Raw genomic sequence first — 40,814 nt, forward strand, 5'->3', positions numbered from 1 at the left:
ACCGCTCTCGTCTTCGGCGCGCTCAGGGCCGCCGCCTCTCGATGACCGGGAGGTGGGCGCGGCGTTTCCGGGGAGGGCGTGGCGCGCCCGGCTCACGTTCCGATCACGCAGTACGGCAGGAGTGACGAATGGTCGGCATCGTACTGATCTCGCACAGTGGCGGCCTGGCCGCGGAGACGGCCGCGCTGGCCAGGCAGATCGGCGGGGCGAAGGTGCCACTGGCGGCGGCCGGGGGCACCGAGGACGGCGGTCTCGGCACCAGCCCCGACCGGGTGAGCGCGGCGGTCGAGGAGGTGGACCAGGGGGACGGTGTCGTGCTGATCCCCGACCTGGGCAGCTCGGTGCTGACCGCCCGGCTGCTGGAGAGCCCTGGCCGGGTGGTGATCGCCGATGTGCCGTTCGTGGAGGGCGCCGTCTCCGCGGTCGTGGCCGCGGGCGGCGGAGCATCTCTCGACGGCGTGCTCGCCGCCGCCGAGGAGGCATGGCACTTCCGCAAGCTCTGAGCCTCCGGCCCGGGCCCGCGCTCGGCGGCTGACCGGCCACCGCCGCTCTCGCCGACGGCGCGACGGCCCTTTCGGCCGCTCCGGGAGGTCGCGGATCTCGCCGGTCTCCGGCGGCCTCAGCGACTCCGCGTGCGCCGGGTGCGGGGCACGCCGGCGTGCTCGTCGCGCCGGATCTCCTCCAGGTACGTCCGCATGAGGTCGCCCGCGCGGGTGAACCAGTCGGACAGCACGGCGATCTCGCCGGGCGTGTAGCCGGCGAACAGCTCGTTGAGCCTCCGGTAGAAGGGCTCGTATACGGCCGTCGCCGTGACGACCGCGTCCGGGTCGGCGACGACCCGCACCCGCCGCCGGTCCGCCGGGTCCGCCTCCCGATGCGCGTACCCGGCCCGTTCGAGGCGGTTCAGCACGCCGGTCACCGCGCCCGTGGTGAGACCGGCTTGCCGGGCGAGCGCGCCCGCGCTGATCGGGTCGTCCCCCGCCGCCAGGACGAAGCCGAGACAGGTCAGGTCGGTGACGTTCAGCCCGAGCCGCTGGGCGATGTCCTGCTGCCCGACCAGGCTGAGCGCGATCAGCTGGTCCATGCCGGCCAGGGCCTGCTCGTGCGTCGCCTCCGGGCGCGGCTTGCCGTCCATCCCCGATCTCCTTAGTATCTAAGATGTTTAGTAGATAAGATAATTCTTCCCCGCATCGAGGAGAATCATGAGCGGCCTGCACGACGACGTCGATCTCGGGCACACGATCGCGGGCTGGACCGGCTGCGCCGTCGTGCTGGCCGGCTGCACGACGGTGGGGGTGGCGATGTGCGCGGCCTGGCCGCTCGGCATCCGCCTCGGCCTCGCCGTGATCGTCCTGGGTGGTCTGGTCACCTGGGCGCTGCACCTCGCGGGGTGGGGCAAGCCCAGCGGCCCCCGGCCTCCGGAGCAGTGGGACTGGCGGGTGAAGGACCCGATGACGGGCCACGACCGCTGCCTCGCGTGCCGTCTCGCGGGTCGCCCGAGCGCCCCAGTGGCGGGCCCGGAGACCGGCCCGGTGGACCGGCCCGCGTACGGCGCTGACGTCCTACGCGGGAGCGGAATCGGCCGGGAGGCCGCCACCGGCGGTGCCGTGGCCCCCGGTGCCGCCGTCCCCGGCCGGGTGCGGGTCCCGTCGTCCGACACCGTCCCGGTAGCGGTGGAGGTCACGCGCGCGCCCGTCACCACGCCGCCACGGCGATGACGACCAGCCCGGCGCCGGGCGTCCGGGGCCGGTGGCGGCGCGGCCTCTCCTCCCCGCGGATCCATCGAGTCATGTTCTGATCTTCGCGTGCCCGAGTCCACCGGCCATCAGGAGCACGACGACGGGCAGGACAACGGCCGGCACCACGATGGAGATCGTCTGGACCGCCGCTTCGGCGGCACTCAAGCGGTGCAGGTGGAGGCCGTGAAACACCGACCTGGGCGGTGTTCGGCTGGTCCGGGTCGCGGTCGCTGACGAGGGGCGTGCGACCGCGCGGATATTCGGTGGCCCCCGGAGTCCACATGGCCGAGGATGCTGTGGTGACCACCTCTGACGCGGGCGAACCCCTTCTCACGCGCTGGACGAAGTCGACCGTGTACCGCGACATGTGGGTCGACCCGGACGACGACCCGCGCGAAACCGATGTCGCGGCGATCGACGAACGAGGCGTACTGCTCGACTATCTGCGCCACTACCGCCTGACCATGGAAATGAAATGCGCGGGCCTGGATGCCGAACAGCTTGCCCAGCGGTCCGTACCACCGTCCACGATGTCCCTGCTCGGGCTGGTGCGGCACCTGACCGAGGGGGAGAGACACCTGCGCCGGGTCATGGCCGGCGAGGACGCGCCGCACCTGTACCGCACCGACGAGGACCGCGACGGCGACTGGAACGGCGCGATCGCCGACCCGGCGGTCGTGGAGGATGCCTGGCGGCAGTGGCGCACCGAGGTGGAGCGCACCGACGAGTTCGTGGCCGGAGTCGCCGACCTCGGCACCTGGAACGCCGGCGTCTCCGACCTCGGCCCAGACGGGGCGGACCTGCAGCTTCGCGACATCCTGGTGGCGCACATCGTGGAGTACGCGCGGCACTGCGGCCACGCCGACCTCCTGCGCGAGCGCATCGACGGCCGCGTCGGCCAATAACCGATGAGCGCCCGAGCCACGGCACGCGCAGCGGTCACCTCGTAGAGCGCCCGGCAACGATCACGCGTCGGGCCCTTACTTCCACTGGAAATGATTGAGCACCGCTCTGACCCGCGGCAACCCTGAGAACCACCTCGATGACCTGCAATGGTTGTCTCGGTGGTTCTCGGTGGTTCTCGGCTGATCTTGATGTGATGTGCCGTGGTTCAGCAGCGTGAGGGAGTATGAGGATGGGCGCCGACGCCACATCCGGGCGGTGATCTGCGAGAAGGCGGACCAGGCGGCCAACCGCAAGAAGCGTGGTTCGCGAAGTGGTCGCCCGGTCAGCCACGATCCGGATATGTACAAGGAGCGCAACACGGCGGAGCGCTGCATCAATCGGATCAAGGAGTGGCGTGGTCTGGCGTTCCGCTTCGACAAGACCTCCGAGAGCTATCTCGGCGATCGGGCCCGGGCTGCCTCCTCCGCCAGTCTAGGCGCGTCCGCTACTCTACCCATTTCACCCAGGGTGAAAATGTAAACCACTCGCGCCGCCAATTCGCGTGCCTCCTCGCGTTCCTCCTCGCGTGCCGCCTCTCGTGCCAATTCTGGCTCTAGTTGCAATTCTGGCTCTAGTTGCAATTGGAGGTTTGTTTGTGCCTCGTAGTAGGGGTCCCACCCCGGCTGCCATTCCCGCGGTTCTACTAGAAGGGAGGGCCGCTGTGCGGTGAACCGGCGGAGTGCGGTGAGTCGAGGGAGTAGCGTGGGCGTGGAAACCCTCGCTCGTTCGTGGACGCGGGGAACAGTTGTCATGGACGGCGCCATGGGTGCCGGTGCCGGGGCCACCGGAACGACGTCGGCGGACGCGGAAGACGATATGGCAATAGACAGAAACGCCGTCGAAACAGCGACCCCGCCTAGACGTACGAATTTCATCATGACCCGCCTTCCTCGATTCCTCAGCCGACCGATCACTTCGTCGAGGGGAATACCCGGCCGGGCTCGCCGCACGACGCCGACACGCCCACGCGTGCCGTTTTTCTGCTGCAACATGACCCAGATGGGGAATAGAGCCCGGTCAAGGGAGTCGGGGCCGTAGCCGGCCGAGGTAGGGGCCTGAGCACCCCCGTCGGCCATCGGTGGGCACTTGCCCCTGTCTGCCCGCTCTCTGCCTGGTCGGTTACGTCAGGGACCGTCCCGTCTGCTCGGCTGAGAGCAGGCTGTAGTCCGGCGCGCCGAAACGACGGTGCTCTTCGTCCTCGAAGATCTCGGCCAGCCGGAGGAACTCCCCGGAGGGCACGCCCTCGCGGAAGCGGCTCGTACATGCGGACGAACGTCACCATGTCGGCGGCCAGAGTGCGGGTTGCCCTGATTGTGCCCTAGCGGAGATCAACAGGGCGTTTACGCCGGCAGACGAGAGATGCCCTTACTTCCACTGGAAGTAGACGAACAGACGGCCGTGGTTCTTGGCGTCCTTGTCGATCCGGTGGTAGAGCGCCTTGATCTCCTTCTGCTCCAGGAAGCGCAGCACCTTCTTCTTGAGCTGGCCGGACCCCTTGCCGGGGATGATCTCCACCTGCGTCGCCTTCTTGCGTACGGCCTCCTGGATGATGCCGTGCAGCGCCCGGTCGATCTCGCTGCCCTTGTTGTAGATGTCGTGGAGGTCCAGCTTCAGCTTCACACGAGCCAGTCTAGATCGCCGCCCGCGCGGCGGCACGGGGCGAGGCGGCCGAGGGCGGCCCCGCCCCGCGGGGGGCCGTCAGCCGTTGATGTAGCCGACCAGGGCCTCCCGTTCGCTCTCCAGTTCCTGGATCGAGCTCTTGACCACGTCGCCGATGCTGACGATGCCCGCCAGGCGGCCGTCGCGGACCACGGGCACGTGCCGGATCCGGTGGTTGGTCATCGTGCGGCGCAGATCGTCCACGTTGGCGTCCGGGCCGCAGGTGCGCACCTCCGAGGTCATGATCGACGAGACGGGCCGGCCGAGCAGCGCGGCCCCGTGCTCGTGCAGCCGCCGGACGACGTCGCGTTCCGACACGATGCCGTCGATGGACAGGCCATCCTCCGACACCACCACCGCACCGATGTTCAGCTCCGCCAGCCGGGCGAGAAGCTCTGACACCGTGGCGTGCGGTGGAACGGTCGCCACGCCTGTTCCCTTACTCTGCAAGATCGTCCCGATAAGCATCGACACCGCCTTCCCAGGGGCACCCGGGGGACTCGTCCCCGTCTTTCCCGCGCCGGCCGCCCGGCGCGGCGCATCCTGTTTCCCCAGGCAACAGCGACCGTCTTCCCTCGTCAAGGGCCTCCGCCCCTACGATGGCCAAATATCGCCGCCACCTGGAGATGATCGATGACGGACAAGCAGCTCAACACGGGAAGTCACGATCTCCCGATCCCGGCGGCGCTCGCGGAGTTCATGCGGGGCGGCTGGGCCGGCGCCGCGGAGACCGCGCCGGCGCCGCTGCCCGTCGCCGCGTACGCCGCCAAGCGGCGGGCCCGGCTCGCCGAACGCCTGCCCGGCGAGCGGCTGGTCATCCCCTCCGGCACCCTGGTCGCGCGCAGCAACGACGACGACCACCGGTTCCGGGCGCACAGCGCGTTCGCCTACCTGACGGGAGCCCAGCAGCCCGACGAGGTCCTCGTCATCGAGCCGTCCGGCGAGGCGCGGCTCTTCCTGCGCCCCCGCCCGTCCCGGGCCGAGTCGCAGGAGTTCTACCGCGACCGGCGGTACGGCGAGTTCTGGGTGGGCCGCCAGCCCGGTCTCGCCGAGACCGAGGCGGCGTACCAGATCGAGTGCGCGCCCATCGAGAGCCTGCCGGCGGCGCTGCGCGGCCCGGCCCGGGTGCTGCGCGGGGTGGACGCCTCGGTCGACGCGCTGGTCTCCCCTGCGGACGGCGACGCCGAACTGGCCGCGGTCCTGGCGGAGCTGCGGCTGGTCAAGGACGAGTGGGAGATCGCGGAGCTGCAGCAGGCGGTGGACGCGACCGTGCGCGGGTTCGAGGACGTCGTGCGCGCGCTGCCCGCGGCGATCGCGCATCCACGCGGCGAGCGGTACGTCGAGGGCGTCTTCGGGCTGCGCTCGCGACTGGAGGGCAACGCGGTGGGCTACCAGTCCATCGTGGCCTCCGGGGCGCACGCCTGTGTGCTGCACTGGATCCGCAACGACGGACGGCTCGACCCCGCGGAGACGCTGCTGCTGGACGCCGGGGTCGAGGGCGACAACCTCTACACGGCCGACGTCACCCGCACGCTGCCGTTGTCGGGCCGGTTCGGCCCGGTGCAGCGGCAGGTGTACGACCTGGTGTACGAGGCGCAGACGGCGGCCATCGCCGCGCTGCGCCCGGGAGCGCGCTTCCGCGACTTCCACGAGACCGCGATGCGGGTCATCTCCGACGGGCTGGTCGAATGGGGTCTGCTGACGCGGGCGCAGGCCCGCGCGGGGCTGCACCGGCGCTACACGTTGTGCAGCAGCGGCCACATGCTCGGCCTCGACGTGCACGACTGCGCGCGGGCGCGGGCGGAGACCTACCTCGACGGCGTGCTGGAGGAGGGCCAGGTGCTGACCGTCGAGCCGGGCCTCTATCTCCAGCCGGACGACCTGACGCTGCCGCCTGAACTGCGCGGGATCGGCGTCCGCATCGAGGACGACCTGGTGATCACGGCCGGCGGAGCCCGGTTGATGTCGTCCGCGCTGCCGCGCCAGGCGGACGACATCGAGGAATGGATGTCCGCGCTCGCCGGGTGAGCGCGGGCGAGCCGCGGACGGCGGCTCCGGCGGCCGGTTGAGGGCGGTCGGCGGCGGGTGAGCGAGGCGGGAACCGTCCGGAGCACCCAGTTCACTTGATCGTCACATCGCTGTCCTACAGTGACGGTGTGCGCCCTCCACTGGCCGTGGCCGGCCACACCGACGACGTGCTCGAACTGGCCGGCGGCACCCTGACCCCGGCCGAGCGCGAACGCGCCGAACGGTTCACCCGCAGCGGGGACCGCCGCGACTTCGTCGCCGCCCACCTGCTCGTACGGCACTGCGCCGCCGAACTGCTGGGCACCCGCGCGTGCATGCTGACCGTGGTGCAGCGCTGCGAGGAGTGCGGGCAGGCGCACGGGCGGCCCTGGCTGGCCGAGGCCCCCGAGGTGTCGATCAGCCTCGCGCACACCTCCGGATACGTCTGCGCGGTCGCCGGCTACGGCCGGGTCGGGGTGGACGCCGAGCACGTCACGGGTGGCCCGGCCGACGAGAACCTCGTGGCGCTCGCGCTGACCCCCGCCGAGGCGAAGCTGGTGGGCGACGACAACCGCGGCCTCATCCGCCAGTGGGTGCGCAAGGAGGCGCTGGTCAAGCGGGGCGAGCTGACACTCGGGCGGTTGCGCGAGGCGGACCTGTCGGCCCTGCCGCTGGTGGACGGGCTGACGGTGCCGCTGGAGTGGCAGGGCCGTCACTTCCTCGAGTGGACGGCCGGCACCGTGATCGCCTCGGCCGTCACCGACGAGCCCGCCAAGCTACACCTCCTCGGCGGCTGACCGGCCGGGCGTGGGGTCGAGGAACACCTGCTTGATCTCCGGGAACCGCTCGGTGAGCCGTCGCTCCACCTGGTCGGCGGCGAGCTCCAGCCGCTCCCCCGTCGTCTCGTCCATGAAGTCGATCTTCGCGGCGACCAGGATCTGGCCGGGGCCCATCAGGACGGCGGCGAGCTCGACGACCCCCTCGACCTCCGGCTGCTCGGCCAGCACGTCCTTGATCTTCTCCTGCAGCGAGGCCGGAGGCGCCTGCCCGATCAGCAGCGAGGCGTTGGTCCTGATCAGGGTCAGCGCCACCCAGAGCAGCAGCAGCCCGATGACGATCGACGCGGCGCCGTCCCACACGGCCGATCCGGTGAGCTGCGACAGCACCAGGCCGACGGCCGCCACCGCGATGCCGATCAGGGCGGCCGCGTCCTCCAGCACGACCGCCTTGAGCATGGTGTCGGAGGTGCGCTCCAGCAACCGGCCGGGGCTCACCCGCCAGCGCCGGGCCTCGCCGCGCAACTGGCGCAGGGCCCGCCAGAGGGAGACCGACTCGATCGCGAACGACACCGCGAGCACGATGTAGGAGACACCGATGTCGCCGAGGTCCTCGCCCCTGGTGATGGTCTGCCAGCCGTGCGTGAGCGAGAAGCCCGCCCCCACGACCAGCGTGAAGCAGGCGGCCACGATCGCCCACAGATAGGCGGCACGGCCGTGCCCGAGAGGGTGACGGGCGTCGGCGGGCCGCTCGCCGTGCCGGATCGCGGCGAACAGCACGACCTCCGTGGCGGTGTCGGCGGCCGAGTGGGCGGCCTCCGACAGCATCGCCGAGGAGGAGCTGATCAGACCGGCCACGAGCTTGGCCAGCGCGATCGCGAGATTGGCCGCACCCGCTACCACCACGGTGCCCAGGCTCTCGCCGTTCTCGCCGTCAGGCATACCCGCTCCATCCGTTCACTTGATCTTATGCTGGTCGATATGGACCACCACCGCTGGCTGACCCCGCACGAGCAACGCGCCTGGCGGGCCCACCTGGCTGCGCACCGACTCCTCTTCCTCCAACTCGATCGAGAGCTCCAAGGGAGCGGCCTTTCGCTGAACGACTACGAGATCCTGGTCAACCTCTCCGAGAGCCCCGGCCGCCGCATGCGGATGAGCGAGCTCGCCGACGCGACCATCCAGTCGCGCAGCCGCCTGTCCCACCAGATCTCCCGGATGGAGGCGGCCGGTCTGGTCACCCGTGAAGAGTGCGAGGACGACCGGCGGGGCACCTTCGCCGTCCTGACCGATCAGGGGTGGGAGACGATAAGACGGGTGGCGCCGGACCACGTGGACAGCGTCCGACGGCACTTCATCGACCTGATGACCCCGGAGCAGGTGTCCGAGCTGGAACAGATCTACGCGCCCGTCATCGACCATCTGCAGGGGGTCCGCGGCGTCCGGCGAACCGACTAGTGATGACGACGGGGTGGCGGGGGAAGCGCACCGATCCCGAGTTCCCCTGACATGGTGCGTCAAACCGATTCCCGCGGGAACGCGTGCCACCCCCGCCCGCTCGCTACGATCCGGCTGTGCGAACAATCCTCGGGCTGGTCGTGGCCGGCCTCCTGCTCGTGACCGCCTGCGACGCGAAGAGCGAGACGGCCCTGCCGGACGGCCCCGCCCTGATGAAGCGGTCGGCCGAGGCGATGCGGGGGGTCAAGACGGTGGCCTTCACGATCGAGACGAAGGACAAGCCCGCCGTGCCCGTGCGGCACGCCGAGGGCAGCCTCACCAAGGAGGGCGACGCCAAGGGCACCGTGCAGATCGAGATGCTGGGCCTGCAGGAGATCGACTTCGTGCTCGTCGGCGACACGGTCTACTTCAAGGGCCCGACCGGCGGCTACCAGACGATGACCCGGCAGCAGCTCGCGGCGATCTACGACCCCTCCGCCGTGCTCACCGGCGTGCCCGGCCTGCTGTCGGCGGCCCAGGACGTGCGGACGCAGGCGGAGGAGAAGGTGGGTGACACCGCCGCCTACCGGGTGGCGGCCACCCTGCCGCAGGACGCGCTGGCCGCGCTGGTCCCCGGCGTCCAGCAGAAGGTCGCGGGCACGCTCTGGATCGACAAGGCCACCAACCGCCTGCTCAAGATCGACCTGCCGCTCGGCGGCGGCTCGGCCGCCGTCACCCTCGGGGACTACGACGCCCCCGTGACCATCACCCCGCCCAAGCCGTGACCGACCCCGCCGACACCACCGTGCGGCGCCGGCGCCTGGCGCTGGCCGTCGGCGGCGCCGCCGTGCTGCTCGCCGCGCTCGACGCGTACGTCGTCGTGACCATCCTGGTGGACATCGCCTCCGACGTCGGCGTGCCGCTCAACCACCTGGAGAGGGCGACCCCGGTCGTGACCGGGTTCCTGCTCGGGTACGTCGCGGCGATGCCGCTGCTGGGCCGGCTGTCCGACCGGTACGGCAGGCGTGCGCTGATCCACGCGTGCCTGGCCGGGTTCGCCGCGGGCTCCCTCCTCACGGCCCTGGCGGCGAGCGTCCCGGCGCTGGTCGCCGGCCGTACGCTCCAGGGCGTCGCGGGCGGCGCGCTGCTGCCGATCACGATGGCCCTCATCGGCGACCTGTGGGACGAACGGGCCCGGCCCGTGGCGCTGGGCGCGGTGGGCGCGGCACAGGAACTCGGCAGCGTGCTCGGCCCCCTGTACGGCGCGGGCCTGGCCGCGCTCGCCGGATGGCGCGGCATCTTCTGGGTCAACCTCCCGCTCACGCTGATCGCCGCCGTCGCCGTGCGGGCGGCGGTGCCCGGCGGCCGGGAGCCGTACGGCGCGGACCAGCCGCCACCAGGCCCGGCGCGCCCGCGTCGTTCGCCGGACCTCGCGGAGGCGGGCGCCCCCGCGGGCACGGCGATCGCCGGCGGGACGGACGCCGCCGCACGGCCGGACGCCTTGCCGCCGGACGGCTCACCAGTCATCGCCGCACGACCCAGCACCTCACCGGCGGATACGTCGCGGGCGGACGCCTCGCGGCCGGATCTGGGCGGCGGGGCGCTGCTGGCGCTGGCCCTCGGCCTGCTGGTCGCGGGACTGTACAACCCCTCCCCCGGCACGACGGTGCTGCCGCCGTGGGGGCTGCCGTGCGTGGTCGCCGGGGTGGTGGCGGCCGTGCTGTTCGTGGTGTGGGAGATCCGCTCGCCGGTCCGGCTGCTCGACCTGACGGGCGTGCCCCGGAGGCCGCTGCTCGCCACGCTCGCGGTGAGCCTGCTCGCCGGGGCGGCGCTGCTGGTCACGCTGGTCGACGTGCAACTCGTCGCGCAGACGCTGCTCGGCCTCGACGCGGTGGGGGGCGCGCTGGTGCTCACCCGGTTCCTCGCCGCGCTGGCGGTGGCGGCGTTCCTCGGCGGGTTCCTGGTGCGGCGGTTCGGTGAGCGGCCGGTGGCCGTGGTGGGCATGGCCCTGGCCGCGGCGGGCTACTGGATGATCTCCCGTTGGCCGCTCGACCTGGCCTCGGCCGGGGTACGCACGGACGTCGACCTCGTGGTGGCCGGCCTCGGCCTCGGCGTGGTGATCGCCCCCGTCTCCTCCGCGGCGTTGCGCGTGGTCCCGGCGGCGCGGCACGGCGTCGTGTCGGCGGCGGTCGTGGTGGCCCGGATGATGGGCATGCTGCTGGGCGTCGCCGCGCTGTCGGCGTGGGGCTTCCACCGGTTCCAGTCGCTCACCGCGCATCTCGACACGCCGCTGCCGTTCGGTGTGGACGCGGCCGAGTACACCCGTAGGCTCGCCGAATACACCGCGAAGGTCCGGGCGGCGCTGCACACGGAGTACGCCGAGATCTTCCTGATCACCTGCGGGCTGTGCCTGCTGGGCGCGGTCGCCGCCCTCGCCCTCCCCCGGCGTTCCGCGGACTGAGCCCGACGCCAAGCCCGACGCCACGCGCCGACGTCGCACGGCAGCGGGTCAGGAGGCGCCGAACCAGCCGGGCACGTCGAGCCGGAAGACGTCCGGGGGCGTCACCCTGCGCAGGTCGGCTTCCAGCTCCCTGAGCCGCTCCGGCCCGATGACCGCGGCCCAGCGGGCACGCAGGTCGTCGAAGATGCGGGCCGAGCGGGTCAGCAGGTCGACGCCCGCCGGTGTGAGCCGCACGATCTTGCGGCGCGTGTCGCGGGCGTCCCGGGCACGCTCCACGTAGCCCAGGCGCTCCAGCGTGTCGATGGTCTTGCCCGCCGCCTGTTTGCTGACGCCCAGCGTGCGGCCGAGTTCCACGGCGGTCGTGCCCTCCGCGCCGATCGCCTGCAGGACGAATCCGTGCATGGGCCGGGCGTGCGGGTGGCCCTGACGGGCCAGTTCCGCGTGCAGGTCGTCGATGAGCACGCGAAATCCCAGGAAGAGCCGCAGCGGCAGCTCGAAGCCGGGCGGGTCGATTGACACGATAGACAACCTGGTTCACTATAAGGACAACGACGTTGTCTATTCTAGGAGACACCACCGATGCCTGTCATCCATTCCGCCGACAGCCGCCGGAGCACCACGCCGAACGGCGTCATGACCACCCTGGCCTCCCCGACGCAGGGCGGGGCGGCGCACGCCGTGTGGCGTGTGGACATGCCCGCGGGCAACAGCGGACCCCTGCACTCCTGCGACCGCGAGCAGGTGTGGACCTTCCTGTCCGGCGGCGCGACCGTCGACCTCGACGGCGAGACCTACGGCGTCGAGGCGGGAGACACCATCGTCCTGCCGGCCGACCTCAGCCGCAGGGTGCACAGCGACGCGGAGTCGGGCTTCAGTGCGATCGCCGTCGCCCCCGCGGGCGCCGAGGTCTACATCCCCGGCGGGGTCACCGCCGAGGACGCCTGCGACCTCGCGCCCAAGGGCACCGACCGGATCGTCCCGCCCTGGATGCGCTGACCACCCCGCCCCGCCCGATCTCGCCCCGCGCGACTTCCCGGCGGGGCGGGACGGGCGTCCCGGGCGCCTGGGACACCTGCGGGTCCACCATGGCCGCGTACCTTTCCGGCGCTCGCCGCCCCGCAGAACCCCCGGGGCTCCGCCCGTACCTCACAGGAGGCCCCACAATGCGCAAGGTGTTCTTCGGTCTCGCCGTCGTGCAGCTCGTCGCCGTGCTCGCCCAGTTCTACCTCGCCACGTTCGGCGCGTTCGAGACGCCGCATCCGGCGCCGGGCGACCCGGACGCCGCCATCGGCTACCACGCCATGAACGGCACGATGGTCATCCCGCTCGTCTCGCTGGTGACCGCGATCGCGGCCCTCGCCGCCCGCGCGGGCGGCCGGACGGCGGGCCTGGCGATCCTTCCGTTCGTGCTGGTGGCCGTGCAGCTGTTCGTCATCTTCCCGCTGGCCGAGATCGCCGGGGCGACGGAGACCGCCACGACGACGGCCTCCCTGTTCGTCATGGGCTTCCACGCCCTCGACGGCGTGGCGATCCTCGCCGCGGCCGTCGTCCTCGTCCGGCGGGCCCACGCCCTGACGAAGAGCGACGCCGCGATCCCGGCGCACGCCGCGGCGTGACCACCGCTCAGCTGATCGCTCTCGATCAGATCCTCTTCGTCCTGGTCGCGGCCGCCTGGGCCGCGACCGCCGGGATCGCCCTGACCGGGCTGCGGCAACCCGCCGCGGCCGGTCGGCGGACCCGGCTGATCGCCGCGGCGTCGTGCGCCGCGGCGATCGTCGTGACCGCGCTCAGAGTCGCCGTCACCGCCGGCCTGGCCGGAGCGGGCTGGTGGTTCGTGGCGGAGAAGGTCACCCTCGCGCTGCCCCTGGTCGTCGTGCCCGCGCTCGCCTCGGCCGCTGTCAGCCTGCCCCGCCTGCTGCGGGGCACGGCGACCGGCTCGACCCGGATCGTCGCGTTCCCCCTGCTGGTCACCGCGTACGGCGCGGTGGCCGGGATCACCTGCGCGGTCGTGATCTCCTATCCGGTCACGACCGGAGGGGCGGCGGCGGTGCTCGCGCTCTTCGCCGCGGCGTCCGCCGTGACGTGGCGGCTGCTCGGCCCGGCCCGCTCGCCTCGGCACGGCTGGCAGGCCGCGGGAACCTGCGTGCTCGCCCTCGCTCTCGCCCTGACCATCGGCGGAGGGTGGCCGAGCGGCCACCTCCACCCGGGGCACGACGCGGGCGCGCGCGGCGTCTCCGTCGACCTGCTGCGCGGACCCGCTCCCGCCGCGGCCGGCGGCCCGGCCGGGGCCAGGGAGCGGGTCCGCCGCTTCACGCTCACCGCCCAGCCCGCCACCGTACGGCTGCCGTCCGGCGGCGGCGCCGAAGCGTGGTCGTTCAACGGGCAGGTGCCGGGGCCGGTGCTGCGGGTGCGGCAGGGCGACCTGGTCGAGGTCGTCCTGCGCAACCGGCTGCCGGTGCAAGGAGGCACGGTGCAGGGAGGCAGCGGGCAGGCCGGCAACGGGCAGGCGGGCAGCGGGCAGGGCGTCACGATCCACTGGCACGGGTACGACGTGCCGGCCGCCGAGGACGGCGTGCCGGGCGTGACCCAGGACGCGGTCTGGCCCGGCCAGACCCACGTCTACCGCTTCCGGGCCGAGGACGCCGGCACGTACTGGTACCACAGCCACCAGAACTCCAGCGTCGCCGTGCCGCGCGGGCTCTTCGGCCTGCTGGTCGTCGACCCGGCGGCCCCCGTGCCGGAGAGCGAGGACCACGTGCTCGCGCTGCACACCTTCGGCTCGCGCCCGACGCTGTCGGTGGACGGCGCCGCGCCGTCCGACCTGCTCACCCGCCTCACGCTCGCGCCCGGCGCCCGTACGCGGCTGCGGGTGGTGAACACCGACACCCGGCCCGTGGTCCTCGGCCTGAGCGGCGTTCCGTACCGGATCGCGGCGGTGGACGGCGGGGACGTGCCGGGGGCGACGGACCTCGACGGCGCCCGACTGCACCTCGCGGCGGGCGGGCGATACGACCTGACCTTCACCGTGCCCTCCGGGCCGGTGCTGCTGACGACGGGAGACCGGCCCGCGTTGCTGGTCAACGGACCGGCGACGCCTCCGCCGGCGGCCGGGCCGATCGTCGACATCACCCGGTACGGCTCTGCCGCGGCCCTGCCCGCCCGGTTCGACCGGGAGACGACCTGGGTGCTGGACAAGACGCTCGCCGTCTCCGGAGGCCTGCCGCGGCTCGCCCAGACCGTGAACGGCAAGGCGTGGCCGAACATCCCCACGCCGGTCGTCCGGCAGGGGCAGACCGTCAGGATCCGGGTGGTGAACCGGGGCACGGACACCCACCCGATGCACCCGCACGGCCATCACGTCCGGATCCTGTCCCGGAACGGCGTGCCGGCGACCGGGCTGGCGATGGACACCTTCGACGTCGCCCCCGGCGAGGTCTGGGAGGTCGCCCTCGTGGCCGACAACCCCGGCGTGTGGATGTCCCACTGCCACGATCTCGCGCACGCCGCGCAGGGCATGGAGTTCCATCTCGCGTACGAGGGGGTCACCACGCCGTACGACATGACGGGCGGCAACCACCCGGCCTGACCGCGTCATCCCGGCCCGTGCCGTCCTGCCCCGCGCCGTCCCGGCCCGCGCCGTCCTGCGGCGGGCCGGCGGCGCGACGTCAGGACCGCAGGTAGGCCAGCACCGCCAGCACGCGGCGGTGCTGGTCGCCGTCCTCCGCGTGCAGGCCGAGCTTGGCGAAGATGCCGCGGATGTGCTTTTCCACCGCGCCCTCGGTGACGACGAAACGGCGGGCGATCGCGGGGTTCGACCTGCCCTCGGCCATCAGCGCGAGGACCTCCCGCTCGCGCGGCGTCAGCGAGGCCAGCGGGTCGTCCCGGCGCCGGCGCACCAGTAGCTGGGCGACGACCTGCGGGTCGAAGACCGTCCCCCCGGCGGCCACCCGGCGCAGGCCGTCCATGAACTCCTCGACGTCCACCACCCGGTCCTTCAGCAGGTAGCCGACGGCTCCCCGCGCGTCGGCCAGCAGGTCGTCGGCGTACGACACCTCGACGTACTGCGACAGGATCAGCACGGGCGCGCCCGGCACCTTCTCCCGCGCCTCGACCGCGGCCCGCAGGCCCTCGTCGGTGAACGACGGCGGCATCCGGACGTCCACCACCGAGACGTCCGGCCGGTGGGCGACGACGGCCTCGACCAGTCCCTCCCCCGTTCCGGTCGTCTCGACGACCTCGCAGTCGAACTCCTCCAGCAGGCGGACGAGTCCCTCCCTGATGAGGACGGCGTCGTCGGCCACCACTACGCGCACGGAACCTCCGCCGTGATCGAGGTCGGCCCTCCGGCGGGCGAGCGCACCGTCAGCTCGCCGTCGACCGCCCGCAGCCGGTCGGCCAGGCCGGACAGGCCGTGTCCCTTGGCGACGTGAGCGCCGCCGACCCCATCATCCCCGATCGTGAGCAGCAGGACGTCCCCGATCCGGGTCAGCGCGATCATGCAGGACGTCGCCCTGCTGTGCTTGGCCACGTTGGTCAGGGCCTCGGCGGTGACGAAGTAGATCGTGTTCTCGATCAGCGCGGGGTACCGCTCGGTCGTCTGTACGTCCAGCTCCACCGGGACCGTGCAGCGGCCGGCGAGCGCGGCGAGCGCGGGCGCGAGGCCGCGGTCGGCGAGGATCGGCGGGGCGATGCCGCGTGACAGCGCCCGCAGCTCGTCGAGCGTCTCGCGGGTGGCGCTGATGGCGTTGCCGATCGTCTCGTGCGCGGCGGTCGCGTCCCGCTTCAGCTCCCGCTGCGCCCGCGACAGCTCCATCGCCAGGTGGACCAGGCGCTGCTGGGGGCCGTCGTGGATGTCCCGCTCCAGGCGGCGCAGCGCGTCCGCCTCCGCGTGGGCGGCGGCGTTGCGGCCCTCGGTCAGGTCCTCGATGCGCTCCTGCAGCGCGGCGACGCCGGTCAGCAGCGCCCGGCCGAGCGACGCCTGGATCAGCGCGCAGGACCGGACGACCGGGTAGAGCGTGAGCGCGGACAGGGCGCCCAGAGCCAGGTAGAAGACGCTGTTCACGAAGTAGCCCCGGCCGAGCCCGAGCAGTTCGGGCAGCTCGTGGTTGTCCGGGATGTTCGAGAGGATCCACCCGTACAGCGGGTAGGTCAGCCCGAAGAGCGAGACGGCCCACCAGGTGACGGTCACGCAGAACGCGGCGACCGCGACGGGGAAGGCCAGCAGGGCGTGCAGCGCGTCGAGCCAGGGCTGGCCCCCGGCGAGCGGCGTGACCGTGCGGCGCAGGATGCCCGCGCCCTCCGGCGCGCGCGGGTAACGCGGCCGGGGCAGTTCCCGGCCCAGCACCGGCCGCATGCGCAGCCGTTCGACGTCACCCATCCCCCTGGCCATGAGGAGGGTGAGCGCGAGGATCGGCACGCCCAGCCAGACGACCAGCAGGCCCGCACCGGCGGACAGGCCGCCCACGGTGAGGACGAACGTGATCGCCGCGAGCGGAAACCCTATGAGGACGTAGACCGTGTCACCGGCCAGACGGGAGAGAAGTCGGCGCATGCCCCCAACGCTATTGACTCGCCCGCCGGTGATCGATCCTGCGGACGTCAGACCCGGGGGTAGGGCCAGCCCTACCATCCCCCGGCGGCCGGCGGGGTTCCGGGCCCGCCGGGCCCGGCGGCGTCGAGCAGGATCCCGAGCAGCTCCCGCGGCGCGTCCCGCATGAGGTTGTGCCCGCTGTCCAGCGCGTGCACGCTCCACGACGGGTCCTCGCGCAGCCGCTCGTACGTACTCGTGAAGGCGGACCGCACGTCCCGGTCGGCGTACACGTAGACCCGCCGCCGGACGCTCGCGAGACCTCCGGTGAGCCGGAGCGGCTGCAGCAGCGAGGCGACGGGGTGCGGGGTCGCCCGGGGGTCGAAGAACGGCAGCGGCCGCGTGGCGTATCCGGTCTCCTCCACGTCCGCGTACCACTGCCGCTCCTGCTCGGAGGCGAGGGTCCAGCAGGAGTCGCCGTCCTCCGGCACGAAGGCGTCGAGGTACGCCAGAGCGGCGACCCGGCCCGGCAGGCGGTCGGCCACCCCGGTCATCACCATGCCGCCGTAGCTGTGCCCGGCCAGCACCGCGTCCCGGACGTCCCCGGCCTCCAGCACGCCGGTCACGTCCTGGATGTGGGTGTCCAGGTTCACCCCGCCGCGCAGCAGGTGGGCGCGTTCGCTCACTCCGCTGAGCGTCAGCGGAAGGGCCTGGTGGCCGTGGCCGCGCAGGTCCTCGACGAGCTCCTGGAAACACCAGCCACCGTGACACATGCCGGGGATCAGGACGAAGGTCGCCATGGTCGTGCTCCTCACTGTCTCATGGACGCTTCCCCTCCGGGCGTCTTCTCGGCGCTGCCCGGCGGGGTGTGACGTGTGGGATCGGCGAAGGCGGCGACCAGGGCCGCCGCCGCGCACAGGATCGCGGTCCACGCCAGGGCGGCGCCGGCCGAGGTGTGGTCGGCGACGAGCCCGGCGAGCCACGGGCCGGCGGTCTGCCCGGCCGCGAAGAGTGTGGTGAACGCCGCCAGCGTGGCCGTCCAGTCCGCGGGCGCGGTGTTCGCCTTGATGATCGCGGTGACGGCGGCGGGCACACCCATGAACGTCGCCCCGTAGACGACCACGGACGCGAGGATGACCGGCGGTGCGGGCGCCGCCATCGCCGGCGCCGCTCCGGCGGCGGCCAGGAGGCCGAGCAGCACGGTCAGTGCCCGGGTGCCGGGCCAGCCGGTGGTCGGACGGCTCCACAGGGCGGGCGCCGCCACCACCGCCAGGCCGAGCGCCGTCCAGGCGAGCACCACCTGCCCGAGCGGCGCCTCGGCGAGGTAGGCGGACAGGAAGGTGATGTACGTGATGTAACCGGCGGCGAACAGCAGGTAGGCCAGGGCGATCCCCCGCAGTGGGCGCAGATGAGCCCGCCCGGCGGTGACGGCCGGCGCCTCCTCCCCGGCCTGGGCGGCGGTCCAGCTCACCAGCGCCGCCAGCCCGGCGGCCACGCCCAGGCCGACCCAGGCCGGCCGCCAATGGCCGCCCAGCGGCGGAATGCCGGCGCCGGCGACGGCGATGCCCAGCCCGGTGCCCGCGAAGTAGACGGTGATAGGCGTCCCGGAGGCGGCGCGGGCGGCGAGGCGTGAGGCGATGACGCCGCCGCTGACGAACACCGCGGCCCCTGCCGTCCCGGCCGCGGCTCGGGCCGCCAGCAGCACCGGATAGGCGTCGCTCGTCGCGGTGGCCGCGAGCACCGGCGCGGTGAGGACCGTCCCCCATCGGAAGACGGTCGCGGCGCCCCGGCGGCGAACGGCGGCCGCGGTCATCAGCGCACCGAGCAGGTAGCCCAGTCCGTTGGCGGCGCTCACCGCTCCGGCTTCGGCCAGGGTCCACCGCAACTCGTCCCGCATCGCCGGCAGGAGCAGCCCGTACGCGAAACGGGCCAGCCCGAGGGCCGACGCGGTGCCGAGAGCCAGCCGCATCGCCTGCCGTGTCTCGGGCCCGGCCCGCATGCCTACGGCGAAGAGGTGGGGCATGACACTCCAGAGATCGAACCGATCGGTACGATCTCAGATCGTAGCAATGCATCGAACCGATCGGTACCATCTAGGTATGCCGGTTCCCAAAGGCTCGACGATCGACCCGGAGCGCACCCGTGCCGCCATCCTGGAGGCGGCCACCCCCGTGCTGTACGAACGTGGGCTCGACGGCGTCGGCGTGGCCGAGCTGTGCGCTTCGATCGGGGTGTCGAAGGAGACGCTCTACCGGCACTTCGGCACCAAGGACGGGCTGGTGGAGGCCATGCTCACGGCCCGCAGCGAACGGGTGACCCGCTGGCTGGCCGAGGCCGCCGCGGAGGCCGGGGACGACCCCCGTGACCAGCTCGCCGCGGTGTTCGACGCGCTGCGGGAGTGGTACGAGGACCCGGTCTTCCGCGGCTGCGCGATGCTGAACGCGGCGGCCCAGCATCACGTGGAGGCCGTGCGCGCCATCACCGCACGCCACCTCGATCGCTACCTCGACCTGCTGACGGGGATCGCCGAGCGTGCCGGAGCCACCGATCCGCCTCTCCTGGGGCGCCAGTTGCTCATGCTGGTCGAGGGCGCCACCGCCGTCGCGGCGCACCACGGCACGGCCGGCACGGGCGAGCAGGCCCGCCAGGCGGCGCTCACCCTGCTGTCGGCCGCCGCCCGGCCGTCCGCGAGTTCCCGGCGCGGCTCCGAAGTCTGACCCCGGCCACCGCCACGACCCCGGCCACGACCACGGCTTCCGCGGCGCGCGGCCGATGGGGTCACTTCTTCTTGCGCTTCTCCCGGATCTTCATCGTGACGTCGATCGGGGAGCCGGCGAAGCCGAACTCCTCGCGGATGCGGCGCTCGATGAAGCGGCGGTAGGTCTCCTCCAGGAACGCCGAGGTGAACAGCACGAACTTCGGCGGCTCGGTCGAGGCCTGGGTGGCGAACAGGATCTTCGGCTGCCTGCCCCCGCGCACCGGCGGCGGCGTGGCCTGCACCAGCTCGGTGAGGAACTGGTTGAGCCGGGCCGTCGGCACCCGCGTGCCCCACGACTCCAGCGCCCGTTCGATGGCCGGGGCGAGCTTCTCGACGTGACGGCCGGTCTTCGCGGAGATGTTCACCCGCAGCGCCCACGGCGTGCGGACGAGCTGCCGGTCGATCTCCTTCTCCAGGTAGTAACGCCGGTCCTCGTCGACCAGGTCCCACTTGTTGAACGCGACCACCATCGCCCGGCCCGACTCGATGACCAGGCCGATGATCCGCAGGTCCTGCTCGGTCAGCACGTCGGAGGCGTCGATCAGCACGACCGCGACCTCCGCCCGCTCCAGCGCGGCCCGGGTGCGCATCGCCGCGTAGAAGTCGGCGCCCTTGAGCTCACGGTCGCGCCGCCGGATGCCGGCGGTGTCGATGAAGCGGTACGTCGTGCCGCCCAGCTCGACCAGCTCGTCCACCGGGTCGCGAGTGGTGCCGGCCATCGGGTCGACCAGCACCCGCTCCTCTCCGGCGACCTTGTTGAGCAGCGACGACTTGCCCACGTTGGGCTTGCCGAGCAGCGCGATCCGGCGCGGGCCGCGCCGCTCGCCGAACGTCTGCGGCGGCGTCTCCGGCAGCGCGTCGAGCACCACGTCGAGCAGGTCGCCGCTGGCGCGGCCGTGCAGGGCCGAGACCGGGCGCGGCTCGCCCAGGCCGAGCGACCACAGCCCGGACGCCTCCAGCTCCATCTGCTGGTTGTCGACCTTGTTCGCGGCCAGCACGACGGGCTTGCCCGCGCGGCGCAGGACCGCCCCGACGGCCTCGTCGGAGTCGGTGACCCCGACGCTCGCGTCCACCACGAAAAGGATCACGTCGGCCAGCTCGGCCGCGATCTGCGCCTGCTCGGCGATGCGCAGGGCCATGCCGGTCGCGTCCGGGTCCCAGCCGCCGGTGTCCACCAGCGTGAACCGCCGCCCCCGCCAGGTGGCCTCGTAGGTCACCCGGTCGCGGGTCACCCCGGGCACGTCCTCCACGACCGCCTCACGACGGCCGATGATGCGGTTGACCAGCGTCGACTTGCCGACGTTGGGGCGCCCCACCACGGCGACGACCGGCAGCGGGCCCGAATCGGGCTCCCGCTCCGCCTCCTCGGCGGACAGCTCGGCGAGCTCGGCCTCGATCCAGCCGCCCTCGTCCTCGTCGTACTCCACCGTCACGTCCATACCCTGCCTCATCCGTCAGACCCGCTCCTTGACGATCCGGAGCACCTCGGCGATGACCTCGTCCAGGTCCAGCGGCGTGGTGTCGAGCTCCACCGCGTCCGCGGCCTTCGCCAGCGGGTCGGCCTTACGCGTCGAGTCGAGGGTGTCGCGGCGGGCCATCGCGGCCCTCTGCGCCTCCACGCTCGTCCCCTCCAGCTCCGCCGTACGGCGCAGCGCGCGGGCGTCGGCGCTCGCGGTGAGGTAGATCTTGACCGGCGCGTCCGGCGCGACCACGGTGCCGATGTCACGCCCCTCGACCACGATCCCCCCGCCCGGCAGGGAACTCGCGATGATCTCCCGCTGCAGGGCCACGAGCCGGCGGCGCACCTCGGGCACCGCGCTCACGGCCGACACCGCGCCGGTGACCTCGGCGCCGCGGATCGGCCCGTTGACGTCGACGCCGTCGACGGCGACACCCGGCGCGTCCGGATCGGTGGTCATCGTCAGCGCGGGCTCGGCCGACCTCGCGGCGATCGCCGCGGGATCCTCCAGGTCGACGCCCCGCTGGAGCATCCACCACGTGACCGCCCGGTACATGGCGCCCGTGTCGAGGTAACGCAGGCCGAGCGCCCGCGCGACGCCCCGCGACGCGCTCGACTTGCCCGACCCCGAGGGACCGTCCATCGCGACGACCAGACCCGACACCGGTCTCTCCTTCTCCTTCGGAATCGTCGTCCCCGAGGCTACCGGGATACCGCCGGAAAGCATGCATCGGCGGCCGGCCGGAGGCCCCGACGGTCCGGAGCCTCCCGGCCAGGGGCCGGGCGTTCGCTCGGTCTGCCCGGAGGTCACCGGCCGGGGCGGGCGGGCCGGTCTAGCCGGCGACCTGCCAGCCGCGCTCACGCAGGGCCTCCGACAGCGGGGCCGCCGCCTCCGGCTGGACGTACAGCTCGGCGGCGCCGAGCGGCAGGCCGGGGGCGTGCTCCAGCCGGATGTCCTCGATGTTGAGGCCCGTCTCGCCCGCCGCCTGAACCAGGCGGGCCAGCTCGCCCGGACGGTCGCCGATGAGCACCTGCACCACCGCGTACGTGCGCGCCGGGCCGCCGTGCTTGCCGGGGATCCTGCCGGTGCCGCGCACCCCGCGTGCCAGCAGGTCGGCGATCTGGTCCATGGCCGCGCCGTCGCCCGCCAGCGCGCGCAGCGATCGGGCGGCGGCGCCGAGGTCGTCCGCCACCGCCTCCAGCACCTCGGCCACCGGCAGCGCGTTGCCCGAGAGGATGCCCATCCACAGCGCCGGATCACTGGCGGCGATCCGGGTGACGTCGCGCACGCCCTGCCCGGACAGCCCGAGCGCCGTCTCCGGCGCCTCGGCCAGCCGGGCGGCCACGGCCGCGGCGGTCACGTGGGGAGCGTGTGAGACGACCGCCACGGCCCGGTCGTGCTCGCCGGCGTCCACCCGCACGGCGTTGCCGCCGCACAGGTCGATGAGCTCCCGCACCGCCGCCACCGCCTCGGGCGCGGCGTCCTCCGTCGGGCAGTACGCCCACGGGCGGCCGAGGAACAGGTCGGCCCGGGCCGCCGCGGGACCGGACCGCTCGCGGCCGGCGAGCGGATGCCCCGCGACGTACGTCGTCAGGTCGCAGCCGAGCTGGGCCGCCTGGGCCAGCGGAAGGACCTTCACGCTGGCCACGTCCGTGTAGAAGCGGGCGGCGCCCTGCTTCTGCAGGTCGAGCAGCTGCTGCGCGACGAACTGGGGCGGCACCGCGACGACCGCGAGATCCACCTGCCGCGCGCCCGTCCAGTCCTCCCCCGCGCCAAGCTCACGCGCCAGCCGTACGGCTCCGGCGTCCCGGTCGGCGAGGAAGACCCGCAGGTCCCGCTGCCGCAGCGCCAGTGCGATGGACGTGCCGATGAGGCCCGTCCCGACAACGACCACGCTGCCGATCCCGGCGCCCTCGATGGGAGTCATCGTGCTCTTCCTGCCGTCACCGTCCCGGGGACGCGGCCCGCGGGCGAATGCCTGTGGATGGGAGAATCCCGTTCTGCCGGACCTGTGGCCCGGACCGCTCCCTACTGGGCGATGTCCACGCGAAGCGCCACGGCGCCGCGCAGGTACACGTGCTGGATCTCCTGCCGCGGCCGGTCGGTCTGCACGTGGGCCATGAGCCGCACCACGCGCGGGAGCGCGCCCGGCACGTCGATCTCGGTCGCGCACAGCAGGGGGACGTCGTGGAACCCGAGCTTGCGCGCGGCGAGGGCGGGGAACTCCGCGGTGAGGTCGGGCGTGCACGTGAAGATCACGCTGATGACGTCGTCGGTGGTGAGGTTGTTGCGGCCCATCACCTCGCTCACCAGTTCCGTCGTCCCGGCGAGGATCGCGTCACGATCGTTGCCCTCGACCTGGACGGCTCCGCGAATCGCCCGCACCATGTCGTTCCCCTCTCGCTGAGACGGGCCGGCCCGCCGTGACGACGAGCGCGGCCCATCTACCGCCTGTTCGGCTTAACTCTGCCCGGATTGCGGGTGTATGCCCGCAGTTTTGCCAGGCTACAGGCCGACCGCCGCGTACAGCTCGCCGATCTCCTGAACGGTGAGCGTGCGCACCGTGCCCGGCTTCAACCGGCCGAGCTTGACCGGGCCGAACTCGATGCGGGCCAGGTCGATCACGCGGTGCCCGACCGCCTCCAGCAGCCGCCGGACGATGTGCTTGCGTCCCTCGTGCAGCACGATCTCGACCAGCGCCTGCTGGCCGTGCTCCTGCACGATCCGGAACTCGTCGACCTTGGCCAGGCCGTCCTCCAGCTCCACGCCCTTGCGCAGCACCTTGTGCAGGTCGCGCGAGACGGGGCCGGGCACCTTGGCCCAGTACTTCTTCTGCACGCCGAAGCTCGGGTGGGTCAGCCGGTGGGCCAGCTCACCGTCGTTGGTGAACAGCAGCAGGCCCTCGGTCTCGGTGTCGAGACGCCCGACGTGGAACAGCCGGGGCGCGAGGTCCTGCACGTAGTCGTGCAGGCACGGCCGGCCCTCGGGGTCGTCCATCGTGCTCACCACGCCGATCGGCTTGTTGAGCGCGTAGTAGACGGTCTCGGCGGAGGTCGGGATGCGCTTGCCGTCCACGTGGATGACCTGCTTGTTGGGATCGACGCGGGCGCCGAAGCGGCGCACGGTCTGGCCGTCCACCGTCACCCGGCCGTCGCCGATCATCTCCTCGCAGGCCCGCCTGCTGGCCACCCCGGCCTGGGCGAGCACCTTCTGGAGGCGGTCGCCGCCCGGCACCTCGGTGGTGTCGCGCTCGTCGGTGTAGTTCTCGTCGTAGAAGTCGGGGTCGCGCAGCGGCTGCCGGGACGTCTTGAACGGGTTTCCCTGCGTTCCCCGGGCCCCTGCACCCCGGGCCCCTGCGCCCGTACCGCCCGTGCTCCGGCCACCCGTGCCCCGGCTCCCTGCCGACCCGGCGCCGGAGGGACGGCCCGCGCCGGCGCCGCGCACCGGGCGTCGTGCGCCCCCCTCGGTGCCGCCGAAGCGGCCCCGCGTCGCGCCACCGGTGCGGCCGATCGTCTGCACCTCGTCACGCCGGGTCCCGGCCCCGCCGCGGGCGGCCCGGAAGCCGGTCCGCTCGTTCCGGTCGCCCCGCTCGGCGCGGCCGTCCCGGTCGGTGCCGCGGCCGATGCGAGAGTCCCGGTCGCCGCGGGCTTCGCGATCGCCGCGCCAGGAGTCCCTGTCGCCACCGGCGCTCCGGCCGGCGTATCCGTCGCCGCGGTCCTCGCCGCCGCGGAAGGGGCGGTCGGAGCCGCGGTCCCGCAGACCGTCCCGGCCGCCTTCCGGCCTGCCGTACCGGCCGCGCGTCCCGGCTCCCTCCGTACGGAAGGTGGAGCGGCCCGCGGACGGAAACTCACGCCCGCCACGCTCCCTGCCGGAGTCGCGGTCGAAACCACGGCCGCCGTCCCGATCCCGGCCAAAGTCCCGGCCAGAGTCACGGGTGGAATCGCGGTCGAAGCCACGGCCGCCGTCCCGGTCACGGCCGAAACCGCGCGCACGGTCGGAGCCACCTGAGCGGTCGAAGCCGCGCCCGCCGTCGCGGTCACGCCCGAAACCACCACGGTCACGGTCGGAACCACGCTCAGGGCCGAAATCACGGTCACGGCCGAAGCCGCGCCCGCCGTCGCGGTCGCGGTCGCCGGAGCGACCGGCCTCGGGCCTGCCATACGCGCCTCGCGAGCCGCCGCGCTCGGCGCGGAACGACGTGCGGTTGTCATCGCCGAAACGCCGGCCGCCGGGGCGGGCGTCGCGGCGGTCGCCACCACGGGCGTCCCCTGCACGCGAGTCCCTGGCAGGGCGGTCGCCGTACCGGTCGCCGCGCGGGGCGCCCTCGTCGCGGGACCGCCTGAAGTCGGATCTGGAGTCGGATCGAGAGTCCGACCTGAAGTCCTGCCTGGAGTCGGAACCGTACCCGGACCGGGAACCAGGGACGCGGGAACCGCCGCGCCGGTCGTCCTGGGGACGGAAGCCGCCGGACCCGCCACGGGATCCACGCGCGCTCGCGCCCTGCTGACCGGTGCTCCGGCTCCGACCGCGTCCCTCACCGGACGGGGTGCCACGCCTGTTGTTCACTACTTCTGCTCCTCAAGAATTTCCACGTCGTCCGGGAGGAACGGGGCGAGCTCGGGAAGCTCGTCGAGGCTCCGCAGCCCCAGTCTCTCCAGGAAGTAACTCGTCGTCCGGTAGAGCACCGCCTGGCTCTCCGGGTCGGTTCCGGCCTCTTCCACGAGGCCTCGTGCGACCAGCGTCCGCATGACGCCGTCGCTGCTCACGCCGCGCACCGCCGCCACCCGGGCCCGGCTGACCGGCTGCCGGTAGGCGACCACGGCGAGGGTCTCCAGCGCGGCCTGTGTGAGCCGCGCCTGCTGGCCGTCCCTGACGAACCTCTCCACCAGCGCGGCACACTCCGCCCTGGTGTAGAAGCGCCAGCCTCCGGCCACCTCCCGAAGGTCGAAACCCCGCCCGGACGCCGTGTATTCCGCCGACAGCGTGCGGAGCGCGGCGGCGACCTCCGCCGTCGGGCGTTCGAGCACCTGAGCGAGGGTGATCTCCGCGACCGGCTCGTCCACCACCATCAGGATCGCCTCGAGCGCCTGGGCGAGCGACGGCCCCTCCGAAGGCGTCTCCTCGCCGCCGGATCCGGCGTCGTCCGCCAGGGACGGCGCGACCTCGGCGGAGAGCGCGGCGTCACCGGCGGGCCCGGGCGCCACGTGAGTGGCGCGGGTGTTCGGAGCGCCGGGTGTGCCGTCGGTGGAACCGGGGGTGCCGCTCGCTGTCATCGCTCCTCGCTCGTCGTCCGTGCTTCCGCCTCCGGCGCGCCGTCTCCGCCGCGTCACCGCGCCCGGTGCGGACGGGTCACTCCTCCGGTGCGCCGGACGGCTCCGCCGGTCGCTCCTCGCTCCGGCCCTCGTCGTAGTCGTCGCCGACCGTGACGTCGCCGTCGGCGGTTCCCGTCCAGGTGACGTACAGGTCACCGAGCGGTTCGACCTGCTCGAAGGAGACCGCGGCCTCCCTGAACAGCTCAAGGACGGCCAGGAACCGGGCGACGACCTCGAACGTCCCCGAGCAGTCGGCGGTCAGTGCCCGGAAGGTCGCCGTCTGCACCCGCCTCAGCCGCTCCACAAGGATAGCGGCTTGTTCCCGGACGCTGGCGAGCGGTTGGTAGATGTGCGCGACCGACACCGACGGCGGCGCCTTGGGCGTGAAGGCCCTGGCGGCGATCCTGGCGAGCTGCGCGGGCCCGATGCCGAGCACGAGTTCGGGCAGCAGGTCGGCGAAGCGCTTCTCCATCGGCACCGCGCGCGGGAAGCGCAACGCCTCCTCGGCCATCCGCCCCGAGAAGATCTTCGCGACCTCCTTGTACGCGCGGTACTGCAGCAGCCGGGCGAACAGCAGGTCGCGGGCTTCCAGCAGGGCGAGGTCCTCCTCGTCCTCCACCTCGCCGGTGGGCAGCAGCCGGGCCGCCTTGAGGTCGAGCAGGGTGGCCGCGACCAACAGGAAGTGGCTCGTCTGGTCGAGGTCCCACTCGGGTCCCCGCGACCGGATGTACGCGATGAACTCGTCGGTGACCTTGTGCAGGGAGACCTCGGTGATGTCCAGCTTGTGCTTGGAGATCAGCCCGAGCAACAGGTCGAACGGGCCTTCGAAGACGTCCAGATGGACCTGGAAGCCGCCCGGCGCGCTCTCCCCGCTCCCCTGGTCCGTCTCCTGGCCGGTCGTCACGCCTGCCATTGTCCTCCACCGGCGCGAGCGCCGGCACCTACATCGTCATGGTCAGACGCGGGCGGGCCACCTGGCCAGCAGCTCACGGGCCAGCTCGCGGTAGGCGGTGGCGCCCATCGAGCCGGGGTCGAACTGGGTGATGGGCTCACCCGCGAGGGTGGCGTCCGGGAACCGCACCGTACGGTTGATGACGGTGTGGAACACCTTGTCGCCGAAGCCCTGCATGATCGTCGAAAGGACCTCGCGGGCGTGCAGCGTCCGGGGGTCGTACATGGTGGCGAGCAGGCCGTCGATCTCCAGGCTCTTGTTGAGCCGCTCCTGGACCTTGCCGATCGACTCCATCAGCAGCGCCACGCCGCGCAGCGCGAAGAACTCGCACTCCAGCGGGATCATCACGCTGTGCGCGCAGGTCAGCGCGTTGACCGTCAGCAGGCCGAGCGACGGCTGGCAGTCGATCAGGCAGATGTCGTAGTGCGGCAGCAGGGGCTCCAGCGCCCGCTGGAGGGCGTACTCACGCGCGACCTCGTTGACGAGCCTGATCTCCGCGCCGGACAGGAAGATGTTGCTCGGCAGGAGTTGCATGCCCTCGACGGTGGTGTCGAGCAGGACGTCCTCGACGGTGACGTCCGGCTCCTCCATGATGAGGTCGTAGACCGTCGCCTCGAGCGGCCGGGGGTCGATGCCGAGCCCCACCGACAGCGCGCCCTGCGGGTCGAAGTCCACCAGCAGCACCCGCTGGCCCACCTCGGCGAGCGCGGCGCCCAGGTTGATGGTGGTCGTCGTCTTGCCGACGCCGCCCTTCTGGTTCACCATCGCGACGATCCGCGCGGGTCCGTGGGACTCCGGCGGTGTCGGATCGGGGAACACGGGGGTGGGACGACCGGTAGGCCCGATCGCACCGCCTGGAGACCTCGCGGTCCACGTCGGCTCTGTGGTCGCAGTCACCTGTTGGTCCTCCCCTGACGGCCTCGAACCTGATCGAATCTAAAGGGTCGGCACGTATGCGGCAAGGCGGCGCGCCACGCGTCCGCGGATGCGTGCCTCAATGCAGGGCGCGGGGATGCGCCGCCGCGTAGACCTCGCGGAGCTTGTCGACCGTCACCAAGGTGTACACCTGCGTGGTGGTCACCGAGGCGTGGCCGAGCAACTCCTGGACAACCCTAACGTCGGCTCCGCCGTCGAGGAGGTGGGTTGCGAACGAATGTCGCAACATGTGCGGTGATACGCCGGACAGCCCGGCCCGTTCCGCCGCCAGCTGCAGCACCTCCCACGCGCCCTGCCGGGTCAGCCGCCCGCCCCGCGCGTTGAGGAACAGCGCGGAGGTGCCCCGGCCGTGCGCGGCGAGCCCGGGCCGCGCCCTTACCAGGTACGCGTCGAGCGCCTGGCGGGCGAAGCGGCCGAGGGGCACGATCCTGCTCCGCCCGCCCTTGCCGCGCAGCCGCACCTGGTCGTGGTCCTGGCCGCTGTCGAGGCCGAGGTGACGGCCCCCGGCGTGGCTCGCGGGCACGTCGTCCACCGCCAGCCCCACCGCCTCGGAGATCCGGGCGCCGGTGGCGTACAGGACCTCCAGCAGCGCCCGGTTGCGCAGGGCGAGCGGGGCGTCCTCCGGCCCGCACGCGGCGATGAGCCGCTCCACCTCCGCCACGGTGATCGCCTTGGGGAGCCTGCGGAGCTGGCGCGGCGGGCGCACCTCGTGGGCCGGGTCGTGCCCGGCCACGCCCTCCCGCAGCGCGAAGCGGTGCAGGCCGCGAACGGCCGACACGGCGCGGGCGGCCGAGCTGGCGACCAGCGCGGGGTGGTCGTCGTCGCCCTCCCGCAGCGCGGCGAGGAAGGCGACCACGTCCGCCTCGGCGACCTGCCCGAACGTCTCCAGTCCGCGCGCCCGGAGGTACTCGACGTATCGGCGCAGGTCCCGCCGGTAGGACGCGAGCGTGTTGGCAGACAGCCCCCGTTCCACCGCCAGATGGGCGAGGTAACTGGACAGCACCGCCTCGGGCTCGCTCAGGACGTCTCCTACGGACTCATGCCTCCGGCGCACCGGCGGGACGAAGGCCCTTGAATCCGTCGGCGGAAGCAGCGTACGCCGCGAGGATACCGGCGACGGCGGGAGAATTGTGGATCATTCCGCTCAGCGCCTTCTCGACCGCCGTGACCAGGGGAATCCAGACCGCCGGCATGTCGGTCTCCTCGTGCTCGCGCACGTAGGTGTTCTCCTCGTCGGGGATCGGCTCCACGTCGCGGGCGAGGAAGATCCGGATCCGCTCGTCCGACATGCCGGGCGAGGTGGCGAGGTCGACCAGCGTGTGCCACGTGCGCGCCCGGTAGGCGGCCTCCTCGGCGAGCTCACGTGCCGCGCACTCCACCAGCGGCTCCCCCGGCACGTCCCGGATACCGGCCGGGAGCTCCCACATCAGGCGCCGCATCGGGTGGCGGTACTGGCGGATCAGCAGCACCCGGTCCTCGTCGTCCAGCGCGACCACCGCGACCGAGCCGGGGTGGACGACGTAGTCGCGGTCGGCGACGACGCCGCCGGGCATCTCCACGGTGTCGGTGCGCACCGAGATGACCCGCCCGGCGAAGTGCCGGGTGGTGGCGACGACGTTCCAGGACTCCTCGACGTCCTCCACGTTCACCGAATCCTCCACGGTCCCCGTGTTCTCCGCGTTCACTTGGCCCGTCCCGCCTTCGCCGCGTTCTCGCGCTCGCCCGCGTACTCGAGGGCGGCCTGGACCAGACCCGTGAACAGGGGATGCGACCGGGTCGGCCGGGAGCGGAACTCCGGGTGCGCCTGCGTGCCGATGAAGAACGGGTGCAGGTCGGTCGACAGCTCGGCGTACTCCACGAGGCGGCCGTCCGGCGACAGCCCGGAGAACACCATGCCGGCCTTCTCCAGCTGATCGCGGTAGGAGTTGTTGACCTCGTAGCGGTGCCGGTGCCGCTCCTCCACCTTCGCCTTGCCGTACAGGCGCCGGGCGAGCGAGCCGTCCGTGAGCTTGGCCGGGTAGAGGCCGAGCCGCATCGTGCCGCCCATGTCGCGCTCGCCGGCGACCACGTCCTTCTGGTCGGCCATGGTCGAGATGACCGGGTCGGCGGTCTCGGCGTCGAACTCGGTGCTGTCGGCGTCCTCGATCCCGGCCAGGTGGCGGGCCGCGTCGATGACCATGCACTGCATGCCGAGGCAGATGCCGAGCAGCGGGACGCGCCGTTCGCGGGCGTGCCGGATGGCGCCGACCTTGCCCTCGATGCCGCGCACCCCGAAACCGCCGGGGACCAGCACGCCGTCGACGCCGTCCAGCTCGCGGGCCGCGCCTTCGGGGGTCTCGCAGTCGTCGCTCTTGACCCAGCGGATGTTGACCCGCGCGTCGTTGGCGAAGCCGCCCGCGCGCAGCGCCTCGGTCACCGACAGGTACGCGTCGGGCAGGTCGATGTACTTGCCGACCAGCGCGATCGTGACCTCCTTGGCGGGCCGGTGGACCCGGCGCAGGAGCTGGTCCCACTCGGTCCAGTTCACGTCGCGGAACGGCAGGCCGAGCCGGCGCACCACGTACGCGTCGAGCCCCTCGGTGTGCAGCACCTTCGGGATGTCGTAGATCGACGCGGCGTCGACGGCCGAGACCACCGCGTCCTCGTCCACGTCGCACATCAGGCTGATCTTGCGCTTGAGCGAGGAGGTGATCGGGCGGTCGGACCGGCAGACGATCGCGTCGGGCTGGATGCCGATGCTGCGCAGCGCGGCGACCGAGTGCTGCGTGGGCTTGGTCTTCAGCTCCCCGCTCGGGCCGATGTACGGCAGCAGGGAGACGTGCAGGAAGAAGACGTTGTCGCGGCCGACCTCGTGGCGGACCTGCCGGACTGCCTCCAGGAACGGCAGCGACTCGATGTCGCCGACCGTGCCGCCCACCTCGGTGATGACCACGTCCACGTCCGGGCCCGCCATGCCCCGGATGCGGTCCTTGATCTCGTTGGTGATGTGCGGGATCACCTGGACGGTGTCGCCCAGGTACTCCCCGCGCCGCTCCTTGGCGATGACGTTGGAGTACACCTGGCCGGTGGTGACGTTGGCGGAGCCGTGCAGCTCCGTGTCGAGGAACCGCTCGTAGTGGCCGACGTCGAGGTCGGTCTCGGCGCCGTCGTCCGTCACGAACACCTCGCCGTGCTGGAAGGGGTTCATCGTGCCGGGGTCGACGTTCAGGTAGGGGTCGAGCTTCTGCATCGTGACGCGGAGACCGCGTAGCTTGAGGAGGCGCCCGAGGCTGGAGGCCGTGAGCCCCTTGCCGAGACTGGAGGCGACGCCGCCGGTGACGAACAGATGCTTGGTTTGTGCGGCGCTGCGCAAGGAACACTCCCGTGGTCGTTTGTAGAACCGGCGCTCCGGATGGACGCCGCCTGCCCACGGGCTCTCAGAATATCAAACGCTGGGCAACATTGGGCTTGTCACGTGCACTAATCCGCAATAGCGGGACAAGACGACCAAGCGGTAACTTGTCGCGTTATGTCGTTCGTGAAGCGCGCCGTCGGCCGCATGGTCCACCGCTGGTGGCCCTACGTGCGGGAGGCGGCGGCGGTGACCCCCGCCGCCACCGGCGCATACCGGTTCCGCAGCCTCGGCGAGGGAGTGTGCATCTCGTTCCCCCAGGGCGCGATCTTCGGTGAGGAGTGGATCGAGATCGGACCGCACACGCTGGTCGGGGAGCGAGTCTCGATCTCCGCCGGGATGGGGCCCGGCGTGGACCTGGGCCCCGACTCGATCGTCCGGATCGGCGGAGGCTGCTCGATCGGCCGGGGCAGCCACATCGTGGGCCACCAGTCGATCGACATCGGCGACGACGTGTTCACGGGCCCCTACGTCTACATCACCGACCAGAACCACGTGTACGACGACCCCGAGACGCCCATCGGCCGCCAGTGGCCGCGCAACAGGCCGGTCTCGATCGGCTCGGGGTCCTGGATCGGCACGGGGGCGATCATCCTGCCCGGGACCCGGATCGGCCGCCAGTCGGTGGTCGCGGGCGGCGCGGTCGTACGCGGCGAGTTCCCGGACCACTCGGTGATCGCCGGCGTGCCCGCCAAGGTCGTCCGCCGGCACTCCCCCGGCCTCGGCTGGCACAGCCCCTCCGCGATCGCCCGCACCCCGCTCTCCCCACCGCATCCGGCAGGCAGCCCGGCCCCTATGTCCTGACCCACCCCTCCACGGCGGCGATCCGCACGGCCCGCCACACCCCGCGGCGAGTACGAGCGCCCGGCGGCCGACGTACGCGCACCCTCGCCCACGACCGGATCGGACGACTGGAGGCCTCCCGAAACCGATCACTCCTGGTCACGTGTCGTGCCAGGATCGTGATGGTAGGCGATCGTCCTGTGAGCGAGGAGGGGCACGGAACGGCGATGGCTCTGCCCGAGTGGTTCTACCCTGGCCCGCCCGGCGGGTGGACCGCCGACATGCTCGATCACCTTCCCCCCGGCACGCCCCGCCACGTCGAACTGATCGACGGGGCCCTCATGGTCACGTTGCTGACCGACCGTGACCAGGGAATCCAGCCGCCGAGTCATCTCGCGGTCGCCAGGGAGATGTCGATAACACTGGGGCCGCGCCAGCGACCGGAACCCGACGTTCTTGTACTCAGGCGGGAAGCGCTCTCCGACCTGCGGAGGACCTGGTACCGGCCGGAGGAGGTCCACCTTGTCGTCGAGGTGGTGTCGCCCGAGTCGGCGGAGAGGGACCGGCTGACGAAGCCGATCAAGTACTCGAACGCCGGCATCAGATACCTCTGGCGGGTGGAGCAGGAGGACCAGCACGCCGTCGCGTACACGTTCGAGCTGGAGCCGAGCGTCAAGGCGTACGTGCCGACGGGCATCCACCGCAAGCGCCTCGTCACGTACGCCGGGTTCGACGTGGACATCGACCTGGACCTGAGCCAGTTCATGGGCTGACTCCTGTCCTCCGACCGGTTCGCGCCCGGCACCGGCCCTGCGACGGCCTGGGCTCGCGCCTGTCGGAGCGGGGTCCGGACAGGTCCGGGCGCGGCACGGGGTCAGACAGGCGGCACGGGTCAGACAGGCGGGGACGCCGCCCGGGCGCGGCGCGCCTCCTTGAACCTTCGTACGCGGCGCAGCACCCGCCAGGCGACGAACGCCAGCACGGCCAGCGCCACCACGACGAGCACCGGCAGGAAGATCGCGATCAGGCTCATCCCGAGCGAGCCGACGTCCTCGACCGTGCTCACCACCGGCGCGCCCACGCCGGCCGTGGTGGCGTTGACCACCGGCCGGGCCCCGGCCTTCAGCAGATGTACGGCGAGGGCCACCGCGATGCCCAGGATCCAGCCCACCGCCGGGTGATCGGCCATCCAGGCCGAGTCGTCGAGCTTCGCCGCCGCGGCCGTGGCGCTGAAGACCACCCCGCCGGACGCCGGCCGCACCGCCGTCTGGATCATGTCGTTGACGTGGTCGACCACCGGCACCTTGTCGAGGACGAACTCGGCGACCAGCAGCACCGCGATGATCGCGAGGACCCAGGTGTCGGACAGCCAGGCGTACTCGTGCGGCAGCCGTACCGCGTCGGTCACGCGCGCCAGCACGCCGACGAGCAGCAACGGGATGTACGCGTTGAGCCCGGCCGCGGTCGACAGCCCGAGCCCGGTGAGCGCCGCGAACATGAGCCACCTCCTCGATGCGGCGGGAAACTCCCGCCTCCCCCTCAACGGACGACCCCGGCTCCATGTCCCCGGCGATGCGCTTCTGTCCAGACTTCGGCGGTCCCGCATCCGCCATGCCGACGCCCGGGCGGGAGTCTATGACCGCATCGACGCCGCGCTGCGCCAGTTGATGACCAGCCAACGGCGTCAGTAACCGTGCCCCTCGTGCGCCGCCCACGCTTCCGGCGAAGTAGGAGCCGGACCGGAAATGCCCGCCCCGCAGGTACTGGCGGACGTGAGCGCTGTATTCATTGCGGAGTATCCGCACCGAGACGCCCTTCAGTGAGTTGACGAGCGTGGACAGGGCGACCTTCGGCGGGTAGTGGACCATTAGGTGGACGTGGTCGTGTTCGCCGTTGAACTCGCGACGTTCAACATCGAAGCCGGCGTAAACCTCGCGCATGAGTTCCTCGCGACGGGACCAGCATCGGGTCAGTGAAGGCTCCACGCCAGTACTTCGCCACGAACACCATGTGGATGTGGAGGGCTGGGCACCATGGCGTCCGGTGCGTACACCGGGGCCACTCAGGGTGGTGATTTCGTCACGGCGGCGTAAACCCGAGGGATACGATCAGGGCGTGGAGCTGACCAGGCAGTCGCGTGCGCACGTGGCGCGACTCGACCTCACCGCCGCCCAGGTGGCGGTGCTGGACGGTCAGGCCCACACCGCCCGCGCGCTGTGGAACCTGCTCCACGAGTACTGCACCTTCCGGCAGGGCCGGTTGGCCTCGGTCAAGGACTGCGACACCGCGATCCGGCAGGCCCGCCGCGAGATCGACTGGATGAGGCGACTGCCCGCCCCGGCGGCCCAAGCGGTGCTGAGAACCTACCGGCAGGCGTGGGCGAACTTCTTCAACCCCGGCCACCCCGCCGGGCGGCCCACGTTCAAGATCCGGTCGCGGACCCGGCCGGCGGTGGATGTCCCCCAGGGGCGGGACCTGAACATCGCCCGGCTGAACCGGCGGTGGGGCGCGGTCAATCTCCCCAAGGTCGGGCGGGTGCGGTTCCGGTGGACCAAGGATCTGCCCGGCGTCACCAGGGGCGGCCCCGCCGGGCGAATCACCGGAGCACGCCTGGTCAAGGACGCCTTCGGGTGGCAGATCGTGTTCCGCACCGAAGCAGTGGTCGCGGCGGCCCCGGCCGCGCACCCCGGCCCTGTGGCAGGGGTCGACCGGGGGATCACCGTCGCCCTGGCCCTGTCGGACGGCACCATGCGCGAGCACGGGCCCTGGCTGCGCGACGGCGAGCAACAACGCCTGCGCCGGCTGGAGAAGACCTCGGCCCGCCAGCGCCGCACGCGCACTCCCGGCCGGCCTGCGTCCAAACGGCTGGCCCGCACCTATGACCGGATCGCCCGGCTCCGCGCGACAGCCAAGCGCCGGGCCGTCGACTGGCAGCACCAGACCACCACCGAACTCGCGCGCACCTTCGGCGTGGTCGTGGTGGAAGACCTGACGATCACAACCATGGTCCGCTCCGCCACCGGCACGATCGAACGCCCCGGCCGGAACGTGCGGCAGAAGGCCGGACTGAACCGCGCCATCACCGGCCAGGCGTGGGGCCGCACCGTCACCCTGCTGGAATACAAAACCCGTGATCGCGGCGGCCTTGTAGTGAAGGTCCCCGCCCCGGGCACGTCACAGACCTGCCACCGGTGCGGCCACCGCGACCCGGCCTCCCGCGACGGCACCCGATACTCGTGCGCCAACCCCGCGTGCGGCTGGACCGGCCATGCCGACACCAACGCCGCGATCAACATACGCAACGCCGCAGGAACTGCGGTGTCCGGACGTGGAGACCTCGGGGCTGCCCGGTCCGCGAAGCGTCAACCCCCGCACGCCGCCTGACCGCGACACGACGGGAAAATCTCCGGCCTTCAGGCCGGGGAGGAGTTCAAAACAACATCAACTACGCGCTTGCGATCTTCTCGGCGTCGTCATCCAGAGCGTCACCGGGCAGCCGTACGAGAGTTACTGCCGCCGGATGGCGCTGGCGCCGCGCGGCGCGGCGCGCAGGATCGACCCGGGAACCCGCGCCATCCGCCTACAGCTGACGCCGAGGCATCCTGCGGGCCGCGGGGCGGGGCTATTTCACGCCCGCCTCGCGCATGTCGCGGACCTCCCGCTTGAGCTCCTTGATCTCGTCGCGCAGCCGGGCGGCCACCTCGAACTGCAGATCGGCGGCGGCGGTGTGCATCTGCTCGGTGAGCGACTCGATCAGCGACTCCAGCTGGGCGCGGGGCATCTCGCCCGCGATCGCCTTCGCGTGCTGGCCCGCGCCGCGGGACGCGACCCCCGGCACCGGCGCCTTGCCGCGCGACTGCTGACGCCCGGCCCCGCCGAGAAGCTGGGCGGTGTCGGCGTCCTCGCGGACCAGGCTGTCGAGGATGTCGGCGATCTTCTTGCGCAGCGGCTGCGGGTCGATGCCGTTGGCCTCGTTGTAGGCGACCTGCTTGGCCCGGCGCCGGTTGGTCTCCTCGATCGCCCGCTCCATGCTCGGGGTGACCTTGTCGGCGTACATGTGGACCTGGCCGGACACGTTTCGCGCCGCGCGGCCGATGGTCTGGATCAGCGAGGTCTCCGAGCGCAGGAAGCCCTCCTTGTCGGCGTCGAGGATCGACACCAGCGACACCTCGGGCAGGTCGAGGCCCTCACGCAGCAGGTTGATGCCGACGAGCACGTCGAACTCGCCCATCCGCAGCTCGCGCAGCAGCTCGATGCGGCGCAGCGTGTCGACCTCGCTGTGCAGGTAGCGGACCCGGATGCCGTTCTCGAGCAAGTAGTCGGTCAGGTCCTCGGCCATCTTCTTGGTGAGGGTGGTGACCAGGACCCGCTCGTCCCGCTCCGCCCGGGCCCGGATCTCCTCCATGAGATCGTCGATCTGGCCCTTGGTCGGCTTGATGACCACTTCGGGGTCCACCAGGCCGGTGGGGCGGATGACCTGCTCGACCACGTCGCCCTTGCTGCGGCCCAGCTCGTACGGCCCGGGGGTGGCGGACAGGTAGACGGTCTGGCCGATGCGCTCCAGGAACTCCTCCCACTTCAGCGGGCGGTTGTCCATGGCCGACGGCAGGCGGAACCCGTGGTCGACGAGGGTCCGCTTGCGGGAGGCGTCTCCCTCGTACATGGCGCCGATCTGCGGGACGGTCTGGTGTGACTCGTCCAGCACGAGCAGGAAGTCGTCGGGGAAGAAGTCGAGCAGCGTGTGCGGCGCCGTCCCGGGCCCACGTCCGTCGATGTGCCGGGAGTAGTTCTCGATGCCGGCGCAGGTGCCGACCTGGCGCATCATCTCGATGTCGTAGGTGGTGCGCATGCGCAGCCGCTGGGCCTCCAGCAGCTTGCCCTGCCGTTCCAGCTCGGCCAGCCGCTCGGCGAGCTCGGCCTCGATGCCGCCGATGGCCCGCTCCATCCGCTCGGGGCCGGCCACGTAGTGCGACGCGGGGAAGATGTGCAGCTCTTCGTCCTCGGCGACGACCTCGCCCGTCAGCGGGTGGAGCGTCGCCAGCTTCTCGATCTCGTCGCCGAACATCTCGATGCGGACGGCCAGCTCCTGGTAGACCGGGATGACCTCGACCGTGTCGCCGCGCACCCGGAACGTCCCCCGCGTGAAGGCGAGGTCGTTGCGGGCGTACTGCATGTCGACGAGCTTGCGCAGCAGCTGGTCGCGGTCCATCTGCTGGCCGACCTTGAGCTTGACCATCCGGTCGACGTACTCCTGCGGGGTGCCCAGGCCGTAGATGCAGGAGACCGAGGCGACCACCACGACGTCGCGCCGGGACACCAGCGACCAGGTGGCCGAGTGACGCAGCCGCTCGACCTCCTCGTTGATCGAGGAGTCCTTCTCGATGTAGGTGTCGCTCTGCGGGACGTACGCCTCGGGCTGGTAGTAGTCGTAGTACGACACGAAGTATTCGACCGCGTTGTTCGGCAGCATCTCGCGCAGCTCGTTGGCGAACTGGGCGGCGAGCGTCTTGTTCGGCTGCATGACCAGCGTCGGCCGCTGGACCCGCTCGATGAGCCACGCGACCGTGGCCGTCTTGCCGGTGCCGGTCGCGCCGAGCAGGACCGTGTCCTTCTCCCCGGCGTCGACCCGGCGCTCCAGCTCCGCGATCGCCGTGGGCTGGTCGCCGGACGGCGTCATGTCGGTGACGACCTGGAAGGGCGCGACCCTGCGCTTCAGGTCCATCATGGATGTCATCGCCGCTCAGCTCCTCGCTCGCCCCGCCCACCGGGCGGGAACCGGGGACGCGCCCGGCCCGCCGCCGTTCACACCTCCATAACCTACGCGCGGCCACCGACATTTCCGGTCCCCTCCGCACGCCGGGATCCCGCTCACGGCCTGGCGCGAGGGGCAGCCGCACGTCACCCCGCCGCACCTTTGCCGGGGCATGACGCTCTCGTTACGATGCCAGCCGGGGATCACGGGATGCCGGCAAGCACGGGATGGCGGGGCGGACCTATGGCGGGGTTGCGAGATGCCGTGGGCCAGGCCGCCGCGTGGGCCGGCAAGAACGTCGACGGCGCCATCGCCCTGGTGCTGGCCGTGGTGGTGGGCGTGCTCGGCGTGCTGCCCGACGACGTGCTGTCCGACAAGGTCAAGTCGCAGCTCGTCAGCGGTACCACGCTGGTCGTCCTGGCCCTGGTGGCGACCGCGCTGCTGCGTGACCGCGCCCGGCAGGAGCCGGTCGAGGAGGCCATGCACGCCACCTCCGGCGTCCTGGCGCGGCTGCCCGAGCGTCTCGGGCGCCTCGACCAGCTGGAGGAGCTGGTCGCGGGCACCCGCAGGGCGCTGGAGGACATGGCGGTCATCCGCATCCTCGGCAGCCGGCACGAGATCGCCCAGGCGCACGCCGACGCGCGGCGGGGCACCGACCACTGGACGTTCAAGGGCGGCACCGGCACCTACATGCGCGCCGTCACGCTCCCCGAGTGCGTGGCCGCCGCGCGGCGCGACCGGCGGCACCTCACGATCCGGATGGAGATCATCGACCCCACCGACGAGGCGGTGTGCGAGAGCTACGCGCACTACCGCAGGTCGCTGTCGGACCGCCCGGACGGCACGGGCGAGATGTGGACGACCGAACGCGCCAGGAAGGAGTCGTACGCGAGCGTCCTGGCCGCGTTCTGGTACCGCCAGCGGTACGGCCTGCTCGACATCGCGGTCGGGCTGTCCCCGGTCATGACGACCTTCCGCTGGGACATGTCGGACCACGCCCTCATCATGACCTCCGAGGACCCCAACCGGGCGATCATCGCCTACAGCGGTTCGTTCTTCTACGGAAGCTGCGGCGCCGAGCTGCGCACCAGCTTCGAGCAGGCCCGCCGCCTGCCGATCGACCGTTACCGGTCGGTGCAGCTGAGTGACGAGCCGACGGTCGAGGAGGTGCGCAGGCTGTTCGACGGCGTCGAGCTGCCCCTGCCCAAGTCGTTCACCGACCGGGACGTGGTCGACGTCACCCGCAAGGCCCTGCGCGCCAAGGACCCGTACGCGCCGTGAGCCGCCGGCCATGAGATATCGGGAGGTGCTCGGCGTGCTGACGGGCGGGAACGCCCGCGAGTGGGCGCTCGGCGTGCTCACCGAGATCGCGGCGGGCGGCACCCCGGTCCTCGGCGTGCGGCATCCGCTCGGGTTCCTCTGCCTGCCCGTGGAACGCGACGGCGGCATCGGGGTGTGCGTGCACATCTGGACCTCCGCCGCGCGGCCCGCGCGCAGCACCACCTCGCAGATCCACTGCCACAGCTGGGACCTGATCAGCCACGTCCTGTACGGCCAGGTGCGCAACGTCCACGCCGCGCTGACCGACACGGCCGAGTCCCCCACCCACCGCGTGTTCGAGGTGGTCAGCACCCCTGAGGGCGACGTCCTGCGGCCCACCGGCAGGACGGTCAGGTACGCCCCCGGGCGCGCCGATCTCTTCGGCGCGGGAGACACCTACACGCTCGTCGCGGGCGCCTTCCACAGCAGCGTCATCCCCGAGGACGGCGAGGCCGCCACGGTGGCCCTCGGCCGTGTCAGGCCGGAACGGGGCGACCTGTCGCTCGGCCCGCTCGCCACGCCCCTCCACCACGTCAGGCGGGAACGCCTCGACGCCGCCGAGACCGCACGTGCCGCCGAGCTGGCCAGGAGAAGCCTGTGGACCTCGAACACGCAAGGCGGATAGCCGTGGAGGCCGCCCTGGCCGCCGGGTCGATGCTCAGGGAGAGTGTGCCGGGCGCGGCCGTCGCCCGGCCGAAGGGCGCGTCGGGCGACGTCGTGACCGACCTCGACCTGGCCGCCGAGAAGCTGATCATCGAACGTGTCCGGGCGGCGTTCCCGGCCCACCGCATCGTGGCCGAGGAGTCGGGGGTCCACGCCGGATCCGATCCCGGCCCGCCCGCGGGCCGCCCCGGGGACGACCCGGCGGGCGGAGGGTGGACCTGGCTGGTCGATCCCCTCGACGGCACCAACAACGTGGCGATCGGCCTCCCGGCGTACGTCGTGGGCCTGGCGCTGTGCGCGGGCTCCCGCCCGGTGGTGGGCGTCGTACACGAACCGGTGTCCGGCCACACCTGGTCGGCCGTACGCGACGCGGGGGCGTCCGGGCCCGCGGGGCGGCTGACCGGGCCGCCGCGGCGGGACCTCCCGCACGGCCCGGTGCTGGGCTGGACGCAGGGCCACGGGGTCTCCCGGCGCGACCGGGCGGCGCGGTCGCTGAGGATGACGATGGAGGTCCGCGCCCGGCGGGTGCTCCAGCTGTGGGCGCCGCTGTTGTGCTGGGCGATGCTCGCCCGCGGCGACATCGACGGCATGATCGGCTATCACGCCGAGGGTCTCGACCTGCCCGCCGGTGCGCTGATCGCGCGGGAGGCCGGGGTGGAGATCCGGGGGTTCGACGGCAGGCCCTTCGAGGCGTCCGCCGAGGGACCGCCCGAGGACCGCAGCTTCGTCGCCGCGCCGCCCGCCCTGGTCGGCGACCTCCTCGACCTCGTCGCCGAGGCCCGCCGCCTCGCTCCCGCCCTCCCCCCGGTCTAGATGATTGATTCCAAGCCCTCCGGCTGGGTCAGTGGTCGTATGCGATCAGTGACCGTTTGACCGTCTGACCGGTCCTGTCGTTGTGCCAGATCACGCAGGTCAGGGCCAGGATCCGGATGACCA

General features: G+C 72.3%; 42 protein-coding genes and 1 pseudogene (1 of these 43 running past the window's edge). 20 read left to right on the forward strand and 23 right to left on the reverse strand.

What is annotated here, in order from left to right; genetic code table 11:
* Window positions 1-45, forward strand: the final stretch of a protein-coding gene (dhaL, locus tag HHX33_RS29180; RefSeq protein WP_117409035.1) for a dihydroxyacetone kinase subunit DhaL. 582 nt of this gene lie to the left of the window's left edge; the window shows 45 of its 627 coding nt (coding positions 583-627); its start codon lies beyond the left edge, outside the window; its stop codon occupies window positions 43-45.
* Between the two features lie 83 nt (window positions 46-128).
* Window positions 129-503, forward strand: a complete 375-nt coding sequence (gene dhaM, locus HHX33_RS29185) for a dihydroxyacetone kinase phosphoryl donor subunit DhaM (protein ID WP_138462380.1) — start codon at window positions 129-131, stop codon at window positions 501-503.
* A gap of 116 nt (window positions 504-619) precedes the next feature.
* Here dhaM and HHX33_RS29190 read toward each other — a convergent pair whose 3' ends face one another.
* Window positions 620-1,135: a MarR family winged helix-turn-helix transcriptional regulator gene (locus tag HHX33_RS29190; RefSeq protein WP_182877413.1), complete on the reverse strand. Its 516-nt coding sequence runs from the start codon at window positions 1,133-1,135 to the stop codon at window positions 620-622.
* A gap of 67 nt (window positions 1,136-1,202) precedes the next feature.
* On the opposite strand from HHX33_RS29190, the gene HHX33_RS29195 reads away from it, so the two are divergent.
* From HHX33_RS29195 to HHX33_RS29205, 3 genes are all read left to right on the forward strand, one after another.
* Complete coding sequence (locus HHX33_RS29195) at window positions 1,203-1,718, forward strand: HGxxPAAW family protein (RefSeq protein ID WP_182877414.1); 516 nt, start codon at window positions 1,203-1,205, stop codon at window positions 1,716-1,718.
* Window positions 1,719-2,038: 320 nt separating this feature from the next.
* On the forward strand, window positions 2,039-2,644 hold the full coding sequence (locus tag HHX33_RS29200; RefSeq protein WP_310741572.1) for a DinB family protein: 606 nt from the start codon (window positions 2,039-2,041) through the stop codon (window positions 2,642-2,644).
* 214 nt (window positions 2,645-2,858) lie between these two features.
* Window positions 2,859-3,164: a hypothetical protein gene (locus HHX33_RS29205; protein ID WP_396785937.1), complete on the forward strand. Its 306-nt coding sequence runs from the start codon at window positions 2,859-2,861 to the stop codon at window positions 3,162-3,164.
* 885 nt (window positions 3,165-4,049) lie between these two features.
* On the opposite strand, the gene HHX33_RS29210 is transcribed toward HHX33_RS29205, so the two are convergent.
* Window positions 4,050-4,304: a Smr/MutS family protein gene (locus HHX33_RS29210; RefSeq protein ID WP_036321177.1), complete on the reverse strand. Its 255-nt coding sequence runs from the start codon at window positions 4,302-4,304 to the stop codon at window positions 4,050-4,052.
* A 78-nt stretch (window positions 4,305-4,382) separates the two neighbouring features.
* Window positions 4,383-4,811, reverse strand: a complete 429-nt coding sequence (locus tag HHX33_RS29215) for a CBS domain-containing protein (RefSeq protein ID WP_182877416.1) — start codon at window positions 4,809-4,811, stop codon at window positions 4,383-4,385.
* A 165-nt stretch (window positions 4,812-4,976) separates the two neighbouring features.
* On the opposite strand from HHX33_RS29215, the gene HHX33_RS29220 reads away from it, so the two are divergent.
* Together HHX33_RS29220 and HHX33_RS29225 are read left to right on the forward strand one after the other, a co-directional pair.
* A complete protein-coding gene (locus HHX33_RS29220) occupies window positions 4,977-6,371 on the forward strand; it encodes an aminopeptidase P family protein (protein WP_182877417.1) in 1,395 nt (464 codons plus the stop codon).
* Window positions 6,372-6,499: 128 nt separating this feature from the next.
* Window positions 6,500-7,147 (forward strand): 4'-phosphopantetheinyl transferase family protein, encoded by a 648-nt coding sequence (locus HHX33_RS29225; protein ID WP_182877418.1) that lies wholly within the window; start codon window positions 6,500-6,502, stop codon window positions 7,145-7,147.
* Here the strand turns inward: HHX33_RS29225 and HHX33_RS29230 are convergent.
* The gene (locus HHX33_RS29230; RefSeq protein WP_117409031.1) at window positions 7,127-8,068 is read right to left on the reverse strand and encodes a cation diffusion facilitator family transporter; all 942 of its coding nucleotides are present in this window, start codon (window positions 8,066-8,068) and stop codon (window positions 7,127-7,129) included. The genes HHX33_RS29225 and HHX33_RS29230 overlap by 21 nt on opposite strands.
* Window positions 8,069-8,107: 39 nt before the next feature.
* On the opposite strand from HHX33_RS29230, the gene HHX33_RS29235 reads away from it, so the two are divergent.
* The 3 genes from HHX33_RS29235 (at window position 8,108) to HHX33_RS29245 (ending at window position 11,024) form a co-directional block, all read left to right on the forward strand.
* The gene (locus HHX33_RS29235) at window positions 8,108-8,584 is read left to right on the forward strand and encodes a MarR family winged helix-turn-helix transcriptional regulator (protein WP_259402978.1); all 477 of its coding nucleotides are present in this window, start codon (window positions 8,108-8,110) and stop codon (window positions 8,582-8,584) included.
* Between the two features lie 116 nt (window positions 8,585-8,700).
* The gene (locus HHX33_RS29240; RefSeq protein ID WP_117409029.1) at window positions 8,701-9,348 is read left to right on the forward strand and encodes an LppX_LprAFG lipoprotein; all 648 of its coding nucleotides are present in this window, start codon (window positions 8,701-8,703) and stop codon (window positions 9,346-9,348) included.
* The gene (locus tag HHX33_RS29245; protein WP_310741573.1) at window positions 9,345-11,024 is read left to right on the forward strand and encodes an MFS transporter; all 1,680 of its coding nucleotides are present in this window, start codon (window positions 9,345-9,347) and stop codon (window positions 11,022-11,024) included. The genes HHX33_RS29240 and HHX33_RS29245 overlap by 4 nt, the downstream gene beginning before the upstream one ends.
* A 48-nt stretch (window positions 11,025-11,072) precedes the next feature.
* Here the strand turns inward: HHX33_RS29245 and HHX33_RS29250 are convergent, their stop codons facing one another.
* Window positions 11,073-11,543 carry a MarR family winged helix-turn-helix transcriptional regulator gene (locus tag HHX33_RS29250; RefSeq protein ID WP_182877435.1) on the reverse strand — a complete coding sequence of 157 codons (471 nt, stop codon included), beginning with the start codon at window positions 11,541-11,543 and terminating at the stop codon, window positions 11,073-11,075.
* 60 nt (window positions 11,544-11,603) lie between these two features.
* Here HHX33_RS29250 and HHX33_RS29255 point away from each other — a divergent pair, with 60 nt between their 5' ends.
* From HHX33_RS29255 to HHX33_RS37485, 3 genes are all read left to right on the forward strand, one after another.
* On the forward strand, window positions 11,604-12,020 hold the full coding sequence (locus HHX33_RS29255; protein ID WP_138462376.1) for a cupin domain-containing protein: 417 nt from the start codon (window positions 11,604-11,606) through the stop codon (window positions 12,018-12,020).
* A 167-nt stretch (window positions 12,021-12,187) separates the two neighbouring features.
* Window positions 12,188-12,640: a DUF6220 domain-containing protein gene (locus tag HHX33_RS29260; RefSeq protein WP_117409027.1), complete on the forward strand. Its 453-nt coding sequence runs from the start codon at window positions 12,188-12,190 to the stop codon at window positions 12,638-12,640.
* On the forward strand, window positions 12,637-14,610 hold the full coding sequence (locus HHX33_RS37485; RefSeq protein WP_182877419.1) for a multicopper oxidase family protein: 1,974 nt from the start codon (window positions 12,637-12,639) through the stop codon (window positions 14,608-14,610). Before HHX33_RS29260 ends, HHX33_RS37485 begins: the two co-directional genes overlap by 4 nt.
* A 79-nt stretch (window positions 14,611-14,689) precedes the next feature.
* Here the strand turns inward: HHX33_RS37485 and HHX33_RS29270 are convergent, their stop codons facing one another.
* From HHX33_RS29270 to HHX33_RS29285, 4 genes are all read right to left on the reverse strand, one after another.
* A complete protein-coding gene (locus tag HHX33_RS29270; protein WP_182877420.1) occupies window positions 14,690-15,337 on the reverse strand; it encodes a response regulator in 648 nt (215 codons plus the stop codon).
* Window positions 15,328-16,575: a sensor histidine kinase gene (locus HHX33_RS29275; protein ID WP_182877421.1), complete on the reverse strand. Its 1,248-nt coding sequence runs from the start codon at window positions 16,573-16,575 to the stop codon at window positions 15,328-15,330. Before HHX33_RS29275 ends, HHX33_RS29270 begins: the two co-directional genes overlap by 10 nt.
* Before the next feature lie 71 nt (window positions 16,576-16,646).
* Window positions 16,647-17,351: an alpha/beta fold hydrolase gene (locus HHX33_RS29280; RefSeq protein ID WP_182877422.1), complete on the reverse strand. Its 705-nt coding sequence runs from the start codon at window positions 17,349-17,351 to the stop codon at window positions 16,647-16,649.
* Between the two features lie 11 nt (window positions 17,352-17,362).
* Window positions 17,363-18,574 (reverse strand): YbfB/YjiJ family MFS transporter, encoded by a 1,212-nt coding sequence (locus HHX33_RS29285; protein WP_259402979.1) that lies wholly within the window; start codon window positions 18,572-18,574, stop codon window positions 17,363-17,365.
* A gap of 76 nt (window positions 18,575-18,650) precedes the next feature.
* Here HHX33_RS29285 and HHX33_RS29290 point away from each other — a divergent pair, with 76 nt between their 5' ends.
* Window positions 18,651-19,268: a TetR/AcrR family transcriptional regulator gene (locus tag HHX33_RS29290; RefSeq protein ID WP_182877423.1), complete on the forward strand. Its 618-nt coding sequence runs from the start codon at window positions 18,651-18,653 to the stop codon at window positions 19,266-19,268.
* Window positions 19,269-19,329: 61 nt separating this feature from the next.
* On the opposite strand, the gene der is transcribed toward HHX33_RS29290, so the two are convergent.
* From der to HHX33_RS29345, 11 genes are all read right to left on the reverse strand, one after another.
* Window positions 19,330-20,760, reverse strand: coding sequence for a ribosome biogenesis GTPase Der (gene der / locus HHX33_RS29295; RefSeq protein ID WP_117409021.1), 1,431 nt, complete (start codon window positions 20,758-20,760; stop codon window positions 19,330-19,332).
* A gap of 3 nt (window positions 20,761-20,763) precedes the next feature.
* Entirely contained in the window at window positions 20,764-21,432 is a 669-nt protein-coding gene (gene cmk, locus HHX33_RS29300; RefSeq protein WP_396775188.1) for a (d)CMP kinase, read from the reverse strand.
* A 169-nt stretch (window positions 21,433-21,601) separates the two neighbouring features.
* Window positions 21,602-22,696 (reverse strand): prephenate dehydrogenase, encoded by a 1,095-nt coding sequence (locus HHX33_RS29305; protein WP_117409019.1) that lies wholly within the window; start codon window positions 22,694-22,696, stop codon window positions 21,602-21,604.
* 101 nt (window positions 22,697-22,797) lie between these two features.
* The gene (gene aroH, locus HHX33_RS29310; RefSeq protein WP_117409018.1) at window positions 22,798-23,157 is read right to left on the reverse strand and encodes a chorismate mutase; all 360 of its coding nucleotides are present in this window, start codon (window positions 23,155-23,157) and stop codon (window positions 22,798-22,800) included.
* A gap of 117 nt (window positions 23,158-23,274) precedes the next feature.
* A complete protein-coding gene (locus tag HHX33_RS37490) occupies window positions 23,275-25,335 on the reverse strand; it encodes a pseudouridine synthase (RefSeq protein ID WP_182877425.1) in 2,061 nt (686 codons plus the stop codon).
* Window positions 25,335-26,042: an SMC-Scp complex subunit ScpB gene (scpB, locus tag HHX33_RS29320; protein WP_182877426.1), complete on the reverse strand. Its 708-nt coding sequence runs from the start codon at window positions 26,040-26,042 to the stop codon at window positions 25,335-25,337. The genes HHX33_RS37490 and scpB overlap by 1 nt, the downstream gene beginning before the upstream one ends.
* Before the next feature lie 76 nt (window positions 26,043-26,118).
* Window positions 26,119-26,994 carry a segregation and condensation protein A gene (locus HHX33_RS29325; RefSeq protein WP_138462370.1) on the reverse strand — a complete coding sequence of 292 codons (876 nt, stop codon included), beginning with the start codon at window positions 26,992-26,994 and terminating at the stop codon, window positions 26,119-26,121.
* 42 nt (window positions 26,995-27,036) lie between these two features.
* Window positions 27,037-27,930: a ParA family protein gene (locus tag HHX33_RS29330; RefSeq protein ID WP_396785947.1), complete on the reverse strand. Its 894-nt coding sequence runs from the start codon at window positions 27,928-27,930 to the stop codon at window positions 27,037-27,039.
* Between the two features lie 97 nt (window positions 27,931-28,027).
* Complete coding sequence (locus tag HHX33_RS29335) at window positions 28,028-28,990, reverse strand: site-specific tyrosine recombinase XerD (RefSeq protein WP_182877438.1); 963 nt, start codon at window positions 28,988-28,990, stop codon at window positions 28,028-28,030.
* 16 nt (window positions 28,991-29,006) lie between these two features.
* A complete protein-coding gene (locus tag HHX33_RS29340; RefSeq protein ID WP_310741574.1) occupies window positions 29,007-29,618 on the reverse strand; it encodes an NUDIX hydrolase in 612 nt (203 codons plus the stop codon).
* A 32-nt stretch (window positions 29,619-29,650) separates the two neighbouring features.
* Entirely contained in the window at window positions 29,651-31,321 is a 1,671-nt protein-coding gene (locus HHX33_RS29345; protein ID WP_117409012.1) for a CTP synthase, read from the reverse strand.
* 156 nt (window positions 31,322-31,477) lie between these two features.
* Between HHX33_RS29345 and HHX33_RS29350 the strand changes: the two genes are divergently transcribed.
* A complete protein-coding gene (locus HHX33_RS29350; RefSeq protein ID WP_182877427.1) occupies window positions 31,478-32,164 on the forward strand; it encodes an acyltransferase in 687 nt (228 codons plus the stop codon).
* 206 nt (window positions 32,165-32,370) lie between these two features.
* Window positions 32,371-32,916 (forward strand): Uma2 family endonuclease, encoded by a 546-nt coding sequence (locus HHX33_RS29355; protein WP_182877428.1) that lies wholly within the window; start codon window positions 32,371-32,373, stop codon window positions 32,914-32,916.
* 119 nt (window positions 32,917-33,035) lie between these two features.
* Here HHX33_RS29355 and HHX33_RS29360 read toward each other — a convergent pair whose 3' ends face one another.
* Window positions 33,036-33,641: a DUF4126 domain-containing protein gene (locus tag HHX33_RS29360; protein WP_117409010.1), complete on the reverse strand. Its 606-nt coding sequence runs from the start codon at window positions 33,639-33,641 to the stop codon at window positions 33,036-33,038.
* A gap of 205 nt (window positions 33,642-33,846) precedes the next feature.
* Window positions 33,847-34,153, reverse strand: a pseudogene (gene tnpA, locus HHX33_RS29365) (IS200/IS605 family transposase); the annotation flags it as partial.
* A 105-nt stretch (window positions 34,154-34,258) separates the two neighbouring features.
* Between tnpA and HHX33_RS29370 the strand changes: the two are divergent.
* Complete coding sequence (locus HHX33_RS29370) at window positions 34,259-35,527, forward strand: transposase (protein WP_310741575.1); 1,269 nt, start codon at window positions 34,259-34,261, stop codon at window positions 35,525-35,527.
* Between the two features lie 238 nt (window positions 35,528-35,765).
* Here HHX33_RS29370 and uvrB read toward each other — a convergent pair whose 3' ends face one another.
* The gene (gene uvrB, locus HHX33_RS29375) at window positions 35,766-37,877 is read right to left on the reverse strand and encodes an excinuclease ABC subunit UvrB (protein WP_117409008.1); all 2,112 of its coding nucleotides are present in this window, start codon (window positions 37,875-37,877) and stop codon (window positions 35,766-35,768) included.
* Between the two features lie 261 nt (window positions 37,878-38,138).
* Here uvrB and HHX33_RS29380 point away from each other — a divergent pair, with 261 nt between their 5' ends.
* The 3 genes from HHX33_RS29380 to HHX33_RS29390 are packed head-to-tail and all read left to right on the forward strand — an operon-like array spanning window position 38,139 to window position 40,691.
* Window positions 38,139-39,176: a hypothetical protein gene (locus HHX33_RS29380; protein ID WP_220502332.1), complete on the forward strand. Its 1,038-nt coding sequence runs from the start codon at window positions 38,139-38,141 to the stop codon at window positions 39,174-39,176.
* Window positions 39,177-39,186: 10 nt separating this feature from the next.
* Complete coding sequence (locus HHX33_RS29385) at window positions 39,187-39,840, forward strand: hypothetical protein (protein WP_182877429.1); 654 nt, start codon at window positions 39,187-39,189, stop codon at window positions 39,838-39,840.
* Window positions 39,813-40,691: an inositol monophosphatase family protein gene (locus HHX33_RS29390; protein WP_182877430.1), complete on the forward strand. Its 879-nt coding sequence runs from the start codon at window positions 39,813-39,815 to the stop codon at window positions 40,689-40,691. Before HHX33_RS29385 ends, HHX33_RS29390 begins: the two co-directional genes overlap by 28 nt.
* Window positions 40,692-40,814 lie beyond the last annotated feature (123 nt).

Origin of the sequence: Microbispora sp. H10670 (assembly GCF_014161385.1) — a bacterium.
Lineage (GTDB): Bacteria > Actinomycetota > Actinomycetes > Streptosporangiales > Streptosporangiaceae > Microbispora > Microbispora triticiradicis.

Coding starts and splice junctions, on each gene's coding strand:
- HHX33_RS29325 (WP_138462370.1), bottom strand. CDS start 26,994: ATGGCAGGCGTGACGACCGGCCAGGAGACGGACCAGGGGAGCGGGGAG.
- HHX33_RS29275 (WP_182877421.1), bottom strand. CDS start 16,575: ATGCGCCGACTTCTCTCCCGTCTGGCCGGTGACACGGTCTACGTCCTC.
- HHX33_RS29290 (WP_182877423.1), top strand. CDS start 18,651: ATGCCGGTTCCCAAAGGCTCGACGATCGACCCGGAGCGCACCCGTGCC.
- HHX33_RS29280 (WP_182877422.1), bottom strand. CDS start 17,351: ATGGCGACCTTCGTCCTGATCCCCGGCATGTGTCACGGTGGCTGGTGT.
- scpB (WP_182877426.1), bottom strand. CDS start 26,042: ATGACAGCGAGCGGCACCCCCGGTTCCACCGACGGCACACCCGGCGCT.
- HHX33_RS29235 (WP_259402978.1), top strand. CDS start 8,108: ATGGACCACCACCGCTGGCTGACCCCGCACGAGCAACGCGCCTGGCGG.
- HHX33_RS29305 (WP_117409019.1), bottom strand. CDS start 22,696: ATGACTCCCATCGAGGGCGCCGGGATCGGCAGCGTGGTCGTTGTCGGG.
- HHX33_RS29285 (WP_259402979.1), bottom strand. CDS start 18,574: ATGCCCCACCTCTTCGCCGTAGGCATGCGGGCCGGGCCCGAGACACGG.
- HHX33_RS29255 (WP_138462376.1), top strand. CDS start 11,604: ATGCCTGTCATCCATTCCGCCGACAGCCGCCGGAGCACCACGCCGAAC.
- HHX33_RS29230 (WP_117409031.1), bottom strand. CDS start 8,068: ATGCCTGACGGCGAGAACGGCGAGAGCCTGGGCACCGTGGTGGTAGCG.
- HHX33_RS29380 (WP_220502332.1), top strand. CDS start 38,139: ATGGCGGGGTTGCGAGATGCCGTGGGCCAGGCCGCCGCGTGGGCCGGC.
- aroH (WP_117409018.1), bottom strand. CDS start 23,157: ATGGTGCGGGCGATTCGCGGAGCCGTCCAGGTCGAGGGCAACGATCGT.
- der (WP_117409021.1), bottom strand. CDS start 20,760: ATGAGGCAGGGTATGGACGTGACGGTGGAGTACGACGAGGACGAGGGC.
- uvrB (WP_117409008.1), bottom strand. CDS start 37,877: ATGACATCCATGATGGACCTGAAGCGCAGGGTCGCGCCCTTCCAGGTC.
- HHX33_RS29220 (WP_182877417.1), top strand. CDS start 4,977: ATGACGGACAAGCAGCTCAACACGGGAAGTCACGATCTCCCGATCCCG.
- dhaM (WP_138462380.1), top strand. CDS start 129: ATGGTCGGCATCGTACTGATCTCGCACAGTGGCGGCCTGGCCGCGGAG.
- HHX33_RS29260 (WP_117409027.1), top strand. CDS start 12,188: ATGCGCAAGGTGTTCTTCGGTCTCGCCGTCGTGCAGCTCGTCGCCGTG.
- HHX33_RS29350 (WP_182877427.1), top strand. CDS start 31,478: ATGTCGTTCGTGAAGCGCGCCGTCGGCCGCATGGTCCACCGCTGGTGG.
- HHX33_RS29190 (WP_182877413.1), bottom strand. CDS start 1,135: ATGGACGGCAAGCCGCGCCCGGAGGCGACGCACGAGCAGGCCCTGGCC.
- HHX33_RS29195 (WP_182877414.1), top strand. CDS start 1,203: ATGAGCGGCCTGCACGACGACGTCGATCTCGGGCACACGATCGCGGGC.
- HHX33_RS29385 (WP_182877429.1), top strand. CDS start 39,187: ATGAGATATCGGGAGGTGCTCGGCGTGCTGACGGGCGGGAACGCCCGC.
- HHX33_RS29360 (WP_117409010.1), bottom strand. CDS start 33,641: ATGTTCGCGGCGCTCACCGGGCTCGGGCTGTCGACCGCGGCCGGGCTC.
- HHX33_RS29355 (WP_182877428.1), top strand. CDS start 32,371: ATGGCTCTGCCCGAGTGGTTCTACCCTGGCCCGCCCGGCGGGTGGACC.
- HHX33_RS29215 (WP_182877416.1), bottom strand. CDS start 4,811: ATGCTTATCGGGACGATCTTGCAGAGTAAGGGAACAGGCGTGGCGACC.